Below are 57,671 nucleotides of genomic sequence, written 5' to 3' on the forward strand. Positions count from 1 at the left end.
GTGGCGATCCGCGACGATGCGGGCATTCCGGAAGTCGAACAGTTGCTCTCGACGGGCGCCGCCACCATGAACCTGCTGAACGCCTGCCACGCACTGGGCTACGGCGCGTTCTGGATCACCGGCGACGACGCCTACGATCCAAAGCTGCCGCTCGCGCTCGATTTCGAGCCGACCGACCGCCTGCTCGGCTTCCTGATGGTCGGCACGCCGGCCTCGCAGGATGCGCCGCCGCCGCGCCCGTCGCGCGCGAACCATGTGCGCGAGTGGCTCGGCCGCGCATCGATCTGATCGTTTTCGGCTGATGACCGGAGCCGCAGGCGCGGCCCGGTTCGCACCATGAAGCCACGGCCCGCCCGGTCACCCCGGCGGGCCGTTTCGCTTGGGTCAGTGCGTGCGTACGCCGCCTTCGACAGCCGCCACGCCTTCGAGGCGCTCGGCCGCCGTGCCGCGATCCTCGTAGACGAACTCCGAACCCTTCGACGACTGGATGATCTGGCCGCGCTCGATACGGATCACGCGATCGGCGACGTGGAAATAACGATCGTCGTGCGACACCACGATCAGCGTCTTGCCCTGGCGCTTCAGTTCCGGCAGGAACACCGTGTAGAACACGCGGCGGAACGTCGGATCCTGGTCGGCCGCCCATTCGTCGAACATCATCACCGGGCGCTGTTCGAGCATCGCGTGCACCAGCGCGAGCCGCTTGCGTTGGCCCGTCGACAGATCGATGGTCGAGAACACGCCGTCCTCGATCTTCACCTTGTGCGCGATCTCCAGTTGCTCCAGGTAGGCCTGCGCGCGTGCGATCAGCGCGGCGTCGTGCACCACCAGATCCTCGAACAGGTGGTAATCGGCGAACACCGCCGAATAGAGCTGGCGGTAGGCATCCATGCGCTCGGCCGGCACCGGCTCGCCGTTCAGCAGCAACTGGCCCTGCCCGGCTTCGTACAGCCCCAGCAGCAGCTTGATCAGCGTGGTCTTGCCGCTGCCGTTCTCGCCGATCACGAACACCATGTCGCCGCGTTCGATCTTCAGGTCGATGGGCCCAAGCCGGAACGGCGGCTGGCCGCCGACCGGCGGGAATTCCCACGCGGCCTGACGCAGTTCGATCTCGCGCAGGTCGGCGAACGGCGTGGGCGGCGTGCCGTCGAGCAGCCGCGCCTCGCGATTCGCGAATTGCGCCGTCAGTTCGGCGATGCGCTGGAACGAGATGCGCGCCTGGCTCAACGCCGGCAGGCTGCTTGCCAGCGTTTCCACCGGACCGCGCACGTAGAGCAGCACGATCACGAAGCCGCTGACCACTTCCGGCGACACGCCCAGACGCTGCTGCAACAGCAGCAGCACGCCGATCACGACGAAGAACAGCGTGGTGACCGACGCGCTCGCGCCGTAATACAGCCGCATCGCCTTGATCTTCAGTTCGGCCACCTCGTCGGCCGCGCCGGCCAGGCGCGTGCCGAACACGCGCTGGCGGCGGTCGCGGTTGATGCGCAGTTCCTTCGCGCCCTCGGTGATCGCGCGGTATTGCTTCTGCAGCTCGTCCTGCGCGCCGCGCACGCCCCGGTAGTACTGCCCCCACTTGAGGCTGGCGTACTGGTTGATCAACGCGCCGATCACGATCGCCACCAGCGCGATCAGGAACAGCGGCACCGACAGCACCAGCATGTAGGCCACGCAGCCCGCCGCCACCGCTGCTGCGACGGCGACGTTCGGGAAGCTGAAGGTCATCGCGCTGACGGTTTCCACGTCGCTGTTCAGCGTCGAAAGCAGGCGGTGCGTCTTGTAGCGTTCGAGCTCGGCCACCGGCGCGCACACGATGCGCGCCGAAATGTCCTTGCGCAGCGCGGCGATGATGCGCTGGCCCGTCACGCTGTTGCCGATCCCGGCGATGCCGTTGCACAGCAGCGTGATCACGCAGAGTGCGACGAAGGTAACGGCGGTTTTCTCGCCGAGGCCGCCCGGCGCATGCAGGCTGGCATTGATCACCGACAGCAGCCAGGCCGTGCAAAGGCCGCCCGCGATGCCCAGCAGCGTCGCGCCGAGCGTGATCGGCAGGTACGGCCGAAGCAATTGCAGCAAGGTGCCGCCGTAATGTTCGCGCGGGGTGCCGCGCTTGTCGCCAGTCATCGGTAGTTCCTCGGGTGTGTGATGCGCGCCGGCGCGGCGTGGGTGGCGACGCCGGCGAACAGGAGCCGGCCGACGCCCGCCGAACGGGCCTGCGGCACAGCCTACCGCGATGCCGGACCGGTGCGAACCGCTCTCGTTTGCCGGCCGCGCCGCCCGGCCTACTGCCGCCTTGCCGGCGCCTCATCGCGATAATGATTCTTATTTGCAACGCGCGAATGATATTAGGTGCCGCCCGAATTGGCAACCGCCCGGGGCTGCCGCACCTGCGGTTTGCCGCGTGCGGCAAGGCTTTGCGCGGCGCTCGGGCGGCTCGCCGAGGGTGCGGGATCGGCCGTTCGGCCAGTTTCATCCGCCCCCGTTTGTTCCGGGTTGTGTCGCCTCAAAATACTGGATATATTTACAGCACTGTACTGATAACCAGTATCGAGGTGAGCAATGGAACATCGGGTTCGAATCGTCAACGATACCGATCGCCAGATCCTTGCGTGGCTGCGCAGCCAGGCCGGCGACGAACGCGTCGCACGGGCGCTCCACCAGCTCGGGCGCACGCGTAAGCCTTACGTATCGGCACTGTGCCGTTATCTCGGCCTGCGCCCGCCGGTCACGATCCAGCGGCCCGCGCGCCGCGCCGCCACCGATCACTCGGTCGGCGATCACTACCTGGCGCTGATCCGCCAGCATCTGGCCCATCATGCGGCCCGTTGAGCCGAGCGCCGGCTGGCGCATCTCGGCGGCCACCGCCGCAGCCTCGCGCGGCAGCGGCGCGTTGCGGCGGCGCGCGTTCGTGATCGGTGCGCCGGCACGGCACGCGCGTCACGTCACGGCGTATCGCGGCGCGCAGCGTGCCGAAGGCGAAACGGGCGAAGCGCTCGAAACCGGCAGCGAATAAACGCAAAGGCCGCCCGCAACCTTCAGGTTGCGCGGCGGCCTTTTGCCGATGGAGCCGGCCCGCTGGCGAACGGCATTGCGCCTTCCGCCCGGGGTTCCGGCGGTCTGCCAGCCTTACGGCTTCATCGTGCCGGTGCGCACGAAGCGCTCGTGCCACGACAGCGCCTCGCCGAGCAAGTGCGGCGTGTGCTTGCCGAAGCTCTCGCGGCTCGCGCGCTCGAAGTAATCGGCCAGCATCGGGCGGAAATCCGGGTGCGCGCAGGTGTCGATGATCTTGCGCGCGCGCTGGCGCGGCGACAGCCCGCGCACGTCGGCCAGGCCCTGCTCGGTCACCACCACGCCCACGTCGTGCTCGGTGTGGTCCACGTGGCTGGCCATCGGCACGATCCGAGAAATCGTGCCGCCCTTGGCCGTGCTGGCCGACATGAAGCAGGACAAATAACCATTGCGCGCGAAGTCGCCCGAACCGCCAATGCCGTTCTGGATCTTCGTGCCCATCACGTGCGTGGAATTCACGTTGCCGTAGATATCGGCTTCGATCATCCCGTTCATCGCGATGCAGCCGAGGCGGCGCACGAGTTCGGGGTGATTGCTGATCTCCTGCGGGCGCAGCAGGATCTTCGAGCGGAACAGCGCGATATCGTCGGCGAAGCGCTTCACGGCGTCGGGGCTCAACGAAAGCGCCGTGGCCGAGGCGAAGCTTAGCGTGCCGTTCGCGAGCAGGTCGAGCATGCCGTCCTGAATGACCTCGGTGTAGGCGCTCAGGTTCGTGAAGCCGCCCTCGCCCAGCCCGGCCAGCACGGCGTTCGTGATGTTGCCCACGCCCGATTGCAGCGGCAGCAGGTTGGCCGGCAGGCGGCCGCGGCCGATTTCGTGGCGCAGGAAATCGATCAGGTGGCTCGCGATCAGCTTCGAGGCGTCGTCCGGAGCGTTGAACGCGTTGCTGCGATCGGGCGCGTCGGTTTCCACGATCGCGATGATCTTCTCGGCCGCGCAACGCAGGTACGGCTCGCCGATGCGGTCGTCGGCCGACACCAGCGGAATCGGCTTGCGGTTCGGCGGCAGCGCGGTGCCGTAATAGATATCGTGCATGCCGTCGAGGCCGAGCGGCTGGCGCGAATTGACTTCAAGAATCACCTTCTTGGCCTGATCGAGCCAGGTCTTGTTGTTGCCGACCGAAGCGGACGGAATCAACAAGCCGTCCTCGCGAATGCCGGCCACCTCCACCACCGCCACGTCGATTTCGCCGAACAGGCCGAACCACGCGTATTGGGCGACATGGCTCAGGTGGATGTCCTGATAGTCGAGCTCGCCGGCGTTGATCTTCTCGCGCAGGATCGGGTCCGATTGATACGGCAGGCGCATCGAGATGCCGTCGGCCTTGGCCAGCGCGCCGTCGAGTTCGGGCGCGGTGGAGGCGCCGGTCAGCACGTTGATCCGGAAATCCTCGCCGCGTGCGTGCGCGGCCGAGATGCGCGTGGCGAGTGCGGTCGGCACGGCCTTCGGGTAGCCGGAACCGGTGAAGCCGCTCATGGCGACGGTCATGTTCGGGGCGATCAGCGCGGCGGCTTCATCGGCGGTGCGCACCAGCGAGCGCAGGGATTCTGCGTGGATTCGGGATGTGGACATGGCGAGATTCGAACGGGGTGTATTGGTATCGCGTCGAGCGGCGCCGCGGCGGGGTGTCTCGGAAGCGGCGCGTGGCCTGGCGGCTTGCGACAGCGGGCCGAGGGCAGGACACGCCGGGCAGTATCGCAGAGGCCCCTGCACGCATAGATGAGCCGCCCTGCAAAACTGCATTGCCGGATTCACGCGATATTTAGTGGTCAACATCGTTTAACGCGAGGCCAAAACGCGCACCGTGCGGTACCACGCATTCATCTATCGGCGGCGGGCCAAGCCATCGCAAAAATCGTGTCGTATCCGTAAGCCCATGTTGGAATACGGAAAACTGCCCGATTGCCAATTGAAATATTTCCGGTAAGGATCGATTCGCGTGTGAGGCCGATTGCCACGGCGAACACGCGCCATTCCAACGATATTTCCTACCGCGAACCGATGACCCCTCCCAAACTTCTGCCGTACGTGTCCGCCGTGCTGGCCGCCGCGTTGATGAGCGCCTGCGGCGGCGACACCGAAACCGCCGCGCCGGCGCCGTCCCCAACCACTTCCACCGACACCACCTGCCTCGCGATCGACAGCAGCGGCTCGACCTCGGTGGTCGGCTCGAACCAGCCCGGTGACCCGTCGCTGCCGGAGCCGGCCTCGGGTTATCGCAAGGGGCTCAAGCCGATCGTCGCGAAAACCTACCTGGTCACCACCTCGAACGCCTATGCGAGCGCGGCCGGCTGCGCGGTGCTGCGCAAGGGCGGCTCGGCGGCCGACGCGGCGGTGGCCGTACAGGCCGTGCTCGGGCTGACCGTGCCGGAAGCCACGGGGCTCGGGTCGGGCGGCGTGCTGCTCTACTACGACGGCCGCGCCAAGACGCTGCAGGCCTACGACGGCCGTGAAACCGCGCCCGCCGCCGCGACAGAAAACTACCTGCGCTACGTGGACGACACCAGCGACCAGACCGTCCCGGTGCCGAGCGCGCGCGCCAGCGGCCGCTCGATCGGTACCATCGGCGTGCCGCGCCTGATCGAATTGCTGCAGCGCGACCACGGCAAGCTGCCATGGCGCGACCTGTTCGGCGATGCAATCTCGCTGGCCACCAACGGCTTCCCGATCGGCGGGCGGCTGGCCGCCGCGATCTCGGGCAACACCGCGAGCCTGAAGCGCGACGCCGAAGCCGCCGCCTACTTCCTGAACGCCGACGGCACGCCGAAGGCGCTCGGCACCGTGCTGAAGAACCCGGCCTATGCCGATGCGCTCACGCAGATGTCGCAAAACGGCGCGAACGCGCTTTACACGGGTGCGATCGCACAGGACATCGTCGCGAAGATCGCCACCACCACCGGCGCGGACGGCTCGAAGATCACCCCGGGCAAGACCACGCTGGCCGACCTCGCCGCCTATCAGGCCAAGCGCCGCGACGCCATCTGCACGACCTATCGCGGCGCGTACTGGGTATGCGGCATGCCGCCGCCGTCCTCGGGCGGCATCGCGGTGGCCTCGGCGCTCGGCATCCTCGAGAACTTCGACCTGAAATCGATGGGGCCGACGGCTCTCGACCTCGAGGGCGGCAAACCGGGCGTGCAGGCCGTGCACCTGATCACCGAAGCCGAGCGGCTCGCCTACGCCGACCGCGACAAGTACGTGGCCGACACCGATTTCATCCCGCTGCCCGGCGGCAGCGCCGACACGATGCTGAACAAGCCGTACCTGAAGCAGCGCGCGGCCCTGATCAGCACCGCCAAGAGCATGGGCACCGCGCTGCCCGGCGATCTCGGCGCGATCCCGCTCGGCGTGGACACCACGTTGATCGAGCACGGCACCAATCAGTTCACCATCGTCGACGGCGACGGCAGCGTGTTGAGCGCGACCACCACGGTCGAATCGAGCATGGGGTCGTTCCACATGACCCACGGCTTCCTGCTCAACAACCAGTTGACCGACTTCTCGGCCAGCCCCACCGATACCGGCGGCGCGTTGGTGGCGAACCGCGTGCAGCCGGGCAAGCGCCCGCGCAGCTCGATGGCGCCGACCATCGTGTTCAAGGTCGCGGCGGACGGCTCGAAGGGGGATTTCCTGATGGCGACCGGCTCGCCGGGCGGCGGCACGATTCCGCAGTACGTGCTCAAGACGCTGGTCGGCACGCTCGACTGGGGCCTCGACGCGCAGCAGTCGGCCGGGCTGATCGATTTCGGCGCGAGCAACAGCCCGACCACCACGGTCGGCGGCGAGCATCCGAACGTCGACACCAGCAACGGCGGTGCGAACGATGCGCTGCTCGTGGGGCTGAAGGCGCTGGGTCACACTGTTTCGACTTCGGCGCAGGCCAGCGGCGTGAATACCGTGCTGCGGATTCAGCAGAACGGCGTGGCGTTGCTGCAAGGTGGGACTGATCCGCGCCGTGAGGGCGTGGTGCTTGGGGATACGTTTACGCGGTGAATGTGAAACGGGGCGCGGTGCCTGCCAGACGACAAGCACCGCGCCGCCCGCCCACCTCGCCTCGGGGATGCGATTTACCGGTGTAAGCCGATCTACCTTCAACACAGGTCAGCGTTCAGCCCGAGACATGCCTTCTTCAAACGCATTGACGCGATTAGACTTGAAAACTCCAAATCGCGTGGGCAACGGGGAAGCCACTGCCGCCAGGAATATAGATGGCATTGTTTTGGATCAAGTGCCCGTCGCCAGTGTATTTGGAACTCGCTGTCAGATACCCAGACGAATCATAAGTCTTGGCGTTATATGAACCATCGTTGTTGTACGAGAACTTTGAGAACCCCGTAAGGTTGCCCGTTCTCGTGCTAAATCGATCAGCTTCGATCTGACGCCCAAGGCCATCAAAGAAATCACGCTCAAACAGCTTTCCAGACGAATATTGATAATAGTCGTAGACGATATGATTGACACCAAAAAGCGCGACCATTTCCTCCGCCCCGTCGAACGTATGTGCGATAAAGCTATTATCGACCGCGAAGTCGTACAGTTTTGTCGCCGTTCCGTTCGAGTAAAAGATATCCCGTGTCTTGAAGCCGCTGGTGTTGAAGGTTGCATATTCGGTCATCTGTCCATTCGCTCCAAACAACGCTCCAAATTGCGAGCCGTCGCTATTAAATACGTGAGAAGCGTAGCTGCCGTCAGCATTGAAGTCGATCTGCTTGTTCGCTTTTCCATCTGCGCCGAAGAAGATATCCTGCGTCTTGACACCGGCGGTATTGAACTTCGCATGCTCGGTCACTTCACCATTGACGCCGAACAGCGTCGCGGTTTGTGAGCCATCGGCAGCGAAATCGTACTTCGTGTAGCTGTTGTCGAGGTTGAAGTCGTATTGCTGCGTGGCCTTGCCGTCGGCACCGTAGAAGGTATCGAGCGTCTTGACGCCGCTGGCATTGAACTTCGCGTACTCGGTCATCTGGCCCGTCGTGCCGTACAGCGTCGCTGTCTGGGTGCCATCGGCGGCGAAGTCGTACTTCGTGTAGCTGTTGTCGAGGTTGAAGTTGTATTGTTGCGTGGCCTTGCCGCTCGCGCCGTAAAAGGTATCGAGCGTCTTGAAGCCGTTGGTATTGAACTTCGCATATTCGGTCATCTGGCCGCTCGTGCCGTACAGCGTCGCGGTCTGGGTGCCATCAACGGCGAAGTCGTACTTCGTGTAGCTGTTGTCGAGGTTGAAGCTGAATTGCTGCGTGGCCTTGCCGTTCGCGCCGTAGAACGTATCGAACGTCTTGAAACCGTTGGCATTGAACTTCGCGTACTCGGTTATCTGGCCGGTCGTGCCGTACAGCGTTGCTGTCTGAGTGCCATCGGCGGCGAAGTCGTGCTTCGTGTAGCTGTGGTCGAGGTTGAAGTTGTATTGCTGCGTGGCCTTGCCATTCGTGCCGTAGAAGGTATCGAACGTCTTGAAGCCGTCGGCATTGAACTTCGCGTACTCGGTCATCTGGCCGGTCGGGCCGTACAGCGTCGCTGTCTGGGTGCCATCGGCGGCGAAGTCGTACTTTGTGTAGCTGTTGTCGAGGTTGAAGTGGTATTGCTGCGTGGCCTTGCCATTCGTGCCGTAGAAGGTATCGAGCGTCTTGAAGCCGCTTGCATTGAACTTCGCGTACTCGGTCATCTGGCCGGTCGGGCCGTACAGCGTCGCTGTCTGAGAACCATCGATGGCAAAGTCGTACTTCGTATAGCTCGCGTCGAGGTTGAAGTTGTATTGTTGCGTGGCCTTGCCGTCGGCGCCATAGAAGGTGTCCAGCGTCTTAAAGCCTGCGGCGTTGAACTTCGCGTATTCGTTGATCTTGCCATTCACGCCATACAGCGTCGCAGTCTGCGAGCCATCGGGGCTGAAGTCGTACTTCGTGTGGCTATTGTCAGGCCGGAAATCGTAGCGCTGGGTTTCCTTGCCATCGGCTCCAAAAAATACGTCCTGGAGTTTGAACCCGGTGTGATCGAATTTTGCTTGCTCCTGGATTTGACCGTCGGGATCGAACAGGGACGTCGTCACTGTGCCTTTCAACGAAAGCTCGCCATTTACCATGACCCATCCGCCGTTCAGCAGCGGAATGGCTTTTGTATCAATCGTGAATACCGGCTGGCCATCAACCGTGGAGTTGGTGTACGTGATCATGTCGCCCTGGACCTTCTGCCAGTCGACGAGATTCGCGTCCATGCCGGATTGCTGGAGAATCCAGCAATCCGCATAGTACTGTGTATATGTCAGGTGTTTGGCAATGGACGGCGGCAGCATTCCATAGTACTTGTCCGCAGCATCAACAAATGCCGTGCCTGGATTGGTAAGTATCTGAGCAGTTGCGGATCCCCACGTTATATTTTTGACGTCGATGCCGGCCGACTGCGCTAGTTTATTCAGTTGCAGCGTCAATCGACTGTCGAATAAGTCAGAATGCATGTGACCGGCCGCGCCACCGGTCAACCCCAACTGAAAGGCAACGATGTATTCGGAAAGCAGCGCCACCCTTCATTGGTCAAGCCATTTGCGACGGCTTGATCAGGACTCAATGCGAGCGAACCACCTATCCCACCCGGTAGTAATGCATGTCCGAGTTCATGCGCGAGCGTAGTTACGAATAAGGTTTCCGATTCGTTCCACGCAGGGTCGAAAAAAATAGTCTTTTTAGAAAAATCAGTATACACCCCATAATTTTCTTTTCCAGTTTTGAAATACCAGTCATCGTGATTTCCATAGGTATTCAGTTCGTCAGCCAGGAACGGTGATTTTTCTGCTGCCGCAACAATCGCGTTATACTTCGCAGAATTTAGACCAAATCCTTTAGCCAATTTTTTAAGAGCATTATTTCCGAGAGCAATCGTCATTTTTTCCACCACATTTAATTATTATTGAGTTCAATGACAATATTGGAAAGGTTGCCGGTCGGATCAAAACTGATGGTTATGATCTTGCACCCCTTATCGTCTACTTGCTGGTATCTCCAGTTTTCGTTTCCGTGAGGCTCTGTCGCTTTAGCCGGGCCGCCGTGGGAAAATAGCTGGGGCGGGAGACGTATAAATTTTTTCGCGAATATGTTTATCGCGTCATCAAAATTCGGCCCATCTTTATCAAGGTTAAAATTCAGCGCTGCGGAAAAAAATCCCGACGAATGAACTTTTCTCCCTCCCACAAACTGAGCTCCGGGAACCGTTCCACCGAAATCCTCTGATACTTTTCTTCTTGAAATTATCGAATCTGGCACGCTACCCATAATCAAAATATGGCGCACCCCGCCATCAACGTCATCGGATATGCTCACCTCTTCTAGGTTGAAAATATTTTTCAGATTGGTTTCGGTATAGAACTTATCCTGCAGCAGGAGATCGCTGTCAAAAATAACCTTGAGATTTTTAGCAAACTCGACGGGAGTTTTCGGCCTGGGTATCATTTGCGTTACCTCTTTTCCGCCTTGCGGGGAAACGGACTGGTTTGTCGGCGAAACGACTTGCCGTGCGGAATTTAGATGGCTCGTTAAAGCAGGAGCCGTCTGCGGCGCATCTTCCGGTTGCAAATAACGCAAACTCCCCGGCAATGCGGTCGGCATGTGGAACACCGGCGCCGGCTGCGCGTAACTTATATTGCTTGCCACGGTGGCGGTCGCCACTGCGGCTGCTGTCAAGGCTTTCATCGGTCTTGTTCCTCTCAAAAACAGCGTTTAACAACCAGGCTACGGAGCTAATAGAATCCGCCCCGAATCGATTAAAAAACCTCTCTTACCGAACCGCTCGAATCTCAGCTGCCACCCGGCGGCAAATCAATCCGCTTTCCCGCACCTCACCACCCACCTAATCCCGCATCGATTTACGAATCCCATCCCTGACCGGCTCAAGCAGATAATCGAAAGCCGAACGCGCTTTTCATTAAGAGCCACCGTCATTTTTCACCACCCTGATTATTATTTTTCTTGATCTCAATAAGGACGCTGGAAAGCACACCAGCCGGATTGAAACCGATGATCACTTCCTTTTCCATTTGACAGCCTACCTGCCGGTATTTCCATGTTTCGTTTCCATGTGGGGCCGTAGCAGCAGGCGGGCCGCCATGGGGAGATGGCTCGTCCGGAAGACGAACAAATTTCTCGGCGAATATTTTTTCGGTCGCACCAAAATCCGGCCCTTCGCCATAAAGGGAAAAATTCAATCCCGCAGAAATTGAACCATTTTTAAGGAATTTTTTCCCACCCACAAAATTCGCGCCAGCTATCGACTCTCCCACGGATTCCGACACTTTTACTCTTGGAATCGCTGCTGCGGGAACGCTGGCCATAATCGAAATCTGACGCTCCCCACTGTCGGCATCATCGAATATGCTGACTTCTTCCAGATTAAAAACATCTTTCAGATTGGCGTCGGTATAGAACGCATCCTGCAGCAGGAGATCGCCGTCAAAAATCACCTTGAGGTTCTCAGCAAACTCGGTAGGATTTTTCGGTCTCGATATCATCTGCGCCCCCCGTTCTCCGCCCTTCTGAGAAACAGACTGATTTGCCGGCGAACTCGTTTGCTGTACAGAATTCAAATGGCTCGTTAATGCCGGAATCATCTGCGGCGCATCCTCCGGTTGCACAAAATGAAGCCTTCCCGGCAACGTCGCCGGCATATCCAACGCCGGTGCCGGCTGCGCATAACTTATGTTGCTTACCACGGTGGCGGTCGCCACTGCGGCTACTTTCATGGCTTTCATCGGCATTGCTCCTCACGACCTTATTTTTTAGTTTTTTTGACTTGAATAAGAACACTGGAAAGACTTCCAGCGGGGTTAAAACCGATGGTAATTGCCCTATCCGTTCGTTCGTCTACCTGCTCAAACTTCCACGTTTCGTTTCCATGAGAGGCCGTCGCTGCGCTAGGGCCGCCATGCGGAGATGGCTGAGGCGGAACAAGAAAAAATCTTTTTCCAAATATTTTCATCGCAGCATCAAAATCCGGGCCGCCTTCGTACATTCCAAAGTTCAAACCACCTCTGATTGACTCTAATTGGTCAGTCCTTCCACCAACAAAATCCGCCCCTGAAGTCGATCCACCGAAAAATTCGGATGCTTTTATTCTCGGGAAAATTTCTTCGGATACGCGCCCAACTATCGAGATACTTTTCCCAGAGCCATCGATTCTGTTACTAACTTTCAAACTCTCCAGATTAAAAATATCTTTTAAATTTACCTCGGCGTAGAACGCATCTTGCAACAGGAGATCATTGTCAAAAATGACCTTAAAATTCCGAACAAATTCAATGGGAGTTTTCGGCTTGGATATCATCCGCGCCACCCCTTTTCCGCCTTTCGAAGAAATAGACTGGTTTTCCGGTGGGCTCGTTTGCTGCGCAGAATTCAAATGACTCGTCAATGCAGGCTTCATCTGCGGCGCATCATCCGGTTGAAAATAACGCAAACTCCCCGGCAATGCGGTCGGCATGTGGAACACCGGCGCCGGCTGCGCGTAACTTATGTTGCTTGCCACGGTGGCGGTCGCCACTGCGGTTACTGTCATGGCTTTCATCGGTATTGCTCCTCACGAAAACAGCGTTTAACAACCGGGCTGGAACGTTGATCCAACCTCCTGAATGCATGGCAACCAGCTTTAAAATCGATTTAGTCCCGATCGCCATCCTGCAAATACGAAATCCACGTCCCGGCATCCCGTCGCCAAGTTAATCCCGCATCGATTTACGAATCCCATCCCTGACCGGCTCAAGCAGATAATCGAAAGCCGAACGCGCATGCGTGCGGATATACACCTCGGTCCGAAGCCCAGGCCCAAGTGCGATCGGTTCTTTGGCAAGCCGGTTGGCTTTCGCCAGTGCCTGCGCCGGCACCTCCACCCGCACCACGTAGAAACGCGTGCGCTTGTCGCTGTCGGTCAGGGCATCCGCGGAAATGTAGGTAAGCTTGCCGTCGAGCATCGGCGTGGTGCGCGAGTTGTAGGCCGTCAAGCGAACGTCCGCATGGCTTCCTGGCGCGATCTCGCGTACATCGTCCGGCCGAATGTTCGCTTCCACGATCAGCGGCGCGCCGTCGGGCACGACATCGACAATCGGTTGTCGCGGCGCGATCACCGCGCCGATCGTGTGCACCTTCAGGCCGACAATCACCCCCGCGACCGGCGCGCTCACGCGGGTTCGGGCCGACTGATCGCGGGCCGGCAAAAGCCGCTCGCCGATCTGGACCGCGCGCGCGGTGGCGTCCTTGAGTTCGTCGTCGGCCGCCTTCACGTAGTCGTGACGCAGCCCGGCAATGCGAAGTTCGAGATCGGTCTGCCGCTGTTTCGCGCGGCTCAGGTCGGCCGCGCCGGACTGGACGCGCGAGAGTGCGTCGGCCTCGGTCCGCTGCAAGTCGAGCACCTTCGTTTGAGCGACGAACCCCTCCCGCTGCAAGGTTTCGTTGGTCCTCCGCTGCTGACGCGCCATGTCGTAACTGCGGTTCATCGTCTGGATCAGTTGCGAACTGATGGCGATTTCCTGGCGGGTCTGAGCCAGCTCGGTGCGCAGCATCGCGCTCTGGTCGACGAACGCGCGCCGGCGCGCGATGAAAAGCGAGGATTCGCGCGCCAGCAATTCGGCGATGCGCGAATGGTTGCGCTGGCTTTCGAGCGCAGCCGGAAACGTCAAGGTATCGTTCAGCTCGCGCTCGGCCGACAGTCGCGCGATCTTCGCCTGTTCCGCATCGGATTGCGCCTGCAACGCGGACAGTTCGGACGCCGGGCCGACGTTGTCCAGCACAATCAGCACCTGGCCGGCCGTCACGCGGTCGCCGTCGCGGACCAGGATCTGTTTCACGATCCCGCCTTCCAGGTGCTGCACCGTCTTGCGTTCGCCTTCGGTGCGCACCGAGCCTTCCGCGACGACGGCACCGGAAAGCGGCGCGAGCGCGGCCCACCCCCACATCAAACCCAAGCCCACGACGACACCAGCAACACCAAAGCCGATCAACCGGCGCGGCAGCGGCAGCACGCGTTCGTCGGATACGCCGGAATCAGGCCACCAGCGCTTCAGGGCTTCGCTCACGCGATGCAAAAACACGAACGTTCTCATCGCTTGCCTTCTGTCGTCGATTCAAGCGTCGGTACCTGGACCGCCTGCAGCGTGGATCGGCTCGCCCGCATCGCAGCAAGATCGATATCGGGCGGCACGCCGCTGGCGTCGTCGGTCTGGCCGGTCCCTGGGCGCGAGCCGCTGTCGGCCTTCTCTGGTCTGGACGGGGTGTCGACCTGTTCCATTTGCCCATCTTTCAGCCTCAGGATTCGGTCGGCCAGCGCGAGCAGTGACGGCCGATGGGTCACCGCGATGAGGGTCATCCCATCGGCCTTCAGCCGGCGCAGCACGCGCTCGAGCGCGGCTTCGCCCCGCGTGTCCAGGCTCGCGTTGGGTTCATCCAGCAGCAACACGGCGGGCTCCCCGTACAAGGCGCGCGCGAGGGCGATGCGCTGACGTTGTCCGCCGGACAACCGTTCCCCGGCATCGCCGATCGGCGTCTCGTAACCGTCGGGGAGATTCAAGATCATGTCGTGAACCTCCGCCCGCTGGGCGGCCCGGACGATTGCGGCCGAATCGAGCGGAAGAGGCTTGGCGGTTCGCGCGATGTTTTCCGCGACGGTGCCCGCGAACAGTTCGACGTCCTGCGGCACGTACCCGAGATACCGGCCCAGCGAAGCCCGGGGCCACTGCGCCACGTCGGCGCCGTCGAGCCGCACCGCACCCGCCTGCGGGCGCCAGAGCCCCGCGATGACTCGCAGCAACGTCGACTTGCCGGACGCGCTGGGCCCCGTGATCACCAAGGTCTGGCCCGCAGCCAGCGTGAAATGGATGCCGCGCAGCAGCAGCCTTCCCAGGCCCGGCGTTCGCGACGGCACACTGAACGCGATCTGTTCGACCCGGATTTCCCCCGTCGGTGGAGGCAGCGCGATCGGTTCCACCTCGGCCTGAGCGGCGAGCAGCGCCTCCAGACGAGGCCACGCCTCACGCAGTTCGCCGGCCTGCTTCCAGTTGCCGATCAATTGTTCGATCGGCGCCAGCGCCTTGCCGAGCAGGATGGTCGTGGCAAGCATCACGCCAGGTGTCGCATGGCCCGCAATCACGAGCCATGCGCCGGCAGCCATCGTGATCACCTGAATCGCCTGCCGCAGCCCTTTGGTCAGGTCGCGGTAGAACGCGCTGCGATCCGACACGTCGCGCTGCGCGGCGATGTAGTCGCGCTTGCGCGCATCCCAGGCGCCCACCAGGTTATCCGCCATGCCCAGCACGGTCATGACTTCGGCATTGCGAATGAGCTGCTGGTAAAACGAATCCGTCTCCCGCTGCCGCGCGAGATAAGACACGATGCCCTTGCGCGTGAGCCGGTCGTTGACCAGCGCGACGCCAATCAACAACAGCGCGCTGATCACCGCAATCAGCGCCAGCGACCAGTGAAACAGGCCGATGACGACCACGTAGACCACCAGCCACGGCGCATCGAAAAACGCGATGACACCGGACCCCGCGAGAAACGCCCGCAGCGTATTGATATCGCCCTGGCTCGCGATGGCGCGTGAAGGCTGCCGATGAGCGTGAGCGGCAATTTGCGCCTGCAACGCAAGTGCTTCAAGCCGGTTGCCGATCTGCACGCCCAGGTCCGACAAGATCCGGCTGCGGGCGAGATCGACACCCAGGTTCATCCCGAGTGCGATCGCCATGAAGGCCATCAGCATCAGCAGCGTTTGAATGCTCTGGCTCGGCAGCACGCGGTCATACACCTGGAGCAGATAGAGGGTCGGCGTCAGCAGCAACAGATTCGACGCGATACCGAATGCGGCTGCGATCAGCAGATGGCGTTTGACGAGTTGATGCATCAATGCGCTCCCGATGCGCCGAGGCTCCGTGCAGCAGCGGGCGTGGGCGCGATCAGCAGTGCGTCGAGGGCGGCAAGGTCGGCCTCGCTCAGATCGGCGGTACTCGCTTTCAGCTTCAGCGCTTGGGCGAGCGTTTCCGCACGGGCGCGCGCCAGGTCGCGCTGTGCCCGGTAGCGTTTGTCTCCCGCGTCGAGCACATCGGCGTTCACGCGAACGCCGACCCGGTAGCCGGTTTGATTCGAGCGCCACGCGACGGTGGCCGAGCGCACCGCGCTCGCCAGCGCTTCCGTCTGCGCCAAACCTCGCGTAACGCCCAGATAGGCGTCGTGGGCCGTCAGTCGGGCGCTGCGTTGCGTGTCGTCCAGATCGTCGCGAGCCTTGTCTTCCAGCGCGAGCGCTTCGCGGATCTTGCTGCGGGTCATCAGGCCGTCGGTCAGCGGCAACGAGATCTGGATGCCGATGTAGCCGGAGCTGCCCCGGCTCGCGCCCGTGTAGAAGTTCGTCTGGCCGTTGATATACGCCGCGTTGCCGTTGCTGGCGTTGCCGACCAGCGCGACGGTGGGATAGTCGCCGGCGCGTGCCTTGTTCCGCTCCCGGCTGGCGAGCTGGATCGCGATCAATTTTCGACGCACCCCGTAATCCGCGGTGGCGGCCGTGTCCATCCACTGTTGCAGGTCCGCGGGCGACACGGGTGGCAAACGCGCGTCGTCGCGCCATCCATCTACCCTGTCGACAGGATGGCCGACCATCTTCTCGAGCGCCGCGTAGCGTGTATCGCGTTGCGTTTGCGCGGCGACTTCATCGGCCCGCGCAGCATCGAAGCTGGCCAGTGCCTCGTTGGTATCCACGATGGTCGCATCGCCCAGCGCGAAGCGGCGCTTCGCGAGCGCCAGTTGCTCCGCGACGGCCTTGCGGTGGCCGATGGCGAGCGCGAAGTCGTCCTGCGCATTCAGTGCGGCCAGATAGGCTTGGGCAACGCGAAGCAGCAAGTCCTGCTTCGCTTGTGCCAACGCAAGATCGGCATCCATCGCGAGGAGCTGGCCTTGCTGCCAGTTTTCCCACGCAGCCCAGTTGAAGAGCGGCTGATTCAACGTGAGGGTGAAGCCGTTGGTCGAATAGCCGGGGATGGTCTGCCCTGGAATCCTGATGCCATTGCGATAGATGACCTGCTGTATGCCAACTTGCGGCAGCAGCCCCGCTCGCCCCTGGGGCGCTTTTTCGATGCCCGCCCGCCAGGCCGCCTCGGCACTTTTGAACGCGGCATCGTGAGCGAGCGCGTCGCTGGCGAGACTCGCCAGATTCGACGCGTTGGCTGTCGTCGCCGAGATGATCATCAGAACGCTGGACATTGCCTTCAGCGCGTTGCGCGCAGCGCGCCGACGACGCTCGACCCTGCGATTGGATTCTCGTGACATGCCCCCTGATAACTGCCCGTGCCGGCTGCAAGTGCTCATCGTCTCCCTTTATTTGCGCATCCATTGCAGTTGCGCGTCTTATTTCAAGTCGTCGCGAGTGTATAAAAAGCGGGGGCTGATGAGAATTGGATGTTTCTGAATTTCTGGCGGGCGCGACAACGGCATCTCGGCGAGCGATTCGGCATCGAGCCGCCCGTCGGAGAAGTTCATGGGTTGTCAGCGATTGGATCAGCGGCAGGCCGGGTGATTTCCCGTTGCGCTTTATAGAGGTATTACCGGTGGCACGTTTGGCCGTCGCCAGGCCCGCGTGGGCGGTCCGCGTCGATGTCGCACGACGTTGCGCAGCAGGTCGCCGAGCTGGGCGTTCTGCGGCGCATTGCCGCTTTCAGCGCCAGCGCCTCGCCGCCCAATTCGGCGATTGGATGTTGTTTGATAGGTGGACTACAAAATCAAGGGCTCCCCCGCCCCACTCAATACACGTCACGCAAATACCTACGCTCCTTCGCCATCCTCGCCACATACTCCCCGGCCTGCGCCTCGTCCATCCCGCCGTGCGCGGCCACCACCGCCTTCAGCGCCGCATCGACATCCTTCGCCATCCGCGACGCATCTCCACACACGTAAAAATGCGCCCCCGCATCGAGCCACGACCACAGTTCCGCACCGCGCTCGCGCATGCGGTCCTGCACGTACACCTTCTCCTCCTGGTCGCGCGAAAACGCCACGTCGAGTTCGGTCAAAAAACCGTCGTCGCGCATCGCCGTCAGCTCGTCGCGATAGTAGAAATCGGTGGCCGCATGCTGCTCGCCGAAGAACAGCCAATTGCGCCCGCTCGCGCCGCGCGCGCGCCGCTCGTGCAGGAAGCCGCGGAACGGCGCGATGCCGGTGCCGGGGCCGACCATCACGATCGGCGTCTCGCCATGCGCGGGCGGGCGGAAATGCGCCGATTTCTGCACGAACACCGGCACGCCGCCGTCGGTCGCGCGGTCGGCCAGGAACGTCGAGGCCACGCCCTTGCGGTCGCGGCGGCCGTTGCTGTAACGCACCGCCGACACGGTCAGGTGCACCTCGTCGCGATGCGCGGCCGGGCTCGATGCGATCGAATACAGGCGCGGCTGGATCCGCTTGAGCATGCCGACGAGGTCGGCAGCCGACAGATCCACCGGGAATTCGTGCAGCACGTCGGCCAGTTGCTGGCCCCAGAGCCAGTTCTTGAGATCGCCCTTGCGTTCGTCGGCCAGCAGCGACTTGAGCGCGCCGTTGCGGCTGCGCTCGGCGATCAGCGCAAGCGCATCAGGGTGCGGGCGCGTGATGTCGAGATGCTTGCCGAGCGCATCGGCCAGCCGCACGTCGCCCACCCCGGCCACCGCCACCGGCGTGTCGGCCGACAGCCTGGTCAGCGTCAGCAGTTCGTCCACCACCGCCGGGCAGTTGGTCGGCCAGATGCCGAGCGCGTCGCCGGCTTCGTATTCGAGCGCTGCGCCCTCGGCCGACAGCGACAGGTAGCGCGTGTCCTTCGAGGCGCCGGGCTGGTTCAGCTTCAGGTTCGACACCAGCCGCGACGCGGCGGGCCGCGCCTTGGTCGGCAGCAGCGACGGGATCGCACCGCCGTCGGGCACGGCATGCAGCGCGGCGTCGACACGCTTGATCCGCGCGATGGTGCGTTCGAGCCAGCTATCGGCGGCCGGCTGGAATTCCGCGTCGCAATCCACACGCTCGGCCAGCCGCTCGCCGCCCAGTTCGGCCAGGCGCGCATCGAGCCGGCGGCCGTGGCCGCAGAACGCGTCGTAGTTGCGATCGCCGAACGCGAGCACGGCGAAGCGCAGGCCGTCGAGGCGCGGCGCGCCGGCCGCCGACAGCGCGTCCCAGAACGCCGCGCCGTTGTCGGGCGCGTCGCCATCGCCGAACGTGCTGGTCATCAGCAGCGCGTATTGCGCGTTCGCGAACACGGCCGGCGTGGCGTCGGCCATGCAGGCGATGCGGATCTCGAAACCGGCGTTCATCAGCAGCGTGGCGTACAGCTCGGTCAGCGATTCGATGTTGCCCGTCTGCGAGGCCCACAGCAGCACGACCTTGGGCCGCGCGTGGACGATCCGCACGCCGGCCGCCGCATCGTGGGCGTCGGCCGCGCCATCCGCCAGGGCCGCGGCGCCGGCAACGCCCGGCAACGCAGGCGCGTCGGCGCGCGGCGCGCGGCTGTACAGCCCGGCCAGCATGCCGTCGAGCCACAGCCGCGTGGCGGGCGCGCACGGCGCGCTGGCCGGCAGCACCGGCACGCCGTCGGCCGGCGCGGCGCGCAGCCCGCTGACGAAGCCGGCCACGTAGACGCGTTCGGCGTCGCTGAGACGCGGCGCGGCGAGGTCGTGCAGGCCGAGCGCGGCCGAAAACGTATCGAGAGCGGCTGACATGGTCGATTCCTGGTGCGTGGCCGTCGCGCCTTCGCGCGCGGCCTGCGGGTTCGGTTCAGAGGCCGCGCCGCCGGCCTCGGGCGGCAGGGGCGGCGGCGCGGTGTCCACGCGGGTCAGCGAAACCGCGCAGAACTTCAGTTCGGGTTGCAGCGAAACGGGATCGACGGCGTCGCTGGTCAGCGCGTTCACGCACAGCGCCTCGCCGTACACGTCGTTCCAGTGCATCGGCGCGAACGCCGCGCCCGGCTGAACGCGGTCGGTCACCACCGCCGGCAGCACCGCGCGGCCACGCCGCGAGCGCAGCTCGACGCTGTCGTCGGCGGCGATGCCGAGCGCCGCCGCATCCTCGGGATGCACCTCGACGAACGGCTTGGGGTTCAGCTTGTTGAGCATCGCCACCTTGCCGGTCTTGGTCATGGTGTGCCATTGGTGCTGCAAGCGGCCGGTGTTCAGCACGATCGGGAATTCGGCGTCGGGCAGGTCCGCCGCGTCGCCGTGCGGGCGCGCGAAGAACCGCGCGCGGCCGTTCGGCGTGGGAAATGCGAGCGCAGGCGTGGCGCCGTCCTCGTGCGTCAGCAGCGGCTGGCTGACGCCGTCGTTGCGGTAGCGAATGGGATGGCGGTCGTTGCCGTCCCCGGGCGGACACGGCCACTGGATCGGCGTGGCGCGCAGCGCGCGATGGCTCGCGCCGCGCAGGTCGTAACCCGTCTTCGGGTTCGAGAAACGCACGATCTCGTCGAACACCTGCTCGGCCGACGTGTAGTCGAACGCCTCGCGAAAACCCATCTCGCGCGCCACGGCGGCCACGATCGCCCAATCGGCGCGCGCGTCGCCGGGCGGCGCGATGGCCTGCTGCGTAAGCGTGAGATTGCGCTCGGAGTTGATCATCACGCCGTCGGCCTCGGCCCACAGCGCGCCCGGCAGCAGGATGTCGGCGTAGCGGTTGGTTTCGGTGTCGAGGAACGCGTCCTGCGCGATCACCAGCTCGGCCGCCTGCAGGCCGGCGATGGCGTTGGCGCGGTTCGCCATGGTCGCCACCGGGTTGGTGCAGATGATCCAGCAGGCCTTGATCTCGCCGGCCGCCATCTGCTTGAACATGTCGACGGTGCCGCCGCCGCCCTCGGGGCGCAAGGTGTCGGCCGGCAGTTGCCAGATGGATTCCACGAAGGCGCGATCGGACGCGTCGAGCAGGCTGCGCTGGCCCGGCAGGCCCGGCCCCATGTAGCCCATCTCGCGCCCGCCCATCGCGTTCGGCTGGCCGGTCAGCGAGAACGGCCCGCTGCCGGGGCGGCAGATCGCGCCGGTCGCCAGATGCAGGTTGCAGATCGCGTTGGTGTGCCAGGTGCCGCGCGTGCTCTGGTTCAGGCCCATGGTCCAGCAGCTCATCCAGTCCGGCGCGTCGCCGATCATCTGCGCGGCGCGGCGGATCTCGTCCTCCGGCAAGCCGGTGATCGCGGCGACCTTCTCGGGCGTGTAGTCGGCGAGGAACGCCGGCATCGCGTCCCAACCCTCGGTGTGCGCGTCGATGAACGCGGCATCGGTGCGGCCGTTCGCGTGCAGCAGGTGCAGCAGGCCGTTGAGCAGCGCGAGATCGGTGCCGGGCTTGATCTGCAGGAACAGCGAGGCCTTGTCGGCGGTGGTGTTGCGGCGCGGATCGACCACGATCAGCTTCGCGCCGGCCTTGACGCGATCCATCATGCGCAGGAACAGGATCGGATGGCAGTCGGCCATGTTCGCGCCGATCACGAAGAACAGGTTCGCGCGATCGAAATCCTGGTACGAGCCTGGCGGGCCGTCCGCGCCCAGCGAGAGCTTGTAGCCGCTGCCCGCGCTCGCCATGCAGAGCCGCGAGTTCGATTCGACGTGCGAGGTGCGGATATAGCCCTTCGCGAGCTTGTTGACGAGGTATTGCGCCTCGATCGACATCTGCCCCGACACGTAGAACGACAGCGCGTCCGGGCCATGCGCGTCGAGCAGCGTGCGCAGGCGGCGCGCGGTTTCGCGGATCGCGTCGTCCATCGCGAGCGGCGCCGGATCGTGCTCGCGCGCCTCTCGCAGGTAGGCCGTTTCGAGCCGCCCCGCGTGACGCAGCGCGACGTGCGCCGACGAGCCTTTGGTGCACAGCCGCCCGAAGTTGGACGGGTGCTCGGTGTCGCCCGACACCTTGACCACCTCGCCCGCCTCGACGTGCAGCACCATCCCGCAACCCACGCCGCAATACGGGCAAACCGTCTTGACGCTCGTGCCGCCTGTGCTGGTCATGCGCACTCCGTAACGATGGCGTCGCGGGTCAGGCCGTGCCGACCCACACGAAGCCGTCCTCGACGCGCGAGGCGTAGACGGCCACCGATTTCTCCGGCGCCTCGACGCATTCGCCGGTACGCAGGTCGAAGTGCTGCTTGAACAGCGGCGAGGCCACCACCACGCGCTCGCCGAGGCTGCCCACCAGGCCGCGCGACAGGATGGCGGCGCGCGACAGCGGATCGATGTTGTCGATCGCGTAGATGCCGGTCGCGCCGTCGCGGCCTTCCACGCGGAACACGGCGACCTGGCCGCCGTTCACGAGCGCGCACACGCCGGTATTCGGCACGATGTCGTGCAGCGGGCAAACGGGCGTCCAGTTCGCGGCGGGGGACGTCGGGGTCGATTGGGTTTGCATTGCGTATTCCTCGATTCGGGTCAGGCGTGCTGCGGCGCTCAGGCCGTCGCGGGTTCGACTGCGGCAGCGGCGGCCGCTTCCAGCGCGGCGGCGGCACGTTCGGCCTCGTTGGCCGGGCGGATCTGCCCGCGCTCCTCGACGAACGCGATGGTCGCGTCGGCCGATTCGCTGTTGACGAAGTGGCGGAAGCGGCGGCGCGTGGCGGGATCGGTCACGGCCTTCTTCCATTCGCATTCGTAGGTGGCGACCACGTGGGCCATCTGCGCTTCGAGTTCTTCGCCGAGGCCGAGCGTGTCGTTGACGACCACGTCGATCAAATAATCGAGGCCGCCTTCGAGGTTGTCGCGCCAGGTGCTGGTGCGTTGCAGCCGGTCGGCGGTGCGCACGTAGAACATCAGCACGCGGTCGATGTAGCGGATCAGCGTGTCGCGATCGAGATCCGAGGCCAGCAGCTCGGCGTGGCGCGGCTTCATGCCGCCGTTGCCGCACACGTACAGGTTCCAGCCCTTCTCGGTGGCGATCACGCCGATGTCCTTGCCCTGCGCCTCGGCGCACTCGCGCGTGCAGCCCGAGACGCCGAACTTGATCTTGTGCGGCGCGCGCAGGCCCTTGTAGCGGTTTTCCAGATCGATCGCGAGGCCCACCGAATCGCCCACGCCGAACCGGCACCAGGTCGAACCCACGCACGATTTCACGGTGCGCAGCGATTTGCCGTAGGCGTGGCCCGATTCGAAGCCGGCCTCGATCAGTTCTTCCCAGATCAGCGGCAGTTGCTCGACGCGCGCGCCGAACAGATCCACGCGCTGGCCGCCCGTGATCTTGGTGTAGAGCTTGTACTTCTTCGCCACCTGCCCGACCGCGATCAGCCCTTCCGGCGTGACCTCGCCGCCCGGCATGCGCGGCACCACCGAATAGGTGCCGTCGCGCTGGATGTTGGCGAGGTAGTAGTCGTTCGAATCCTGCAGGCTCGCGTGCTCCGTCTTCAGCACGAACTCGTTCCAGCACGAGGCCAGGATCGAGGCGGCGGTCGGCTTGCAGATGTCGCAGCCAAGGCCGGTGCCGTATTTCGCGAGCAGTTCGCCGAAGCTGCGGATGCCTTCCACGCGGATCAGGTGATACAGCTCCTGGCGCGAATACGCGAAGTGCTCGCACAGATGGTTGTTGACGGCCAGGCCCTGCTTCTTCATCTCGGCCTTCATGACCTGCGTGACGAGCGGCACGCAGCCGCCGCACGAGGTGCCCGCGCCGGTGCAGCTCTTCAGCGCGCCGATGCTGGTCGCGCCGTTCGCCACGGCCTCGCACAGCTGGCCCTTCGAGACGTTGTTGCACGAGCAGATCTGCGCGCCGGCCGGCAGCATGTCGACGCCCAGGCCCGGCTTGGCCGCGCCGTCCGATTGCGGCAGGATCAGCGTTTCCGGCTCGGCCGGCAGCGCGATCGCGTTCAGCATCATCTGCAGCAGCGTGCCGTACTCGGCCGCGTCGCCCACCAGCACCGCGCCGAGCAACTGCTTGCCGTCGGCCGACGTCACCAGCTTCTTGTAGACCTCGCGCCGGCCGTCCGCGTACTGCACCACGCGGCAGCCCGGCGTTTTCGCGTGCGCGTCGCCGATGCTGGCCACGTCCACGCCCATCAGCTTGAGCTTGGTGCTCATGTCCGCGCCGGCGAACGTGCCGTCGCCGCCCGCCAGTTGCGCGGCCACCACGCGCGCCATGTCGTAGCCCGGCGCGACCAGGCCGAAGGTCTGGCCGTTCCAGGCCGCGCATTCGCCGATCGCGTAAATATCCGGATCGCTGGTGCGGCAGGCGCTGTCGATCGCCACGCCGCCGCGCGGGCCGATTTCCAGGCCGCAGTCGCGCGCCAGTTGATCGCGCGGGCGGATGCCGGCCGAGAACACGATCATGTCGGTGTCGAGGTGCGTGCCGTCGGCGAACTTCATGCGATGCGTACCCGCCTCGCCATCGACGATCTCCAGCGTGTTCTTGCCGGTATGCACCTGCACGCCGAGCGCCTCGATGCGGCCGCGCAGCATGCTGCCGCCGCCGTCGTCCACCTGCACCGCCATCAGGCGCGGCGCGAATTCCACCACGTGCGTGTCGAGGCCCATGTCGCGCAGCGCCTTCGCGCATTCGAGGCCGAGCAGGCCGCCGCCCACCACCACGCCGGAGCTTGCGCGCGCGCCGCATTCCTGCATCGCGAGCAGATCCTCGATGGTGCGGTAGACGAAGCAATCGTCGCGCTCGCGGCCCGGCACCGGCGGCACGAACGGCGACGAGCCGGTCGCGAACACCAGCTTGTCGTAGCCGAGCGTTTCGCCGTCGGCCAGCGTGACCGTGCGCGCGGCGCGGTCGATCGAGGCGGCGGCCGTGCCCAGGCGCAGCGCGAGATGCGGATGCGCCTCGAAGAAGCCCGGCGCGACCAGCGACAGCTCGTCCGCCGACTTGCCCGAGAAGAAGGCCGACAGATGCACGCGATCGTAGGCCGGGCGCGGCTCCTCGCAGAGCACCGTGACGCGCGGCGCCGTGTCGTGAGCCTGCGCGGCGAGGCATTCGAGCAGCTTGTGGCCGACCATCCCGTGACCGATGACGACGATGTTCATGATGGGTTCTCCCGTAAGCCCGGATCAGTTGACGGCGTTCGCGGCCAGCGCGCTGGCGCGCAGCGCCGCCTCGCGGGCCATGTGTTCGGCGCTGAAGCGCACCGCGATCGCGCAGAGCGAGGTGACCAGCACCACCGCGCCGAGCACCGACAGCGTGGTCTGCACGTCGCCCACGCCCTTCATCAGGAAGCCGGCCGCCACCGCGCCCACGTTGCCGCCTGCGCCGACGATGCCCGCCACGCCGCCCAGCGAATTGCGATCGATGAACGGCACCAGCGCGTAGGTCGCGCCGCAGGCCATGTGCGTGAACAGGCCGAACGCCACCATCGCCAGCACCGCCGTGCCCACCTGCCCCGCATGGGCGAACGCCAGCAGGCCGAGGCCTTCGCCGGCGATCAGCACCGCCAGCAGCAGCGAGCGCACGGCCAGGCCGCGGCGCGCGGCGAAGCGGTCCGACAGCACGCCGCCGAGCGCACGCGCGAACAGCGCGAGCAAGCCGAAGATGCCGGCCGCGAAGCCCGCATCCTTCAGCGACAACTGGAAGTGATTGACGTAGTACAGCGAGGCGATGTTGTGGATGAACACTTCCACGCCGAAGCAGGCGGCGTAGGTGATCGCCAGCATCCACACGCGGTAGTTGCGCGAGGCCGCGACGAAGCTGCCCCAGCCGCCCTTCTTGCCGCTCTCCACGGTTTCGCCTTGCGCGCGCAGCGCGAGCACGTCGCCGCGCGGCGTGTCCTGCGTGCCGCGCCAGTAGACCACCGCCATCAGCAGCATCGCGATGCCCGGCACCACCAGCGCCGCGCGCCAGGCCGAACCGTCGCCGAAGCCGAGCATCAGCGCGGCCGACACCAGCAGCGGCACCAGCGCCTGCGCCGCGCCCGCGCCGGCATTGCCCCAGCCCGCGGTGGTGGCGTTGGCCGTGCCCACCACGTTCGGCGCGAACATCACCGAGGTGTGGTACTGCGTGATCACGAAGCTCGCGCCCACCGCGCCGATGCCGAGGCGGCAGATCAGGAACGTCCAGTAGTCGTGGCTGAACGCCACCGCGATCACCGGAATCGCGCCGAGCACCAGCAGGCCGGTATAGACGCGGCGCGGGCCGAAGCGGTCGCACAGCGGCCCGACCAGCAGGCGCACCAGGATCGTCGCGGCCACGGCCGCGATATTGATGTCGGCGACCTGGCCGGCATTCAGGTGGAACTGCTTGGCGATCAGCGGCATCAGCGGCGCGCAGGCGAACCACGCGAAGAAGCAGACGAAGAACGCCATCCAGGTCAGATGGAACGCGCGCATCTGCACGGTGCGCAGGCTGAACAGGTCGATGCGGGTGGCCTTGTTGATCATGTGGGTAACCCAAAAACGAAAACGGCGCCCTGAGAACCCGGTCGAAAGACCGGATGCACAGGACGCCGTTGCCCAGAAAGCCCGTTGCCGGGCCGCTCGATATTCGGTGTTGCAGTGATGCCGTATTGCGGAGCACATCGCCGTTGATGCGCTCGAGCCATGCATTGCAAGCGCCGTGCCAGAACCGAGCGATTGAATGCTGGCAAGGGTTTGCGGCGATTTCGCCGGTCGGGGCGCGATCGCGGTGCGTCGCGTTGTGACGCACCGTCGCACAGACTTGGTGCGGCGCAGCACTGTGCCCGTGCGGCGGCGATGCACCGCAAGCGGGTGCGGATGCACGCCGAGGCGAAGCGACGGCGGCCCGATTGCACGATGCCGGACATGCCGCGCGGCCTCGCTCGGATGGGGCTGCGCGGCGCGGCGAACCATGGCGAAAGGCGGCGCATCGGCCAGCCCGATCGAGCTGGCGCGCTTATTGCAATAAAGAGCACGCGCCGGCAACGATGTCGGCGCCCGCAATACCGACGATTCGGGCCGCGCGGCAACGCAGCGGCCTCTCCGGACAATGGCGTCCCCAACGCCCGGCCGCATGGCCGGCGCGCGACGCCGTGCGGTTCCGGCGGCGCGCGCCGCGTCGTGCGCCTCACTGGAACGCAATACGAACATGACGAACCCCACTGGCAAGGTCACGCTGCTCGGCGCCGGCCCCGGCGACCCCGATCTCCTGACGATCAAGGCGGCCCGCGCGCTGGCCGCCGCCGACGTGGTGCTGATCGACGACCTCGTCGATCCCGCCGTCGCCGAGCTGGCCCCGCAGGCGCGCATCGTGCGCGTCGGCAAGCGCGGCGGCTGCCGCTCCACGCCGCAAGCGTTCATCGAAAAGCTGATGCGTCGCTATGCGCTGCGCGGCTTGCAGGTGGTGCGCGTCAAGGGCGGCGACGCGCTGCTGTTCGGCCGCGCCGGCGAGGAATTGAGCGCGCTGCACGCGGCCGGCATTCGCATCGAGATCATCAACGGCATTTCGTCGGGCTTCGCGGCCGCCGCCGAACTCGGCGTCTCGCTCACGCATCGCCGCCATTGCCAGGGCGTCACGTTCGTCACCGCGCATCTGCAGGATCACGGCGAGCCCGATTGGGCCGCGCTCGCGGCCAGCGGCACCACGCTGGTCGTCTACATGGGCATGAGCCGTATCGCCAGCGTGGCCGCCGGGCTGCTCGCCACGCTCGACGCCGCCACGCCGGCCGCCGTCGTCGAATGGGCCGGCACCGCGCGGGCACGCCACTGGACGGGTGCGCTGGCCGCACTCGCCAGCGGCCCCGTCGAGGCCGGGCTCGGCAGCCCGGCCGTGATCCTCGTCGGGCAGGCGATCGGCGAGGCGCTGGCGATGCTGCCGCCGGTTGCCGTCGATGCGCAACGATCGCTCGGAACGCAGGCTCCGGGGGCGCTGTCCGATGCGGCCTGAGTTTCGTTTCGTCGCCCTCGCCGCGTTCGCCGCTTTCGCCATGTGCTGTGCGGCGCGGTTCGCCCGGTTTCACGCGCCGTGGTCGGCGCGGCTTCACTCCGCGCAAGCCTCATGGGACTGAACGACGCCACCCGCCCGCTGCGCGTGCTGCTCGTAACCGATACGGACAAGCCGATCGGCGAGTTGCGCGACACGCTTGCGCGGCTCCACTACGAGATGCTCGACGAGGTCGCCACGCCGGCGCGGCTGCCCGCCGTGGTCGAGAAGGAGCGGCCCGACGTCGTCATCATCGACACCGAATCGCCGTCGCGCGACACGCTCGAACAACTGGCCGTGATGCACGCGCGCGCGCCGCGCCCGGTGCTGATGTTCAGCCCCGATTCGGATCAGCAGTTGATCCGCGCGGCCGTGGGCGCCGGCGTCAGTGCCTATCTCGTCGAAGGTTTGTCGGCCGAGCGGCTCGCGCCGATCATCGAGGTCGCGCTCGCGCGCTTTTCGCACGACGAAGCGTTGCGCCGCCGGCTGGCCGAGGTCGAGAACGAACTGGCCGACCGCAAGCTGATCGACCGCGCCAAGCGCCTGCTGATGGAAACGCGCCGGCTCTCCGAACACGATGCCTATGCCACGCTGCGCCGCAGCGCGATGGATCAGGGCATCAAGATCGTCGAAGCGGCGCGTCAGCTGCTCGTCGCATCACGCAATCCCGATGGTGAAGCATGAACCAACCGACTTTTCCGCCGCCCGAACGCCGCGAGTTGCGGCTCGGCTTCGTCGCCTTGAGCGACGCCGCGCCGCTGGTCGTCGCGCAACGCCTGAAGCTCGGCGAACGGCATGGCCTTGCGCTGACGCTGGAGCGCCAGCCGTCGTGGGCCAGCATCCGCGACAAGCTGCTGATGGGCGAGATCGACGCCGCGCATGCGCTCTACGGCCTTGTGTATGGCGTGCAGCTCGGCATCGGCGGGCCGCGCGCCGACCTGGCCGTGCTGTCGGTGCTGAACCGCAACGGGCAGGCCATCACGTTCTCGAACCGGCTCGCCGATGCGTGGCACGCTGGCGGCGATCTGCGCGCCGCGCTCGCCACGCTTGGCCGCAAGCCGGTGTTCGCGCAGACGTTTCCGACCGGCACTCATGCTATGTGGTTGTATGCGTGGCTGGCCGCGCATGGGGTAGACCCGTTGCACGACATCCGCAGCATCGTGATTCCGCCGCCGGGGATGGCCGACGCGCTCGCGTGCGGCGAACTGGATGGTTTCTGTGTGGGCGAGCCGTGGAACGCCGTGGCCGAGGCGCAAGGCGCGGGCCGCACCGTGGCCGCGACCAGCGAGGTGTGGCGCGATCACCCCGAGAAGGCGCTGGCGTGCCGGCGCGAGTTCGCGGCGCTGTATCCGAACACGGCGCGAGCGTTGATTCGCACGCTGGTGGATGCCTGCGCGTGGCTCGATCTGCCGGGCAATCGCGCGCGGGCGGCCGAGTGGCTGTCGGAACCCGATGCGCTCGGGGTGCCGGTTTCGCAGATTCTGCCTCGGTTGCTGGGTGACTATGGCGTGGGGCCGTTTGCGGAAACGCCTGCGCCGGTGCGGTTTCATGATGGCGGCGCGACGAATCGGCCGTTGGCTGAGGATGGGATGTGGTTCATGGCGCAGTATCGGCGCTGGGGGATGTTGACTGGCGAGCGCGATGAGGCGGCGATTGCGGCGGCGGTGACGATGGGGGCGTTGTATGAGGAGGCGGTGGCGGGGTATGTGCCGGAGGTGGGGGGGGCGGGTGTTATTTAGACGGCTCGTCGCTCGGATCTAAAGCCTGACCGGCGATCTTCCATTTCGATTGGGAATCTGCGATGAATCCGTTTGCTATGCTGTTTCGTGGTCGGTTTAGGCAGATTTTGTTGAATACGAGGATTTTTACTGCCTCGCCCACGAAAATGCGGATAGGTCCATTTTAACTGCTCGCCTATGAAAATTCTGCGTTGCGACCAAATTAACAAAACTTTTCACTTGATTGTTGAGGCCGCCCACCCATGCTACTTGTGGCAACGCTTCATATTAATTATGACGAATTCCGCCCTCAATCGGCAGGCGAGAGCACTTCGAAACGACACTATTGTGGGATCTTCGCCTATCCGCCCGAGGTGCGTCGAATTATATATACGACCAACGCGATTGAGAGCATGCACATGCAGTTGCGCAAGATCGTCAAGAATCGCGACCACTTTCCATGCGACGAGACCGCCAGCAAACTGCTGTATCTGGCCTTGCGCAACATCGAAAAGAATTGGAAGATGCCGCCTATTACCTGACGGCAAGCTGTCAATTAGTTCGCCATTCTGTTTGGTGAACGATTTACCTCCGCCATCAGCTGAGAATTTTTAACCGACCTCTGCACACGAAATCCCTAACACGTCCCAGTGTCACTTCGCCGATTTGATGCGGAGCAAAGCTTCGGCCTCATCCCAAAAGTCATGTGGGAACATTGCGTCCGCCGGAGCACCCACGCTCGACACTAGCTCGGCCGTCTCGATCGAATACTCCCCCAGTACGCGCCATTTTCTCGAAGGTGGAAATATGAGATACGAGTTCGTATTCGCAACGGCGAACGTTTCCCCTTGCACGTTTCCCGGCTCTTCATTGAGGGCCGCGATATATTCCGCCTCAGACATGCCTACATCCAATTGAACAAGTGGATAGACGCTAAATCTTTTCGCAAAGACAGAAGTCTTCGATTGCTCGATATCGTAGAAATAGATCGTCGTATCCCCACTCAGCCGTGCCAGTTCAACAATATATGTCCAGAAACCCTTCACAAGGAATTCGAGCCAGTCGAAGTACCGTCGCGACATGCAAGACGGAGCGTCCCCGACCTGCCACGACATCAGGCTTGTTGCTTGGTCCACAAAGCGCTGGTAAAAATCAGCATCCGAAACGTATTTCATCTCACTGTCCATTCAATCGAATCTTGCTCACAAGATTGCCGTTGACACAATAGTCAACAGAAGGTCCACCGGTCGAACTCGCATTATTCCGAACCGTATATTGGATGTTTCCGTTTGTGTAGACGGTTACATCATTCGCGCCGCCCTTCGGCGCTGCGGTGAATCCTGCATTCGAGAGACTTTGCTCGAATTGATCCCGCGTAAAGCCAACTGCCGAATTCGGAATGCTCCTGCCAATTGTAGTGTTAGCGCACCCGACATTGGATCCATCCGCCGTATTTGTAGCCGAGCCTTGACCACCAGAGCCACTACCCGAATCACCTCCCCCATTCCCGCTCGACAAGATCGGTGCACCCGGCGTGACGATCGGGCTCACCACCACCCCACATGCACCTGGACCTACCGGGCACGGTGCCGGCGTCACCACCGCCGTCGCCGTTGGTGGCGTATTGTTGCCGCCATCGTTCCCGTTAGCCAGTTGATTGCTCGCATCGGCCGGCGGCGTTTGCCCGCCGTAGTTCGCTTGAATCTGCGACATCACGCCTTGCGCGGTCGACGTAATTGTCGAACCCACCGCCTGCGTCAACGGGTTACCCGGTAACCACGGCATCATCCCATACAGCACGCTCTGAACGACGCTCGATGTAATGGATTTCGTCGACTCCGTGTTGTTCAGCGCTTCATTTTCGGCCCACGTTACCCCGGCCTGAGCATTAGCTCCCGCCAATCCCGCAACGAGGCCGCCGCTCAGTGCCGCGATTGAGGTCGTAACGGCATTGAACGCGGTGTTGTTGTAGCTCGTCTGCGTGATCGTGCCAACTTGGTTGCAGAGAGGCCAATCAGATCCGCCTGTCCGAGATCAGCGCGAGTGCAACCTCCATCTTTCGCCGCACGTCCCGAGAAAGCCGTCGGTTACTGTAAGCGTCAACGCTCACCATTTCCAAAGTTGCAGCGCACTCGCCAGCGTCTTGATTTCGCGGAATCTCAATCTTCGCGATTTCTGTCGAACTAACCAGCAGCCAGTAGATGTCCTCTGCCTGTTCCGGCAACCAGTACAAGACAAAAGCCTGAACCAAATCAGGAAAGAAGCGGCGTACTGTGAGTGCGAGGACGTTGCCGCCATCCCCGGAAAACAGATTTTCGGCTTCCCGAAGCAGATCCCGCTTCATCTACTCCGTTGCGGTTGCTCTGATTGCGTTCATTTCAACTTCCCTGGAAATGCCATAACGAGGTTTCCGCACTTGTCACGGCCGCGCTGCGATCGCGCAGGCGCTCGGCCATTCCAACGACAAGAGCCAAGCCTACTGCGGCTACCGCGCCCACGGCAGGCCCTCGCGATCACCCGTTGTCGCCGCCTGGGCTGCTGGCACTGCCAAGTCCGTCCCACCCGTCAAGGCGGCCAGTTGGTGGGTCAGGCCGGCCAAGCCGGCTGCCAACCCCAAACCTTGGGCGCTTGCGCGCCCTGCTCAAACTCCCGGGCCACCGATCCCGCGCTACCGTGGAAACGATAAACGATCAGGGATTGACAATGGGCGAGGCGCCGGATCATTGCAGCCAGAAAGGTTTGCCTTCCAGGGCATCGTATTCAGCCAGCGGCTTGTTTTTGTCTCGCGCAAAGCCCGGCAGATCCGAGATCACTACTCGAACCGGCTCATACGAGTATCCCGCGTAAGATTTAAACGTCTCATAGTTGATACGGGCTGACTCTACGCATCGCACAAAGTTCTCGAAGTATCTGCTAAACACGTCCGCCAACGTCGATCGGCTTGGATCCAGCCAAGTCTTTTCCGCATCCCCGCGCATCGATGGATCCCAGTCGATCGCAGACGCAGGCAACTCCGCAAAAATCCGACGAGCCTGTTCCATCAGCAGTAACGCATCTTCGAGCTCATCCAGCCGCAGATAGCGGCGATACAATCTGTCCGTCAGTAGCCTCCAGTCCCGCTCTGGATGCGCTTGTTCAGCGTAGGTCTTCAGGCAACCGAAGAACAGCATCATGTCCGGAGCTGGACCAAGCTCACTTATTGAGCTTCCACCACTAAATCCGATTTTTCTCATTGGCTCTTAAACTGGATTGAATTCGGGCTGATGATGCCATTCGACTTCAGCACGATTCCCTGTCGGATCGCTGCTTCCTGCTGCAGAGTCACTGTTTGCCCGCGCACATCGATCACAACCTGCTGCTGCATGCCGTCCGGCAGATTGTCAGCGCGCTGAATCGCCTGCTGGGCGACGTTGCTGACCAGCCCGCTTGAGTTCGTCGCAATATTGTAGTTCTTCACCTCGAAGCTCGCCGTCCCATCGGCCGCCACGAAGTCCGGGCGCACGCTGCCTAGCGTGCCATAGGGCACCTGCTGACCATTCAGATAACTGACTTGAGGGTTATAACCGGGCCCTAGATCCGTGCCGACATCATTTTCCGATCCACGCGGCGTTGGACGCGTTACCGTCGTGCTGCTGGAATCGCTGCTGCCGCCCCCACTCGACAGAGTTGCGTTGTCCGGTGCGTTGTTCGGGGATCCCGGCGAGACCAGGGGCGGAGTCACCACGCATCCCGCGCCCGGCGCACAAGCCACTGTCGGCGGCGTTACGGGAGCCGCACCGGTATTCGGGGGATTACCATTGCTCCCACCCGACAGCTGGTTATTCGGATCGGACGGAGGCGTCTTCCCGTTGTTAGAGGTCACCAAGCCTAGGAACTGGTTGCCCCAGTTCTGGAGCGAACCTGACGGGTCACCGTAGGTATTCTGCGCCCAACTCACGATCGCATCGATGAGTCCACCTTGCCCCGGATGCTGGCCTGAGTTGTTCAACGCCTCGTTCTGCGCCGCCGGCACCGCACCGTTCACGTCCACACTGGCGAGCTCCGCAAGACCACCGCCCACGAGCGTCGCAAACGCGCCAAGCACCGCCTGTTGGCCGGTTGTCAGCGGCGCGCCACTTGGATCCATCGCATTGATCAAATCAGGCGAAAATGCCGCGCTGGCAGCACCGCCCAGAGCCCCCCCGGCACACCCGGTTCCAAGCGCGGCCGAACTCGCACACCCCAAAGCCGCATGCGCCAACCAATACCCCGGCGAGCCCATCTCAATAGGCGATCCGCTAACACTCGCAGCATCCCCGATCGCATTCGCGCCCGCCGCAGACGCCTCACTCACCAGCGCCCCCTTCAGCGCATCGAGAAAACTGCCGCCCTGGATTGCCGTCCCCACCCCGGCATTGATCACGCCACCGGCCAGCATCGCGCCGCCACGCACCGCCAGATCGGCCGCGCTCGTCGCGCCCGCCTGGCTGGTGCCCGTGCCCACCACCGGATGCACGCCGGACAGATTCGCCAGGCTCTGCGCGGCCGCACCTTGCTCGATCGGCTGCGTCGTGAAACCCAAACCGGTTTGGCTGCTGTACGTGATGCCGTTCATCAGCCCCGCGGTGATCGATGCGATTGCCCCCGCTTCGAACGCGCTGCCCACGTCGAGCCTGCCGGTGCCGACCAACTGCCCGGCACTGCTCGACACCACGCCGGCAATGGCGGCCGACAACATCGCATTGCCCAGGCCCGCCCCCGTCGTGCCCACCGCCGCAGCGAACGTCGAGCCGGCCGCCGCAAAGGAACCGATCGCCGCAGTCGCCGCGCCGTAGGTCAGGATCGACGCCACCACCATGACGACCATCATGCCGATCTGGTCCATCCCGAACGACCCGCCTTCCTTCACGAAGTCCTGATGCAGGTTGTCGCTCACCGACGTCTGCGTGAAGTTGCCCCCCAACTGAGCCTGCAATTGCGCCAGCAATGCCTGCGTCCCGGCCTGATTGACCGTGCCGTCCGGGTTGAGCTGTTGCAGCGCGCCACCGATCTGGTTCAGCGCCTGCACGTTCAGGTCCATGTTGGCCGCGCTCATGAAGCCGCCAGGCTGGACTGTCGTGCCGGTCGTATCGAGGTAGCCGCCGTCGACCTTCTGCCAGATCTGCCCGACGTTGACCTGATTGGCCTGATTGGTCAGCGTCTGCGTATCGACGCTCAACGTCCCGGTTGCCGAGATGTTGCCGGTGTTCAGCACGCTGCCCTGGCCGTCCTTGTTGAACGACAGCGTGACGTCATCGCCAGTGATATTGCCGCCGGCCGACATCGCGCCCACGTCCTTCGGCAGATAGACCTGCGGCATCAGCGCCGTGATCGTCGGGCACACGCCCGTGCCGGTCGCCTGGCAACTCGGGTCGGGCACGGTCTGCTCGACGTACCAGAGCATCGGTTGCGAAAGCTGATCGACCTGCGTCGGCGTCAGCGCCTGGCCGAGTTGCAGGTTGTTCTGCTTCGCGTAGTCGATGGCGTTCTGATACAGGTACGCCTTCTCTTGCTCGACCACCGACGCGCCGCTCTGGCTGTCGGTGCTGAGGCCGTCGATGAAGCTGGCCTTGCCGGTCTGCTGAAGCGCGGCCTGCTGCAACAGCAGGTCCTCCTCCTGCGGGTTGTAATAGAACACCGCCGAGCTGGGTTGCAGGCTCGCCGGCAAATTGCCGAGCAGGTTCTGCGCGCCAAGGCCGCCGATCCCGGAGCCGCCGAGCGAACCGTCGACGTACACCGCCGTGCCGGCCACCGGCGTGGGCATGACGCCCGTGCCGACGGTGCGCGGAATCGACAGGTTCAGCCCCGGCAGCGTGGTCGGACTCAGCGTGATCACGCGTTGCGGCGCGTTGACCGACGGCGTGTAGGTGTTCGGCTGCGTGATGCCGTTGATGAGCTTCTGGCCGCTCAACGACACCGCCGTGCCGATCACATTGCCGACGTTCTGGATCTGCCCGCCGGACGTAATGGACAGATTCGGCGCCTGGATCGTCGCGGCGAGGTTGCCGACCGGCGTGGGCGGATCGATCTGGCCGCCGGTGCCGGTATAGGCGCTGCCGTACAGCGACGTGCATTCCTCGACCGAGCCGCAGGCCCAGATATCGTGGCGCTTGTCCTTGCTGAACATGCCCGTTTCCTGCACCCAGTGCGAGTGCCAGTAGGCATTGAGCGTCTGCGCCTCGTTGACGACCGGCCCGGAGACGGCGATCGTCGCGTCGTTGCCGGCCGCGATCAGGCTGCCGATGTTGGTCAGCGAGCCGGCATTGATGTCGAGCTTGTTGCCGGCGCTGATCACCGAAGCGCTGCCGGATTGCTGATCGACGTAGGCCTCGCAGTAGCTCTCCTTGTACCCCCCCGCGGTCATGCAGCCCGCGTACTGCGCCTGGCTGCCGTAGTTCTCGTGAACCGGCACCGGTGGCGGCAGCGTGTTGGTGATCGCCCCCGACACATTCAGCGTGATGTTGTTGCCCGCGACGATATTGCCCGACGTGTTGGTCAGATTCTGCGCGGGCGTGGTCGAGGTGGCGGTCGTGCCCACGCCGCCCAGCACGATGTCATGCCCGGCAAGCAGGTTGCCGTAGGTGTTGTCGATGTTGCCGGCGGCGACCACCAGGTCGTGGCCGGCGTAGATCGTCGCGTCGCTCTGGTTGTAGCTGAAGCTCGTGCTGTCGGGGTTGTTGCCGCGCGGCTGGCCGGCATTGCCGCATGCCGAATTCGGCACGCCGGAGGCGCACCCGACCTGCGACGCGAAGTTCTGCTGATTGCCGCCCTGGTTCGAGAAGCTTTGCGCCCCGATCAGCACGTTGTTGCCGGCGTAGAGCAGCCCGGCATTGACGAGATTGCCGCCCAACAGCGTCAGGTTGCTGCCGGCGGCGATCATGCCGGTTGCCGTCAGCGCCGAGGTGGTGCCGTAGGCGATCGGCGCGGCGCTCGACGTGTTGATGGTGAATGTCTGCGTGAGACTGGAATCGGTCGGGCAATCCGTCGCGTTGAAGCAGAACTGGGTCTGCCCGCCGACCGGCTGCGTGGTCGCGACGATCATGCCCAGCGATTTGAGCTGATTGAGAAATGCCGCGTACTGGCCAGGATCGACCGCCTCGACGGTCTGATTCGTCAAGGTAGGCGCCACCGCACCATTGCTGAGGCTCTGAACGTTCAACTGAACGCTGCCTTGGGCGGCGATCTGGCCACCGCGGTTCGACAGGCTGTTGGCCGTCAGCGCAATCGAATTGCCGGCCGAGATCACGCCCGACACGCCGGGCTGCTGCGTCGTGGTGGTGACGCTCACCGTCGGCAGCGTGAACGTCACGGACGGCCTGCCCGCCGGCACGGCGCCGTTTGCAACCAGCCAGAACTGCTCGCTTCCGTACAACTGGTTCGTGCCGGTCTGATAGAACGTCACGGTGCCCGATCCGGCAACCGGCTGCGACGGCGTAATCCCGCAGCCGGAGCCGCACAAGTAGTAGCCAGGCAAGTTGGGGCTTGCCGTCGTCACGCCGGTCGGCGCGAGAATATCGCCGAGCGTGGCCGCATGCTGCGACGAATGGATATACGTGAAGTTGTGGTCGCCGCCGGCCCAATACCACCAGTTCACCGTCGACGTACCTGCCGCCCCCGACCACAGGAGATTCGGATCCACCGTCGTGTACGACGTCGTGACCGCCGCGCCCGGCGCGGTCTGGTCGTTGATCACGGTGCCCGCGTTGATCGTCAGGTTGTTGCCGACGAAGATCGAGCTGCCGGTGTTCTGCAGCACGCCCCCGCCCAGGTTGAAGGTGGCGTCGCCGCTCGCTTGCGTCAGGCCGCCCTGATTGTCATAGGTGCTGCCCGTCACGTTGAGCGAGCCGCCCGACTCCACGGTGCCGCGGTTATACGTGTCGCCATTGAGCGTCAACGCGGTATCCGCGTGGACGATGGCGCCCTGGTTGTTCGACAGGATGCCGTTCAGCGTGACGTTCGAGCCGGTAACCTGCCCGTAGTTCTGGAACACGCCGGTCGACATCGTCAGTGCGGCCGTGCCCGTCATCAGGCCGGTGTTGGTGATGCCGTCGATCCCGTCGAGCATGACGCTCTGGCCGCCGTAGTTCCAGGTGCCGCCAACGTTGATCGAGCCTGCCGTGATCGACAGATTGCCGCCCTGGCTGATCGTCCCCTGGGTGGGATCGAACGCCATGTTCTCGGCGTCGATGCCGAGATTGCGCTGCGCGAGCAACTGGCCGCCCGCATTGTTGATCGAGCCGTTGCCGCCGCGAATCGTCAACGACAAATCACCCGTCTGGCTGGTCGGAGCGCTTGCGTTGCCGGCGAACACCACGCCATTGCCATTGTCGAGCTGGTTGGTCGAGACGACGAGCGCATCCACGCCCATCAATGCCCCGCCGTTGTTGCCGAGCCAGTTGCCGACCTCGACCTTCGTCGTGCCGCCGTTGACGAGCCCCGCGTTCGAGAAGTTGGTCGCGGTGATCGTGGTCGTGCCGGTCGAGGCGAGCGAGGCCCCCGACTGATTGGTCAGTTGCGGCGCGGTGACAGTCAGCGCGCCGCCCGACAATACGTTGGCGGCATTGGTGATGCCGGTGTCGCCGCTCAACGTGGCCGAGCCGAGCACGCCGACGGTGCCGCCCGCGAGCGTAAGCTGGCCGCCGGCATGGGCATCGAGATTGCCGCCGGCCAACACGTTGCCGAACGTTATCGTCTGCCCGCTCAGACGTACGTCATGCGTGGCGACGAGTTGCGCGCCGCCGGCATCGACGCCTCGCTGCGCGTCGATGCCGAGGTTGCCGGACGTGCCGACCGTACCCGACAGGCTGACATCGCCTCCCGACAGCGAGAGATCGCCGACGGTCTGGCTGGTACCGCTCAACGCGACCCGATTGCCGGCCTGCACGGTGGCGCCGGCGTTCGACGTCAAGCCATCGAGCGTCGCGTTGCCGTTATGCGCCTGGATATCGATCGCGCCGGATGACGATACGCCGCCGGTCACGGTCACGTTGCCGTTTGCCTCGACCTGCGTGGCGCCACCGGAAACCAGCCCGCCACTCACGCCGACGCTGCCCCCCTGCGACTTGACCGACACGTCGCCGACGGCCGTGGTCGCGGCGAGCGACACGTCGCCGGCCGCGGTGGCCGTCAGCTTCCCGGCGCCCTGGATCTCGCCGAGCGTCAACCCGGCGCCGGACGTCACGCCGATGTCCTTGGCGAACGTCAGCGCGCCGCCGTCGATGGCGCCGCCCGCCTGGAGGGTGGCCGAGCCGAGGCCGAACAGCCCGCCGCCGAGCGTCATGGTGCTGCCCGACGTCAACGCCGTATTGCCGTTGACGAGCGTGCCCTGCGAGAACGCCAGCGTGGTGCCGGCCGTGGCCGTCAGATCGCCGCCCGAAACGAGCGCGCGATCGGCCGTCAGGCTGCCGCTCGTCGCGGTCAACGCAAGATTGCCGTTCGCCCCCGCCGTGTCGTGCAGGGCGAGATTGCGCACGGCATCGATGCTCAACGCGGCGCCGCTCGATATCGCGCCCGTCACGATCGCATCGCGCGCCGCCTCGAGGTGCGTGGCGCCGCCCGAGGTCAGCGTACCGCCCACCTCGACATCGCCGTTGCCGGACGTGCCCTGTGCGCGCAGCGCGATCGTGCCGCCCGCCTGCACGGTGCCCACCACGAGATCGCCGCCGGCCGTGGCCGACACGTCGCCGTTCGACGCCAGCGGGCCGCCCACGTTCATGCCGCTGGCCGCGCTCAGGCTGGCCGACTGGCCAAATGCCACCGCGGCGGTGGTCAACACGCCGCCACTCGTCAGCGAACCGGCGTTCTGCGCCGCGATATCGCCGGCCAGCGTCAGGTCGCTCCCTGCATTCAGCGTGGCGTTGCCGCCCGCCGTGGTGTTGTGCGCCACGTTCAGCGTGCCGGCCGACGACGCGTTCAGGTCATGTTGCGTGGTCAGGCTGCCGGCTTGCAGCGCGCCGCCCGTGGCCTCGAGCGTGAGGTTGCCGGCCGCGTTGATGTCGGCCACCGTGAGGTTGCGTGCGGCGGTTATCGCCGCGGCATCGCCTGCATTGACGGTTCCGACCACGGCGACGTCGCGCGCGGCCTGCGCCGTCAGCGCACCAAGCGCCGTCACCGGCCCGTTCAGCGTCAGATCGCCGCCGCCCGCCGTGCCGTTGGCCGTGACCGCCAGCGTACCCGTCACCGCCTGCACCGCGCCGAGCGTCACATTGTTGCCGCCCGTGACGGCGACGCTGCCGCCCTGCAACGGCCCGGCCAACGTCACGTCGTGGCCGGCGTCGAGCGTCGCGCCCTGCGCGAATGCCGTGGTGCCCGCACCGTGGATGTCGCGCGCGGCACCGAGCATGCCGCCTTGCTGTCCGGCGAGCGTGCCGCCGAGCACCAGGTCCTGCCCGGCCGACACGTTGATCGCATGAGCCGCCGTTACCGTGCCGCCCAGCGTGGTATCGAGGCCCGAACTCAGGCCGAGCGCGCCGCCCGCGCTCACGTTGCCGGTCACGGCGATGCCGCCGCCGGCCGCCGCCAGCGTCATGTCGCCGCCCGACTCCGTGCTGCCGCCGATCACGACGTCGCGCTGCGCGTTCAATGCTTGCGTGGTGCCGTTGACGAGCGTGCCGCTCACCAGCACGTCGCGTGCGGCACCAACCGACACCGCCCCGGCCGCGCCCACGTTGCCGAGGATCGCGGCGTCGCCGCCACCCGCCTTGCCTTGCGCGGAAAGCGTCACCGTGGTGCTCGACACAACGTCGTGCAACGTCGCGTCGTTGCCCGCCTGCACATTCAGCGAACCGGCCTGTGCGCTGCCCGTCAGCGCAACGTCGTGCTGCGCGGTGACATCGAGCGCGCCGCCGATGAACGACTGCGTGCCCGAGCCCGTCAGGTCACGGCCCGCACTCAACGTGCCATTGGCGCCACCGATCAGCAAACCATTGCCGAGCAGCGCATCGCGGCCCGCGTTCAGCGTCGCGTCGCCGAGCGCACTGGTGGTCGCACCGAGCGAGAGATCGCGCCCGGTCGTGATCGTCAGGGCCGCACCGCTGTTGATGCCGCCGCTGGCGGCGAGGTCGCCTTGCTGCGCGGCAATCGACATCGCGCCGGCCGACTGCACCGCGCCCGCGATCGAAACATCGGTGCCGGCGCCAAGATCGACGCCGGCGCCGCCTTGCACCTGGCCCGTCACGGACAGATCGTGCTGCGCGCTCGCCGTGAGCGTGCCGCCCGCCGCCGCGGTGCCCGCAACCACGAGATCGCCGGAGCCGTTGGTACCGTTCGCCTTCAGCGTCATCGCGCCGTTGGCCTGCACGTTATTGACGCTGGCCTGCCCGGCCGCCGTCACGTCAACCGTATCGCCCTGGATCAGGCCACCCTGCGCCACGTTGCGACCCGCATTCAGCGACGCAGCCTGTGCGAACGACAGCGTGCCCGCTCCGGTGATGTCGTTGCCGGCCGCGATCGTGCCGCGCCCGTCGCCGCCCACGCTGCCCGACACCGCCACGTCGCCTGCCGCGGTGAGCCTGGCATCGCCGGCCGAAGCGGCGTTGCCCGACACCGACAGATCGGCACCGGCGCTCGCATCGAGTCCCCCCTGGCCGGTCAGCGTGCCGGTCACGGCGAGATCGCGCCCGGATGACAGCGTGGTGGCGCCCCCCACCGTGGTCGTGCCGCCGAGGCCGATATCGGTACCGGCCTGCAACGTCAGCGCCGAATTGCCGCCGATCGTGCCGGCCGACGCGATGCCGCCGCCGAGTGCGTCGAGCCGGATGTCGCCCTGCGCCTGCAGCGTGCCCGTATTCGACAGATCCCGCCCGGCCTGCAAAGCGAGCGTGCCATTACTGGCAAGCGTGCCTGTAGCCTGCAAGTCCTGGGTGGCGCTGGCATGGATCGACGTTGCAGCCGTCACGTCGTGCAACGTCGCGTTGCCGCCCGCGTTGGCCGTCACGCTCGCGGCCTGCACCGAACCGCCGAGTTGCAAGTCGCCACCCGAGCCGAACGAACCCGCGTCGCCGAACGAGAAGCCAGCGTTGCCGCCGAGCGTACCGGCCGCCGTCAGCGTGCCGGCATGCTGCGCGATGACGGTGCCGTTGGCGCCGAGATTCCGGCCTGCCGTCACCAGCAGGTCGCCGAGCGTGGTGGTGCGGCCCGCGCCGAGATCGACGTCGTGCGCCGCGTCGATCGACAGATCGCCGCCTGCCTGCAAGGTGCCGGTGCTCGCGAACCCGCCGGCGGCATTGGCGATGGTCAGGTTTCCAGCGGATACCAGCGCGCCGCCGACCGAGGTGTCGGCGCCGCCCGTGACGGCCAGCGGGCCGGCCGCCTGCAGCGTGCCGTTCACGGCAATGGCGCCGCCCGCCGCAAGCGTGGCGTCGGCAGCACTGGCCACGCTGCCGGTGACAGTCGCGTTCGCATCGCTACGCAGGTCGAGCGAACCGCCCGTACCGAGCGTGCCGCCGATCGAGAGATCCTGCCCCGCGTGCAGCGCACTCTTGCCGCCGGCCTGGAGGCTGCCGCCCAGCGTCAACCCGCCGGCAGCCGTGAGGCTGGCGTCGCCGCCCGTTTCCAGCGTACCGGCCAGCGCCAGGTCGCGGCCGGCCTGCAGCGTGGCATTGGCGGCGCCCTTGACGGTGCCATCGATGCGAGTCGCGCCCTGGCTCGCGAGGCTCAACGCGCTCGCCCCCTCCAGCATCCCGGTGATCGACAGATCCGTGCCGGCCTGCAAGCTCGCGGCACCGATTGCGGTGGCCGTGCCGCCCAGCGTCAAGGCCCCGCCCTTGGCATTCGCGTCGAGCGTCGAGCTCGCCTGAACATTGTTCAACGTGACGTTGCCGGTGGCGGTCAACGCCACCGCATTGCCTTGCAATGCGCCGCTGACGGCAAGGTCGCGCCCCGCCTGCGCACCGACGTCGCCGCCGAAGCCATTCGCACCGCCCAGCGTCAGGTCGCGCCCGGCGTCGAGCGCGGCACCGCCGTTACCGACCAGCGTGCCGCCCGTCGCGAGGTCGCGCCCCGCCGCGATCGTCGTATCGCCCTTGATGCCGGTGGTGCCGGTCAGCGTCACGTCCTGCGCCGCATGCGCCGTCAGGCCGGCATCGCTCGACAGCGTGCCGCGCGAGTCGATGCTCCCGCCGGCCGCCATCAACGTCATGTCGCCGGTCGATTGCAGTTGCCCACCCGCACCAACCGAAATGTCGCGCGCGGCACTCACGCCCAGCCGCTCGCCGCTGCCGAGGATGCCGTTGACGAGCACGTCGCGACCGGCCTGGATCTGCGTCGGCGCATGCGTGCTGTCGGTGCCGTCACCGCCGCCGGCCAGCACGCCGTTGACGACCACATCGCGCGCGGCCGTCACGGTGGTATCGCCCACCACGGCCGCCGTGCCATTGAACGTCGCGTCGCCGCCGCCCATCCGGCCGTTCGCTTCGAGCCGGAACGCACCGGCCGCCTGCACATCGGCCAGACTCGCGCTGTTGCCGGCCGTGATGTGCAGGTCGTTGGCGAGCACGGTCAGCGCGCCGCTGGCCGCCACGTCACGCGCGGCGCTCAAGCTCATGCCGCTGGCGGCGCCGGTCGGCCCGGCCAGCACGATATCGCTGCCCGCCGAAATCGCGAGTGCGCCGTTGGTGGAGATCGGGCCGGTCGAGTTCACCTGGCCGGCCACTGCGGTGAGCGAGGTGTCGCCGGCCGCCTGCACATCGCCGTGCTGGGCGAGATCGCCGCCGGCCTGCAGGGCGACCGTCGCGCCGCCGTGCACGCTGCCGGTCGTCGTGAGGTCTTGCGCCGCACTCAGCGACATCGTCGAGGCGGCCAGCACGTCGTTCAGCGACGCGGAACCGGCCGATTGCACCTGCACCGTGTCGCCGCGCAGCGAGCCGGTCAATGCAAGCTTGCCGCCCGATGCGAGCATCGCCTGCTGGCCGAACGCGATCGCGGCCGCACCGCCCAACGTGCCACCCGACGTCAGGCTGCCGTTACCTTCGGCGATCAGCGTGCCGTCGGCCTTCAGGTTGCCGCCCGCCTGCACCGTCATGTCTTGCCGCGCGGTGGTCACCTGCGTGCCGAGATCGATGTCGTGCGCGGCGTCAGCTTGCAGATTGCCGTCGGTGCCGATGGTGCCGGTGCTGGTCAGCGAACCGGACGCGTTGTGCAGTGCGAGGTCGCCGGTTGCCGTCAGCGTGCCGCCGATGCGCGTGTCCGCGCCGCTCGTCAGCGTCAGCGAACCGGCACTTTGCACCGTGCCGGCCACTGCGGTGTTGCCTGCCGAGGCGAGCGTCGTCGCAGCCAGGCCGCTGATCGTGCCGGGCACCGTCAGTGCGCCACCGCTCTGTGCATCGAGCCGGCCTGCGCTTTGCAGCGTACCGTTCACGGCGAGATCGCCGCTCGCTTGCACGCTGGCGTCGGCCAGCGACGTGACCGTGCCGCCCACCGTCAGCGCACCGCCATTCGCGGCCACCGTCAGCGACGCGTTCGACTGCACATCGTTGAGCGACATCGTGCCGCCACTCGTCAGCGTCACCACCTTGCCCTGCGCCGCCCCCGCCACCGACAGGTTGCCCCCCGTCGCAACGCTCAGATCCTTCAGATAACCGGTGCTGCCGCCCAACACCGCGTCGCGCCCCGCGTTCAACAGCGCCCCGCCTTGCCCTGCCAGCGTGCCGCCGATCGTCAGATCGCGACCGGCACTCAGTTGCGTGTCGCCGATCGCGCGGGTTGCGCCGGTCAGCGCCACGTCCTGGCCCGCCGCGACCGACAGCTTGGCCGCGCCGGTCAGCGTGCCCTGCGAATTCACATCGCCCGCGTGCGCGGCGAGCGTCAGATCGCCCGTGGATTGCACGACGCCCGCGCCACCCACGTTGATGTCGCGCTGGGCGTCGACGCCGAGCGTCGTGCCGCTGGCCAACGTGCCCGCTACATTCGCATCACGCTGTGCATCGAGCGCGAGCGCCGCGCCAGTCGCCACCGTGCCCGTCACGCCGATATCGCGTGACGCCGCGAGCGTGCCCGAGCCGGCGACTTGCGTGTTGCCGTCGAACGTCAGATCGCCACCGCCCGCCGTGCCATGCGCCTGCGCATCGAGCGCGCCGCCCACCTGGGCGTCGCCGATCCGTGCGCTGTCTCCCGCCTGCACGCTCAAATCGCGTTGCGTCCGCAGGCTGCCGGTCGAATCGATCCGGCCACCCGCGTTCAGTGCCAGGCTGTCGGACGACGCCACCGTGCCGCGCACATCGAGATCGGCGCCGGCATGCAGCGTGGTGGTCGCATTGCCGGTCAGCGAGCCGGTAGTGGTCAGGTTCCGCGCCGCATCGAGCGACATCGTCGAGGCCGAAAGCACGTCGTGCAGCGACGCCGAGCCGGCCGCCTGCACCTGTACCGTGTTGCCGCGCAGCGAGCCGGTCAGCGCCGTGTCGCCGCCCGAATTCAACGTCGCCGCCTGACCGAACTGCATCGTGGCCGCGCCGCCGAGTGTGCCGCCCGACCGCAATGCGGCGTTGCCGCCCGCGCTCAGCGTGCCGTCGGCCTTCAGATTGCCGCCCGCCTGCACGTTCAGGTCGTGCTGCGCCGTGGTGGCGCCCATGCCGAGGTCGACGTCGTGGGCCGCATCGATTTGCAGGTTGCCACCCGCGCCGATGGCGCCGGTGCTGGTCAGCGAACCGGACGCGTTGTGCAACGCGAGATCGCCCGTCGCCGTCAGCGTGCCGCCGACCGCCGTGTCGCTACCGCTCGTCAGCGCAAGCGTGCCATCGCCTTGCACCAGCCCCGCGATCGTCGCCGCGCGTCCCGCGTCGAGCGTGGCCGACGACAGCGCATTGACGGTGCCCGCCACCGACAGGTCACGCCCGCTCTTCGCGGCCAACGCCTCGGACGCCTGCAGGACGCCGCCGACCGAGAGATCGCGCGCCGCCTCGATGGAGCCGGCGGATTGCGTGTTGACGCTGCCGGCCACCGAGAAATCGGCACCGCTGCCGGCATCGAGCCGGCCTGTGCTTTGCAGCGTGCCGTTCACGGCGAGATCGCCGCTCGCTTGCACGCTGGCGTCGGCCAGCGACGTGACCGTGCCGCCCACCGTCAGCGCACCGCCATTCGCGGCCACCGCCAGCGACGCGTTCGACTGCACATCGTTGAGCGACATCGTGCCGCCACTCGTCAGCGTCACCACCTTGCCCTGCGCCGCCCCCGTCACCGACAGGTTGCCGCCCGTCGCAACACTCAGATCCTTCAGATAACCGGTGCTGCCGCCCAGCACCGCGTCGCGCCCCGCGTTCAACAGCGCCCCGCCTTGCCCTGCCAGCGTGCCGCCCATCGTCAGATCGCGCCCCGCATCCACCAGGGTGTCGCCAACCGCGCCCGTGGCCCCCGTCAGCACGGCGTCCCGGCCCGCTGCGACCGTCAGCGTGGTTGCGCCGGTCAGCGCACCCTGCGAATTCACGTCGCCGGTGTGGGCCGTGAGCGTCAGCGCGTTCGCCGCCTGCACGGTGCCCGTCGCCCCGACATCGACGTCGCGCTGCGCGTCGAGCGCCAGCGTCGAACCACCTGTGAGCGTGCCGGTGACGTTGACGTCGCGCGACGCCGCGAGCGTCGCCACACCGGCCGCCTGCGTATCGCCGTCGACCGTCAGATCGCCACCGCCAGCCGTGCCCTGAGCGCGTGCGTCGAGTACGCCGCCGACCCGCGCATCGCCGATCCGCGCGCTGTTGCCCGCCTGCAGGCGCAAATCCTGGTTGGTTTGCAAGGCGCCCGTCGATTCGACGTCGTGTCCCGCCACGATCGACAGCGTATCGCCGGCGATCAGCTTGCCGCCGATCGACGCATCACCGCTCGCCGCCTGCAGCGTGGCGGTGCCCGAGGTCTGCACCGTGCCGGTCACCTCGATACCGCGCTGCGCGTTGGCCTGCACGGTGCTGGCGCCGATCTGGCCGGCGACCCGGATGTCCCGGCCCGCCTGCAACGTCACCCCGTTCGTGCTCAGCACCGTGCCGTCGATGGCCACATCGCCGTCGGCATGGCTTGCTTGTGCGCTGACGGTCGTGCCGCCCTGTACGTCGCCAAGCGTCACCCCTGCGTTGCCGGACACCGTGATGTCGCCATTCGCCTGGGCGTTGGCCAGCGAAACCTTGCCACCGGCATCGATGTCGAGCTTGCCGCCCGACTGGACCGTGCCTTGCGAGGTGACGTCGCCATTGGCTTGCACCGCGTAATCGGTCACGCCGAGATGCGCGCCGGTCATCGTCACATTGCCGTTGGCGTGGATCGTCACCTGCTGCTGCGCAGCGCTGCCCGCCACCGAGAGATCCCCGTTCGACGACAAGGTCAGATCGCCGGCATTGGCCGCCAGTTGCGCGTCGGCACGCACGCCCATCCCGGCCGCGGTGCTGATCACCTGGATCTGGCCCGCCGTCATCGCGCCGAATGCCGTCGCGTCGATCGCACGGCTGTCGGCCGCGCCGATCGCGGCCGCGGTATTGTCGGCCCCGTTCGAGGATGTCGCGTAGGCCGTGCCCTGCGCGCTCACCGTGGCCGGCAGCACGAACTGGCGCCCGGCGATCGCGTTGATTCGCGTGCCGGCGTACAGCGGCGCGTTGACGCCGATCGTCTCGCCGATCAGGTCGATGGTGCCGACCGTCCCCTCGATGCCCGAACCGGGGCCATTCACACCCGCATTGCCCTCGATCTGGATATGGCCGCTCGTGACGCTGTAGCCGATCGCCTGCGCATCGTCGAAGCTCGAACGCGTTCCGTTCAGGTCGCTCAGGAATTGCGGCGCGCCGGTCGAGAGCGTCACGCCGATGGTGTTGGTGAAACCGGTGCCGCGTGTGGTGATGCCGTTCGGATTCGCGATCACGACGGCAGCCGGCGCGCCGAACACTTCGAGCGGCCCGTTCAGCAAGCTCGCGAACGCGCTGCCCGTCGAGGTCACCTGGTTGACGATCACGCTGGCCGCGCGCCCCGACAGGTTCGGATTGGCGCGCACGTCGCCGCCCGTCAGCGAGGTGCCCGACATCAGGCTGTTGTTGAGGATCAGCCCGACCGGATCGATGTTGAACGATTGGTACTGGTTCAACGAAATACCGGCCGCATTGGGTGCGGTGATGTTGACCACCGGCACGCCGCCGCCCAGGCCCGTGCTCTGGGTGACGGTCGGTTGAAAGCGGATCGGCGCGGTCGGATCGGTGATCGGCGCGGCCTCGGCCGACGTGATCGCGAGCCGGATCCGCAGGGCAGCCAGTTCGGCCAGCATGCGCGGTGTGAACCCGTCGCGCACGGCGCCCGCCGCGAGCACGCCGGCCGCCTCGCGGCTTTGCTCGACGGTCACGCTCAACGGCCCGAGGAAGGTCGTGATCGCCACGATCGCCGCCATCACACGCTGCCAGCCGCGATAGCGGCGAACCGGCAAGGCCGTGCCGAACCCGCGAGGGCGAGCCAGCGGATGGAACGCGCCGGCATGGCGCAAGGCCATGCGCTGCGCGAGATCGAGCAAGGCGAATCGGGTCGAGGCGGTCTTCATGCTGTTGTTCTATTCGTATGGGCTTCGCGTTCGATGCGACGCCGGCGGCCCGCCGGCATCGGTCGGGCGGCGGCCCGTTCCCCTGAGCCGCCGCGCTGCCGGGCCTGGAGCGCCGCCGTGCCGTTTCGGCATGGCGGCCTCGGGCGGCCCGCGTCCCTTATCGCTGGATATGCGCCTGCTTGAGCAGGTCGACGACCACCGCGATGGTCGCCTTCTGCACCGCGGCCTGTTCGAGCTCGCGGCGCAACACGTCCTTCGCGTCGGCATATGACGGGATCTGCGTCGGACGCTTCTCGTCGACGCGCAGGATCCAGAATCGGCCGCCCGCTTCCACCGGCTCGCGCGTCACCCCGCCCTGCGGCAGCTTCAGCAGCGCCTCGGCCAACGGTTGCGGCCAGTTCTGCTCGCCGGCCGGCGGCACCGGCAGGCGAAACGACACCCAGTTCAGCGCGCCGCCCTGCGCCGCGTTCGGGCCATCTGCCGCCTGTCGCGCGAGTTGAGCGAAATCGGCGCCCTGCTTCAGTTGCCTGAGCGCTGCATCGGCACTCGCACGATCCTTCAGCACGATCGCGCGTGGCTTCAGCTCGACGTCGCCGAGCGTCGCGACCACTTCGTCGTATTTCGCCTTGACGTCGGCGTCGCTGACGGGCGCAGGCCGAACCTGATCGTGCAGCCAGGCGCTCGCCATGGCCGTGGTGCGCGCCTGTTCGACGGCGGCCACCACCTGCGGGCGCGTGTCGTAATGGGCTCGCTCGGCCGCCTGGCGGAGCAACTCGCGGGCGATCAACTGGTTCTTCAGCACGTCGCGGGACGCCGGTGTATCGGGGAGAACGGCGGCCACGCGCGCCCGATCGAATTGTTCCTGCGTGATCGCCACCCCGTTGACGCTTGCCATCACGCCGTCGGGCAACGGTACGGCGCCATTGCTTGCGGCCGTGACCGCGCTTGCCGGCAACGGCGCTGCGACGGCGGCTCGCGCTGCCTGCGGCGCGCCGAACTGTGCCGCGAAGGCCAGCGCCAAAACCGCGACGGCGGCCCCATGGCGGCCCCGATAGCCTGCGCGCGCCGAGGCGCGTCGTTCGATCCCGATCTTCATATGCGTGTCTCTCATCATTCCGTCCAGTTCAGCGTGGCGAGCAGCACCGTCGCCTTGCGTCCGAGCAAGGCGGGTTGCAGCAGCGACTGGCCGAGCAGCAGCTCGCCCGTCACGCTCTGTTTTCTGAAATTCCATGCGGCGCGTGCACCGATACCGGCCCCGGCCAGCGTGGGCCAACCGCCCTGCGCCACCAGATGCGCCTTGCCTGCATCGACGAACAGGTAAGGTTCGACGCGCGCGCCGTGCCAGGCCGGCACGTTCTGCCAGGCGGCCTCGTTGCGCAGATACACGCCGCTGTCACCGCTGATGCCGCCTTCCATGAAACCGCGCACCGAATCCATGCCGCCCAGGAACAGCTGCTGATTGCCGAACAGCGCGACGCGGCTGTACTGGCCGCGCAGCGTGCCGCGATAACCCCAGCGCGTGCCGCCGAGCGCACCGAGCGCGAACTGCACGGTGGCGGTCGCGTCGAGCTTGGTGAACTGGCTGTGGGCATCGGCCACGCCGCCGTCCGGCGCATCGTGCGACGCGCCCAGCCACGGCAGGCCCTGGGAAATGCCGACGTCCCAGGTGGCGGCCGCCTCCTGATCTCGCGCCACGAAGCGCACCAGGCCATTGAGCGCAATGCGCAACACGCTCAGGTCCTGCTCGTCGAGATCGATGCCGTTCACGCTGCGCTCGGTGCGGGTCTTCGCAAACGTCACGTCGACGCTGGTGCGCCCGCCGCGCGAGCGGCTCAGCACATCGTTCCAACCGAAGATCTGGCTGAACGACCGGCCCGTGAGCAACGCGACGTTGCCGATCGTCTGCTGGTATTCGGACAGCGAGGTCGTGTAGCTGAACGTCTGGTAGCCGTACGGCACGGCGGCCGACAACACCAGTGCATTGCTGTCGGTGGTACCGACGAAATTGACCGCCAACGACTCCTGCAAACCGAGCAGGTTGTCGGCCTCGACGCCGCCTCGATATCGCATCGTGCCGGTCTGCCTGCTGCCGTAGTTGTCGATGCCCAGCGTGTAATACAGCCGGTCTGCCGACCGGTTGGTCAGGGCCACGATCGAATCGCCGGGCGTCGCGCCGGGCATGATCTGCAGTTCGGCCTGATTGCGGCGCAGGCGGTTGATCTGCTCGACGCCCTGCTCGAGATCGGGCAGCCGCAGCACGTCGCCGGGCCGCGCCGCAAACGCGGCGGCCGTACCGGCGTCGGTCAGCAGCCCGCCAGCGTCGTTGCGCCACCACGGCTGTGCCGGATCGCGAGGTCGCAACGGCTTGCCGTTCAACGTGAATGCCGCCACCTTGCCGGCCACGACCTTGATCGTCAGCGTGCCGGCGGCGAGGTTCTGCGCACCGAGATAGGCGCGCGTCGTGATGTAGCCGTGCGCGACAAAGGCCTCGGTCACGCGGCGCAGCAGCAGGTTGATGCGGTTGCGGCCAAGCTCGTGATCGAGAAACGGCTTGGCGATGCGTGCCAGTTGCGGCTCGTCGAGCACCGTGTCGCCATTGAATTCGATATGTCGAATCATGAAGGTGGGCGCGACATCGGGCAGCGTGTTCACATCGGCGCCAGCCGGCAGATCGGGCATCTGCGGTGCCGACGTGGCGATTTGCGCGGGCGGCTGGCGCACTTCGTCGCGCCGTTGCCGGTCGCGCTGCTCCTGCAGCAAGCGTTGCGCGGGGTCCTGCTCCACCCGTGCCGTCGGCAAGCCACCGGGCACCAGGCCCGCCACTTGCGCGAACGCGCATGGCGCAAGCAGGCCGAGCCAGCCGGCCATCCAAACCGCTGCGCGCAATCTCATAGACCGAACCAGGAGACCAGGCCGAGATGATTGCCCGCGCCGATCGTGACGGGATCGCGGCGCGGCGTACGCAGCGTCAACACGCCGCCGGCCGCGGCGATGCCGCCGGGCGCATTGAATGCGCCGCCGTCGATCTGCGCCTCGCCGGTCAGCACGACCTGCCCCGAACCACCGCTGAAAATGCCGCCCGTATCGGTTGCGTAGATCGCGGCCCAGCGATTGCCGAACCAGGTTTTCAGATCGTGTTCACGATTGATCGTGCTGTAGCCGAGCACGGCCTGCGCCAGCGTCACGGGCGCATCCAGCCGCAGATTGCCGAGCGCGAGCACGGTGCCGCCGGTATTGGTGATGCTTGAACCGGCCTTCAGCGTGATATCGGTGCCGGCCTCGATCACGCCGCCGAACGCCTGCACCGAACTCGACGCACTCGAACGGCAGAAGATGAAGCAACTGCGCTGAAGCTGCGCCTGGCCCGTGAAGACGGCCTCCGTCGACAGGCTGCCGCGCGCGGCGATATCGATCGCGCCACCGTTCGACAGGATCGAACCGCCGGTATTGACGACATTGGCGGCCCGGATCGTCACGTTGCCGGCATCGGCCGTGATGTAGGCCAGCTTGGCCGGATCGACGATTTCGCCGTAATCGACGGTGAAGCCGGTCGTGCGATGCGTGAAGAACAGAAACCGGCCGCCCTCGTCCGAATAACCGACTGGTGCGCCACCCGCCACACCCGCGGTGTGATCGACCACGTTCTGCAAGTCGCCACCGGCCGTGATCGTCACGTTCTGGTTCGACAATATCCGCGCGTCGCGGTTGGTCACGCCGGCACCGGCTGTCAGCGATACGTCGCCGGCCACCCCGAACAGGATGCCGAGCCGCGTGTCGGGCAGCGATTGGTTGACGATCGCGCCGGCGGCCGTCAGCGTGACGGCGCCGCGCGAATCGGCATCGCCCTCGATGGCCTGCTGCCCCTGTATCAACGTACCGGTGCTCGTGATATCGCCGCTGCTGGCCAGCACCACGCCGCTCGTCGCCGACGCCAGGGTCGAACCGGGCGTCGCCGCGCTCGGCCCGAACAGCAGGCCCGCGCCGGACAGCGTGATGCTGCCGTTGGCCAACACATTACTGCCGAGCGCGGTCAACGGGCCGCTCGCGGTCAGCGCCACATGCCCCGAATCCGCTTTCAGTTGGGCATCGCTCATCGAGAACGCATCGCGCACGTCGATGTCCGCATTGCCGGCCGCCTCGATTCTCGCGCCGTCGAACTCCACGCTGCCGTTCGAAGACAACGTGAAGTCACCCAGCGACGCGTTGAGCGGGCCGGCGCTGCGCACCCCCGGCCCGCGATCGTTGACGATCAATTGCACGCGTCCGCTGGTCAGACTGCCGGCCGCCGTGATGTCGATCGCGAACGACTTCCCGGTGGCCGTGGCAGCGGGTGTAAAACTTGTCAGCCATTCGTTGGCGTTATCGGTCGGCGAAATGCCCGTGTTGAGCTGCACCCGGCTGTTGCCGGCCAGCACGCGCACGCCGGCGGTGCTGGACGTGAAGGTGTTGTCGACCGGCCCGGCGATCAGCAGGTTCTTGGCAATCAGGTCGAGCGAAATCAGCGCGCTGGTCAGGCCGTTCGGGCCGACCACGATGGTGCCGCTGTCGGTGTCGAGCACCACGTCGCGGCGAATCACACCGGGCGCCAAGGTGATGTCGTCGAATGAAACGCGGCCGGTCGAGAGCACGACGTGGCCGGTGTTGGTGAACGAACCGCCGTTCACGGTGATGCCGTTCGGATTGGCGAGAATCACGTTCGCGCGCGTGCCGCCGAGCACGTCGATATTGCCTTCGATCAGGCTGCGATCCGTGCCCGTCACCTGATTGACGATGGTGCGCGCGTTGATGCCGACGTTGTTGAGCGATGCCCCGGCTGTCGAGACATTGAACGAGGTGTAGGTGTTCTGCGAAACGCCCGCGACCGCCGGCGCCAGATTGACGATCTGGCGGCCGCCCGCGCCGATGGCAACGCCTGTCTGCGTCGCACCGTCGGGCACGATGCCGCCCGCTGCCGCCGCGAGCGGCACCAGCATCGATGCAATGGTTGCTGCATGGCGCAACACGCGCAGGCCCCGGCCCTCGTGTGCGCTCGACTCTCGATTCGTCATTTTCTTTGGCTGCGTCCGCTTCTTGGCGAGCGTGCGCGCGTGGTAGTTGGTCCATCGCCGCGGTCTCTCGTCCGCGATCTCTCAGCATTATCGGCAGGTGAATAGGTGGCTTTAGGGCGTTGGTGAAATATTTTTTAATACTTACAAAAAGCCTTCGCTGCGTTGTATCCGGCATTTGTCACGTTGAGGTCATCGTGTCGTGGTTTCAATAGAAACCGATATCTCGGCCATGCGAGAATCCCTCCACCTCAAACCGATGCAGCGACCGCGGCGGCCGTCCGCGCGTCGTGCCCCCTGTTCATGCGTACACCGAAGGATTCCGGCGGGCCGCTTCGCACGGCGCCACCGCTCGCGGCGACAGCCGCGCCAGCCCCCTCACACGAAGCCGCCATGCACCGCGCCCGCGTCGACGCCTACACCCCCGACGCCCCCAACGCACCGCGCCCCTACAGCCTGCGTCTCGCCGAAGCCGAAGGCTGGAGCCGGGAACACGCGCTGGCGGTCCTGCGCGAATACAAACGCTTCGCCTATCTCGCGGTAGCGGCCGGCCATCCGGTCACGCCGTCGAAGGCGATCGACGCGGCCTGGCACCTGCATCTGCAATACACCCACGACTACTGGAACGTGTTCTGCGCCGACGTGCTCGGCGCGCCGCTCCACCATTTCCCCGGCGACGGCCGGCCCGGCGAGGACGCGCTTTACGACGGCCATTACCGTCAAACGCTCGCCAGCTACCAGCGCCTGTTCGGCGAAACGCCACCGGCCGCGATCTGGCCGAGCGCGCCAGCGCCCGATGAAACACACGCCGAATACACCGCCCCCGCACGCCTTCGGCCACGCTGGCTCACTCCACATCGCGCCGCACGGTTCGCAATCGGCATCGGCGCCACGGCGGCCGGCTCGGCTGCCTGCGCCGAAGGCCTCAACGTCCTGAACTATTCCGGCGCATCGTTCCTGCCGCTGTACTTCCTGATCTGCGCGCTCGCACTGGCCGCCATGGCGGGCCTGCAGTTCCTGACGTGGTATTTCCGACCGTTCGGCGCGAACGCCCGCGACGGCGTTCACGAACTGACGGCGGCCGAAACGGCCTACGCGACGGGCGGCGAAGCGCGGATGGCGCACGTGCTGATGCTGTCGATGCTCGATTCCGAAGCGATCCGGCTCGACCGAGGCGACAAGCGCAAAGGCTCGACAGTCACCGCGCTGAAACCGCCGGAGACGCTGGAAGAGCACTTCGCCTGGGGCTGGCTCGCCAGCCAGCCGGGCGGCACGGCGTCCTACACGAGCTTCCATGCGAGGCTGATCGACAACGCGCGCGCGGCCCGCGACAAGCTCGGCTCGGGCGGCTGGCTCTGGGCCAAGCACGAAATGCGCACCGCCCGGCTGATCGCGCGCGGGCTGGCACTGGCGGTGATCGGGCTCGGCGCGGCCAAGATCGTGATCGGCCTCACGCGCGACCGGCCGGTCAGCTATCTCGTGTTCAGCGTGATCGGCTTCTATATCTGTTATTGCGTGCTGCGCGAGCACTTGACCGGCTTCGGCCGCGGCGGCGCGACGCGCGGCGCCACCGAGGCGCTCGAACGGCAGCGCGCCAGCCACGAAGGGGCGCGCGAGCAGCCCGAGGCGGCTCACGGTTCGACGCTGCTGTGGTCGGCGGCGCTGTTCGGCGCCGGCGTGCTGGCCGGCTCGGCCTGGGACGCGCAGGCCGCCATGGTGCAAGCGGAGCAGCAGCGCGTCGCCATGATGCGCGGCACCAGCGGCGGGGGCGGCGGTTCTTCCGATTCGAGCGGCGGCAGTAGCTGCTCAAGCAGCAGCAGTTGTTCGAGCAGCAGCAGTTGCGGATCGAGCGGTTGCGGCGGTTGTTCGTCGTCGTCGAGCAGCTAAGAGTCGCTAATACCACCCGGACACGAGGCTGCGGGCGTCATATCTCGGTAACGAATTATGGGTCACGCCGGAACCGCTGATTCCGACGTTCACGCCATCGCCCAAGGGCTGACGGCGACACACAGATCAATGATCGAGTAGCACTGGACGACATCTGGTACGTACTGCAGAGCGGTATTTCTTGGGAAGACCTTCCGCGGAAGGTAGGCTTCGGCCGTGGCATGACGTGTTAGCGATGTCTGCGAAACCGGCGAGCCGCCTGCGTATGCCAGCGACCGCATCCTGTGATGTTGCGTCGACTGCGTAAGCACGACCAGATGATTAGCAGCACGCGAGCCTCGCTGGAGTCAGTGCCTCCAGACCCGGAGGGCTAGGAGGCCGCCCCAACCCGACCGACTGAGGAAAACTCGGATCGAAACGACAGATCGTCGTAAATGCATGCCCCATTTGTCTGGCTGTCGCGATAACGGGAGCCAATCGGCACGATTCGATGGCATTCAAGTCCACGCTTGATTCGATCCCGGCAATACCGCGCTTGAGCGGGCAACTGCGTAAGCGGCCGGGCAAACTGCATGCGGACGAGGGTCACGACTTAGCTCGTTGTCGGCGTTATCTGAAACAGCGCGGCATCCAGGCCCATATAGCACGTCGCGGCATCGAAAGTAGCGAGCGCACGCATGCCTGGTTTGCCGGATTCGCTTCGAGCGCCGGCATCGATATCGATGCTGCCTTTCTCGCCCTGACTTCGCAGATGACTTGGACTTGCATTAGCGGTCCTTAACTGATGCAGCCCATTAGTTATGTTTGCAATGATCCGACGCGGGTTGATCCTCGGCAATACGAAGACATTCGCCCTGAGTTAATCTTCCAATCAACCTCCCCCAACTCAATGCAACCATCTTCCTCTATAAAAATCTACCCAAACCAAGTGAAATGAGGAATTGGACGGGATCACCCTCACTCGTCAAATTTTAATTTATATTAAAAAATTACCACTTGCTCGCCACGGCGACCTCTTTTATGAAACACGAACATCAAACTTGGAGAAGCATGTTTAAAAACAACAAAACTTCGTATCCTGTTTCGTGGGATTTCCCGGTTGAATACAAACACGACTTGAATATCATTCGTTTGAAAAAAAGTCTTCTATCCAAATCAATTATTTCAATCTTCATTCTCGCTTCCACGACGGCGTTAATTTCTGCCTTGACTGGAAAAGGGCTATCTACCCTGCTCGACTCGTCAGTTTGGATGTGGGCAGTTATTATGTTGCCAGGTATGTTTGCTTTTTTTGTGATATTTATTTATTTGTGGACAATCCTTTCAAATTTCGTTATCGGAATTAGTCATAAAAATATTTATTCGTATTTTTTGACTGAGAGCGAATTGAAAGTAACAATAAAAGAAACCATGTCGGACGGCGCCAGAAAAAAGGTAAACCTAATAAAATATGCGATCGTCACTTTGGTGATTTTCGGGATACTGTGGCTTCTGACGGAAATTCTCATGAGCGACGTTTCATTCGCGACGATGTCAGGGCCATTGACAATTCTTGCAATGATGCTTGCAAAATTACCTGCAGCCATGAAATCCAATGAAATTCGGGGAATTTCCCGCATCCCCATGAAGAGAATTTTTGAAATAAGCAGTACCAATTATGATTCAACAATAAAAATAAGAGGGCAATACATTTCATTTCCTTTTATTTATTGCGACGAAGATCAGGAGTCCCTATTGCGACATGCACATGAAAAGGCGGCTCACACGCGTTCACGCGACGGAAAGTAAATACAGGGGACCTCTCTCATCTCGAATCGAAACCACTATTCGATCCGTAAATAAGAAAGCCCTCATCTGCCAAGGTGACCCACTGGATGGTGACGGCTACGTCACACCGCCTCCCCCACGCAGGCCGCATCGCGCGCCAGCATCCACGGCGCCAGCCCCTCGGGCCGCAACGGCTGCGCATACAGAAAGCCCTGCAACTCGTCGCAGCCAATGCGCTTGAGCGCGCTGGCTTCCTCGGCCTGTTCGACGCCTTCGGCCACCACGCGCAGCCCCAACTCGTGACCCAATTCGACGATCGCGCGGATCACGGCGATATCGGCCAGCGCATCGAGCCGCCCGTTGACGAACGCGCGATCGATCTTGAGCCGGTCGAGCGGAAAACGATGCAGATAGCTGAGGCTCGAATAGCCGGTGCCGAAATCGTCGAGCGAGAGCTTCACGCCGATCTCCCGAATTGCCTTGACCACATCCAGATAGCGGTCGACGCTTTCCATCAGCACCGTCTCGGTGATCTCGAGTTCGAGGCTGCCGGCATCCACGGCGTGCCGGGCCAGGCTCTCGCGCAGCCGGTTGACGAGTTGCGGATCGTCGCGCAACTGCACCACCGACAAATTCAGCGACACGCGCAACTCCGGCAGCCCGTCCGCGCGCCAGCTCGCAATCTGGCGGCACACCTCGTCGATCACCCACGCGCCGATCGGCACGATCAGCCGCGTCTCCTCGGCGATCGGGATGAACTTGCCCGGCGGTACGGTGCCGAGATGCGGATGCTGCCAGCGCAGCAGCGCTTCCACGCTCAACAGTTCGCCGGTTTCGGCCTGCACGCACGGCTGATAGGCCAGCCACAGCTCGCCGTTCTCCA

At 65.3% G+C, this 57,671-nt stretch carries 33 protein-coding genes and 2 pseudogenes (1 of these 35 only partly in view); 11 read left to right on the forward strand and 24 right to left on the reverse strand.

All coding sequences use genetic code 11. The features are described 5' to 3' along the window. The coding region (locus ACYP33_RS32910; RefSeq protein WP_459625330.1) for a nitroreductase family protein at window positions 1-288 on the forward strand (288 nt) is incomplete at its 5' end. Between the two features lie 96 nt (window positions 289-384). On the opposite strand, the gene ACYP33_RS32915 is transcribed toward ACYP33_RS32910, so the two are convergent. Continuing rightward, window positions 385-2,127 carry a cyclic peptide export ABC transporter gene (locus tag ACYP33_RS32915; protein ID WP_459625331.1) on the reverse strand — a complete coding sequence of 581 codons (1,743 nt, stop codon included), beginning with the start codon at window positions 2,125-2,127 and terminating at the stop codon, window positions 385-387. 435 nt (window positions 2,128-2,562) lie between these two features. Here ACYP33_RS32915 and ACYP33_RS32920 point away from each other — a divergent pair, with 435 nt between their 5' ends. Together ACYP33_RS32920 and ACYP33_RS32925 are read left to right on the forward strand one after the other, a co-directional pair. Further along, window positions 2,563-2,832, forward strand: a complete 270-nt coding sequence (locus ACYP33_RS32920) for a hypothetical protein (protein ID WP_414441842.1) — start codon at window positions 2,563-2,565, stop codon at window positions 2,830-2,832. Continuing rightward, entirely contained in the window at window positions 2,819-3,016 is a 198-nt protein-coding gene (locus ACYP33_RS32925; RefSeq protein ID WP_459625332.1) for a hypothetical protein, read from the forward strand. The genes ACYP33_RS32920 and ACYP33_RS32925 overlap by 14 nt, the downstream gene beginning before the upstream one ends. Before the next feature lie 113 nt (window positions 3,017-3,129). Here the strand turns inward: ACYP33_RS32925 and ACYP33_RS32930 are convergent, their stop codons facing one another. Further along, on the reverse strand, window positions 3,130-4,644 hold the full coding sequence (locus ACYP33_RS32930; protein ID WP_414447707.1) for an acetyl-CoA hydrolase/transferase family protein: 1,515 nt from the start codon (window positions 4,642-4,644) through the stop codon (window positions 3,130-3,132). A gap of 429 nt (window positions 4,645-5,073) precedes the next feature. Here ACYP33_RS32930 and ACYP33_RS32935 point away from each other — a divergent pair, with 429 nt between their 5' ends. Further along, window positions 5,074-7,065, forward strand: coding sequence for a gamma-glutamyltransferase family protein (locus ACYP33_RS32935; protein ID WP_459625333.1), 1,992 nt, complete (start codon window positions 5,074-5,076; stop codon window positions 7,063-7,065). A 154-nt stretch (window positions 7,066-7,219) separates the two neighbouring features. Here the strand turns inward: ACYP33_RS32935 and ACYP33_RS32940 are convergent, their stop codons facing one another. From ACYP33_RS32940 to ACYP33_RS33000, 13 genes are all read right to left on the reverse strand, one after another. Continuing rightward, window positions 7,220-9,583, reverse strand: coding sequence for a hypothetical protein (locus ACYP33_RS32940; protein WP_459625334.1), 2,364 nt, complete (start codon window positions 9,581-9,583; stop codon window positions 7,220-7,222). After that, entirely contained in the window at window positions 9,538-9,942 is a 405-nt protein-coding gene (locus ACYP33_RS32945; RefSeq protein WP_459625335.1) for a M78 family metallopeptidase domain-containing protein, read from the reverse strand. The genes ACYP33_RS32940 and ACYP33_RS32945 overlap by 46 nt, the downstream gene beginning before the upstream one ends. A gap of 14 nt (window positions 9,943-9,956) precedes the next feature. Then, a complete protein-coding gene (locus ACYP33_RS32950) occupies window positions 9,957-10,745 on the reverse strand; it encodes a hypothetical protein (RefSeq protein WP_459625336.1) in 789 nt (262 codons plus the stop codon). 245 nt (window positions 10,746-10,990) lie between these two features. Then, entirely contained in the window at window positions 10,991-11,800 is an 810-nt protein-coding gene (locus ACYP33_RS32955; RefSeq protein WP_459625337.1) for a hypothetical protein, read from the reverse strand. Window positions 11,801-11,820: 20 nt separating this feature from the next. After that, window positions 11,821-12,612: a hypothetical protein gene (locus tag ACYP33_RS32960; protein ID WP_459625338.1), complete on the reverse strand. Its 792-nt coding sequence runs from the start codon at window positions 12,610-12,612 to the stop codon at window positions 11,821-11,823. A 151-nt stretch (window positions 12,613-12,763) separates the two neighbouring features. After that, window positions 12,764-14,143 (reverse strand): HlyD family type I secretion periplasmic adaptor subunit, encoded by a 1,380-nt coding sequence (locus ACYP33_RS32965; protein ID WP_459625339.1) that lies wholly within the window; start codon window positions 14,141-14,143, stop codon window positions 12,764-12,766. Next, on the reverse strand, window positions 14,140-15,936 hold the full coding sequence (locus tag ACYP33_RS32970; RefSeq protein ID WP_459625340.1) for a type I secretion system permease/ATPase: 1,797 nt from the start codon (window positions 15,934-15,936) through the stop codon (window positions 14,140-14,142). Before ACYP33_RS32970 ends, ACYP33_RS32965 begins: the two co-directional genes overlap by 4 nt. Continuing rightward, window positions 15,936-17,285, reverse strand: a complete 1,350-nt coding sequence (locus ACYP33_RS32975; protein WP_459625341.1) for a TolC family outer membrane protein — start codon at window positions 17,283-17,285, stop codon at window positions 15,936-15,938. The genes ACYP33_RS32970 and ACYP33_RS32975 overlap by 1 nt, the downstream gene beginning before the upstream one ends. A gap of 144 nt (window positions 17,286-17,429) precedes the next feature. Beyond that, a complete protein-coding gene (locus ACYP33_RS32980; RefSeq protein WP_459625342.1) occupies window positions 17,430-17,561 on the reverse strand; it encodes a hypothetical protein in 132 nt (43 codons plus the stop codon). 260 nt (window positions 17,562-17,821) lie between these two features. Continuing rightward, entirely contained in the window at window positions 17,822-22,021 is a 4,200-nt protein-coding gene (locus ACYP33_RS32985; protein WP_459625343.1) for a molybdopterin-dependent oxidoreductase, read from the reverse strand. Between the two features lie 28 nt (window positions 22,022-22,049). After that, window positions 22,050-22,418: a nitrite reductase small subunit NirD gene (gene nirD, locus ACYP33_RS32990; protein WP_414441830.1), complete on the reverse strand. Its 369-nt coding sequence runs from the start codon at window positions 22,416-22,418 to the stop codon at window positions 22,050-22,052. Window positions 22,419-22,456: 38 nt separating this feature from the next. After that, window positions 22,457-25,015, reverse strand: a complete 2,559-nt coding sequence (gene nirB / locus ACYP33_RS32995) for a nitrite reductase large subunit NirB (protein ID WP_459625344.1) — start codon at window positions 25,013-25,015, stop codon at window positions 22,457-22,459. Window positions 25,016-25,039: 24 nt separating this feature from the next. Further along, window positions 25,040-26,362 (reverse strand): MFS transporter, encoded by a 1,323-nt coding sequence (locus ACYP33_RS33000; protein ID WP_414441828.1) that lies wholly within the window; start codon window positions 26,360-26,362, stop codon window positions 25,040-25,042. A gap of 664 nt (window positions 26,363-27,026) precedes the next feature. Between ACYP33_RS33000 and cobA the strand changes: the two genes are divergently transcribed. The 4 genes and pseudogenes from cobA to ACYP33_RS33020 form a co-directional block, all read left to right on the forward strand. Then, the gene (gene cobA, locus ACYP33_RS33005) at window positions 27,027-27,824 is read left to right on the forward strand and encodes a uroporphyrinogen-III C-methyltransferase (protein WP_459625345.1); all 798 of its coding nucleotides are present in this window, start codon (window positions 27,027-27,029) and stop codon (window positions 27,822-27,824) included. Window positions 27,825-27,935: 111 nt separating this feature from the next. Continuing rightward, window positions 27,936-28,544 (forward strand): ANTAR domain-containing response regulator, encoded by a 609-nt coding sequence (locus ACYP33_RS33010; RefSeq protein WP_414441826.1) that lies wholly within the window; start codon window positions 27,936-27,938, stop codon window positions 28,542-28,544. Next, window positions 28,541-29,599 carry a CmpA/NrtA family ABC transporter substrate-binding protein gene (locus ACYP33_RS33015; protein WP_459625346.1) on the forward strand — a complete coding sequence of 353 codons (1,059 nt, stop codon included), beginning with the start codon at window positions 28,541-28,543 and terminating at the stop codon, window positions 29,597-29,599. Before ACYP33_RS33010 ends, ACYP33_RS33015 begins: the two co-directional genes overlap by 4 nt. Before the next feature lie 335 nt (window positions 29,600-29,934). After that, window positions 29,935-30,138 (forward strand): annotated as a pseudogene (locus tag ACYP33_RS33020) (transposase); the annotation flags it as partial. Window positions 30,139-30,231: 93 nt separating this feature from the next. Here the strand turns inward: ACYP33_RS33020 and ACYP33_RS33025 are convergent. From ACYP33_RS33025 to ACYP33_RS33060, 8 genes are all read right to left on the reverse strand, one after another. Further along, complete coding sequence (locus ACYP33_RS33025; protein WP_459625347.1) at window positions 30,232-30,753, reverse strand: hypothetical protein; 522 nt, start codon at window positions 30,751-30,753, stop codon at window positions 30,232-30,234. 1 nt (window position 30,754) lies between these two features. Next, window positions 30,755-31,480 (reverse strand): hypothetical protein, encoded by a 726-nt coding sequence (locus tag ACYP33_RS33030; protein WP_459625348.1) that lies wholly within the window; start codon window positions 31,478-31,480, stop codon window positions 30,755-30,757. Between the two features lie 112 nt (window positions 31,481-31,592). Beyond that, entirely contained in the window at window positions 31,593-31,922 is a 330-nt protein-coding gene (locus ACYP33_RS33035; RefSeq protein ID WP_459625349.1) for a hypothetical protein, read from the reverse strand. Between the two features lie 376 nt (window positions 31,923-32,298). Continuing rightward, window positions 32,299-32,751: a hypothetical protein gene (locus ACYP33_RS33040; protein WP_459625350.1), complete on the reverse strand. Its 453-nt coding sequence runs from the start codon at window positions 32,749-32,751 to the stop codon at window positions 32,299-32,301. Between the two features lie 56 nt (window positions 32,752-32,807). Further along, window positions 32,808-48,089: a two-partner secretion domain-containing protein gene (locus tag ACYP33_RS33045; protein WP_459625351.1), complete on the reverse strand. Its 15,282-nt coding sequence runs from the start codon at window positions 48,087-48,089 to the stop codon at window positions 32,808-32,810. Between the two features lie 157 nt (window positions 48,090-48,246). Beyond that, window positions 48,247-49,185: a peptidylprolyl isomerase gene (locus tag ACYP33_RS33050; protein WP_459625480.1), complete on the reverse strand. Its 939-nt coding sequence runs from the start codon at window positions 49,183-49,185 to the stop codon at window positions 48,247-48,249. Between the two features lie 14 nt (window positions 49,186-49,199). Then, a complete protein-coding gene (locus ACYP33_RS33055; protein WP_459625352.1) occupies window positions 49,200-50,981 on the reverse strand; it encodes a ShlB/FhaC/HecB family hemolysin secretion/activation protein in 1,782 nt (593 codons plus the stop codon). After that, window positions 50,978-53,137 carry a two-partner secretion domain-containing protein gene (locus tag ACYP33_RS33060; RefSeq protein WP_459625353.1) on the reverse strand — a complete coding sequence of 720 codons (2,160 nt, stop codon included), beginning with the start codon at window positions 53,135-53,137 and terminating at the stop codon, window positions 50,978-50,980. The genes ACYP33_RS33055 and ACYP33_RS33060 overlap by 4 nt, the downstream gene beginning before the upstream one ends. A gap of 390 nt (window positions 53,138-53,527) precedes the next feature. Between ACYP33_RS33060 and ACYP33_RS33065 the strand changes: the two genes are divergently transcribed. The 3 genes and pseudogenes from ACYP33_RS33065 to ACYP33_RS33075 all read left to right on the forward strand — a co-directional run bounded on the left by ACYP33_RS33065 (window position 53,528) and on the right by ACYP33_RS33075 (window position 56,809). Then, window positions 53,528-55,021, forward strand: coding sequence for a TIGR04222 domain-containing membrane protein (locus ACYP33_RS33065; protein WP_459625354.1), 1,494 nt, complete (start codon window positions 53,528-53,530; stop codon window positions 55,019-55,021). Window positions 55,022-55,049: 28 nt separating this feature from the next. Then, window positions 55,050-55,802: pseudogene (locus ACYP33_RS33070) on the forward strand (transposase). Window positions 55,803-56,071: 269 nt separating this feature from the next. Then, window positions 56,072-56,809: a hypothetical protein gene (locus tag ACYP33_RS33075; RefSeq protein WP_459625355.1), complete on the forward strand. Its 738-nt coding sequence runs from the start codon at window positions 56,072-56,074 to the stop codon at window positions 56,807-56,809. A gap of 101 nt (window positions 56,810-56,910) precedes the next feature. Here ACYP33_RS33075 and ACYP33_RS33080 read toward each other — a convergent pair whose 3' ends face one another. After that, window positions 56,911-57,671: the final stretch of a bifunctional diguanylate cyclase/phosphodiesterase gene (locus ACYP33_RS33080; RefSeq protein WP_459625356.1), read on the reverse strand. The gene runs 2,437 nt beyond the window's last position; only the last 761 of its 3,198 coding nucleotides appear in the window; its start codon lies beyond the right edge, outside the window; the stop codon is at window positions 56,911-56,913.

The organism is Burkholderia sp. 3C (assembly GCF_054589155.1).

What these genes read in the sequence shown, in the direction of transcription:
- nirD (WP_414441830.1), bottom strand. Translation starts at nt 22,418, where the DNA reads ATGCAAACCCAATCGACCCCGACGTCCCCCGCCGCGAACTGGACGCCC.
- ACYP33_RS33065 (WP_459625354.1), top strand. Translation starts at nt 53,528, where the DNA reads ATGCACCGCGCCCGCGTCGACGCCTACACCCCCGACGCCCCCAACGCA.
- ACYP33_RS33000 (WP_414441828.1), bottom strand. Translation starts at nt 26,362, where the DNA reads ATGATCAACAAGGCCACCCGCATCGACCTGTTCAGCCTGCGCACCGTG.
- ACYP33_RS33055 (WP_459625352.1), bottom strand. Translation starts at nt 50,981, where the DNA reads ATGAGATTGCGCGCAGCGGTTTGGATGGCCGGCTGGCTCGGCCTGCTT.
- ACYP33_RS32970 (WP_459625340.1), bottom strand. Translation starts at nt 15,936, where the DNA reads ATGCATCAACTCGTCAAACGCCATCTGCTGATCGCAGCCGCATTCGGT.
- ACYP33_RS32980 (WP_459625342.1), bottom strand. Translation starts at nt 17,561, where the DNA reads ATGAACTTCTCCGACGGGCGGCTCGATGCCGAATCGCTCGCCGAGATG.
- ACYP33_RS32925 (WP_459625332.1), top strand. Translation starts at nt 2,819, where the DNA reads ATGCGGCCCGTTGAGCCGAGCGCCGGCTGGCGCATCTCGGCGGCCACC.
- ACYP33_RS33035 (WP_459625349.1), bottom strand. Translation starts at nt 31,922, where the DNA reads ATGAAGCGGGATCTGCTTCGGGAAGCCGAAAATCTGTTTTCCGGGGAT.
- ACYP33_RS33060 (WP_459625353.1), bottom strand. Translation starts at nt 53,137, where the DNA reads ATGACGAATCGAGAGTCGAGCGCACACGAGGGCCGGGGCCTGCGCGTG.
- ACYP33_RS33015 (WP_459625346.1), top strand. Translation starts at nt 28,541, where the DNA reads ATGAACCAACCGACTTTTCCGCCGCCCGAACGCCGCGAGTTGCGGCTC.
- ACYP33_RS32955 (WP_459625337.1), bottom strand. Translation starts at nt 11,800, where the DNA reads ATGAAAGCCATGAAAGTAGCCGCAGTGGCGACCGCCACCGTGGTAAGC.
- ACYP33_RS33045 (WP_459625351.1), bottom strand. Translation starts at nt 48,089, where the DNA reads ATGAAGACCGCCTCGACCCGATTCGCCTTGCTCGATCTCGCGCAGCGC.
- ACYP33_RS32960 (WP_459625338.1), bottom strand. Translation starts at nt 12,612, where the DNA reads ATGAAAGCCATGACAGTAACCGCAGTGGCGACCGCCACCGTGGCAAGC.
- nirB (WP_459625344.1), bottom strand. Translation starts at nt 25,015, where the DNA reads ATGAACATCGTCGTCATCGGTCACGGGATGGTCGGCCACAAGCTGCTC.
- ACYP33_RS33040 (WP_459625350.1), bottom strand. Translation starts at nt 32,751, where the DNA reads ATGATGCTGTTCTTCGGTTGCCTGAAGACCTACGCTGAACAAGCGCAT.
- ACYP33_RS32975 (WP_459625341.1), bottom strand. Translation starts at nt 17,285, where the DNA reads ATGTCCAGCGTTCTGATGATCATCTCGGCGACGACAGCCAACGCGTCG.
- ACYP33_RS33050 (WP_459625480.1), bottom strand. Translation starts at nt 49,185, where the DNA reads ATGAAGATCGGGATCGAACGACGCGCCTCGGCGCGCGCAGGCTATCGG.
- ACYP33_RS32915 (WP_459625331.1), bottom strand. Translation starts at nt 2,127, where the DNA reads ATGACTGGCGACAAGCGCGGCACCCCGCGCGAACATTACGGCGGCACC.
- ACYP33_RS32935 (WP_459625333.1), top strand. Translation starts at nt 5,074, where the DNA reads ATGACCCCTCCCAAACTTCTGCCGTACGTGTCCGCCGTGCTGGCCGCC.
- cobA (WP_459625345.1), top strand. Translation starts at nt 27,027, where the DNA reads ATGACGAACCCCACTGGCAAGGTCACGCTGCTCGGCGCCGGCCCCGGC.
- ACYP33_RS32985 (WP_459625343.1), bottom strand. Translation starts at nt 22,021, where the DNA reads ATGACCAGCACAGGCGGCACGAGCGTCAAGACGGTTTGCCCGTATTGC.
- ACYP33_RS32930 (WP_414447707.1), bottom strand. Translation starts at nt 4,644, where the DNA reads ATGTCCACATCCCGAATCCACGCAGAATCCCTGCGCTCGCTGGTGCGC.
- ACYP33_RS32945 (WP_459625335.1), bottom strand. Translation starts at nt 9,942, where the DNA reads ATGACGATTGCTCTCGGAAATAATGCTCTTAAAAAATTGGCTAAAGGA.
- ACYP33_RS32920 (WP_414441842.1), top strand. Translation starts at nt 2,563, where the DNA reads ATGGAACATCGGGTTCGAATCGTCAACGATACCGATCGCCAGATCCTT.
- ACYP33_RS33010 (WP_414441826.1), top strand. Translation starts at nt 27,936, where the DNA reads ATGGGACTGAACGACGCCACCCGCCCGCTGCGCGTGCTGCTCGTAACC.
- ACYP33_RS32950 (WP_459625336.1), bottom strand. Translation starts at nt 10,745, where the DNA reads ATGAAAGCCTTGACAGCAGCCGCAGTGGCGACCGCCACCGTGGCAAGC.
- ACYP33_RS32965 (WP_459625339.1), bottom strand. Translation starts at nt 14,143, where the DNA reads ATGAGAACGTTCGTGTTTTTGCATCGCGTGAGCGAAGCCCTGAAGCGC.
- ACYP33_RS33075 (WP_459625355.1), top strand. Translation starts at nt 56,072, where the DNA reads ATGTTTAAAAACAACAAAACTTCGTATCCTGTTTCGTGGGATTTCCCG.
- ACYP33_RS33025 (WP_459625347.1), bottom strand. Translation starts at nt 30,753, where the DNA reads ATGAAATACGTTTCGGATGCTGATTTTTACCAGCGCTTTGTGGACCAA.